Below are 57,671 nucleotides of genomic sequence, written 5' to 3'. Positions count from 1 at the left end.
AAAAACTCTAAGAAATAGCTGCTTAGAGTGCTCAAGTCATGGGCATGATAAGACTGGCCAACATAACGCATAATGCGCCCCATGTCGCCTGAGTCTGTCATGGCAATTTCAGCAGTTGTTTGAGCTCGTTGCACATCCTGCTTTAATTTTGAAGACGTTTTTCTGTAGTCATCAAGGACATTAATACGGGCGAGTAATTCTTCTGCATTAAAAGGCTTGACGATATAGTCCGCAGCCCCTGCATTATAACCACGCATCCGCTCCGATATATCTGTTCTCGAAGATAAAAACATTACTGGAATATCTGCAGTTTCGCTTTGCTTTTTGAGCTGCTCACAGACTTCAAATCCTGACATTCCGGGCATTTCAACGTCTAACAAAATAATGTCCGGGCGGTATTTATTTGCCAGTCGTAAGCCTTCCTCACCATTTTTAGCATGTAAAATTTTGCAGGTACGTGATAATGCTTCATCCACGATGTGGTGGACCAATTTATCGTCGTCAATGGCAAGAACCAGTTTAGTCATGTGGCTTTCCCTATTAATTCATATCTTTATAGAATAGTCAGAGATAGTGAATTTGCTAGCCAAATGTCTTACTTTGATTGCAAAAAAACGCCTTCAAATGAAGGCGCCTAGAATGGAAATATTGTTACGCTGCAATACCACTATGACGCAGCAGTGCATCGACAGTAGGTGCCCGACCTCGAAAACGAGTAAACAACACCATAGGGGATTCAGAACCTCCTTTTTCCAATATGTGCTGCATAAACTCACGGCCAGTGCTGGGGTTAAAAATACCTTCTTCTTCGAATTTAGAAAACGCATCCGCAGAGAGTACTTCAGCCCACTTGTATGAATAGTAACCTGCGCTATAACCACCAGCGAAAATATGGCTAAAGCTATGCTGGAAGCGGTTAAAGTCTGGCGCTTTTACCACTGCCGTTCGCGCACGCACAGCATCAAGAGTAGCTTGGATCTGACATGGCTTGTTTGGCTCGAAGTCTGCGTGAATATGAAAGTCAAACAATGAGAACTCTAATTGACGTAACATCTGCATAGCAGACTGAAAGTTTTTAGCTGCCAATAACTTATCAAGCATCTCTTTTGGTAATGGCTCACCCGTATCATAATGACCTGAAATAAAGTTTAGCGCCTCTTCCTCATAACACCAGTTTTCTAAAAACTGACTAGGTAACTCAACCGCATCCCATGCCACACCATTAATACCTGCTACTGGTGCCGTATCTATCTGGGTTAGCATGTGGTGAATACCATGACCAAACTCATGGAATAAAGTCGTGACTTCGTTGTGGGTAAATAGTGCAGGTTTATCACCCACCGCTTTATTAAAGTTACATACCAAATAAGCAACAGGGATCTGTAATTCACCGTTTGCACGTCGCTTACGACCCATGCAGTCATCCATCCACGCTCCACCACGCTTATGCTCTCTGGCATAGAGATCTAGGTAAAACTGACCACGTAGTTGATCTTGGGCATCGTATATTTCAAAAAAACGTACGTCCGGATGATAAACATCAACGCCTTCAACTTCCGTTACGCGAATACCAAACAGTCGGTTAACCGTCTCAAATAGCCCTAAGAGCACTTTTGCTTCAGGGAAGTACGGTCGTAATGCTTCATCAGAAATGGCGTACTTCGCTTGTTTTAACTTTTCACTATAGTACGCATAATCCCATGGCTGTAATTCACTAATGCCATACTCTTGGTGGACGAAATGGCGTAATTCAGCAACATCTTGCTCTGCCTGAGGTTTTGATTTGACGGCCAAGTCATTCAAAAATTCGAATACTTGAGCTGGACTATCTGCCATTTTTGTCGCCAGTGACTTTTCTGCAAAGTTAGCAAAACCAAGCAATTGAGCAAGTTCATGTCGAAGCGTTAACGCCTCGTGCATAATTCCTGAGTTATCAAACTCGCCAGCATTTGGCCCTTGATCCGAGGCGCGTGTTACAAACGCACGATAAGCTTCTTCGCGAAGCGCTTGGTTATCTGCATATGTCATTATTGGCAAATAAGAAGGAATATCTAAGGTGAATACCCAACCTTCCAATCCTTTTGCTTCGCCAGTATGTGCTGAAAGCGCAAGTGCGGACTCAGGCAACCCAGTTAGCAGCGCCTTGTCTGTCACTTGCTTGTGCCATGCTTGCGTTGCATCCATGACATTATTTCCAAATTTTGAAGCCAACTCTGACAACCGCGCAACAATTTCACCATAACGTTTTTGTTGTTGTGATCCCAATGCAATACCTGATAACTGGAAATCGCGCAGGGCATTATCTATGGTTGTCTTCTGCGCTGTAGTCAGGCGCTCAAACTCCTCAGACTCTTTTAATGCCGCATAGGCTTTATATAGCCCTTGGTGCTGTCCTGCATAGGTTGAATATTCAGAAATTAAAGGCAAGCATTCATCATAGGCTTTACGTAACGCTTCTGAATTAACCACCGAGTGCATATGTGAAATTGGCGACCACACGCGATTGAGTTTATCGTCAGCCTCTTCTAAAGGTACAACAAAGTTATCCCAAGTGATGTTTTGCTGCGTTAAGATAACATCAATGGTCTCACGGCAATGCGCAATTGCAGCCTTTAATGCTTCAACAATGTGCTCAGGCTTAATTTTCGAAAAGGGGGGCAATCCTTCTAGCCCGATTAATGGGTTACTCATGGGCACGCTCTTTATCTTCTAATCTAATATTAAGGTTGAAATAAGGGTGTTAGGCCGCATTTACAAGTATCTGAACAGATTTTTGCTTAATATCGGTCTACAGTTGTGCACTTTTTCTATTTACTTAATATAAAGTAGTAGGATTTAAGCAAAATAAATAATTGGCGAGGAATTTTTATGGCTCAACATTTTGACTATATCGCAATCGGCGGTGGTAGCGGCGGAATAGCATCTGCAAACAGAGCAGCGATGCGAGGTGCTAAAGTTGCACTAATAGAAGCAAAACATTTAGGCGGCACTTGCGTAAACGTGGGCTGTGTACCAAAAAAAGCGATGTGGCATGGTGCTCAAGTTGCAGAAGCAATTAAGTTATACGCTCCAGATTATGGTTTTGATGTTGAACTAAAGAATTTTGATTGGGCAAAACTTGTCGAAAGCCGAGAAGCCTACATTGGTCGGATCCACCAAGGTTATAACAACTACCTTGCCAAAAATGGCGTTACCGTGATCAATGGCTTTGCTAAATTCGTCGATAACCGCACTATTGAAGTCAACGGCGAGCAATATACTGCTGACCATATCAATATCACCGTAGGCGGCCGCCCAACCATTCCAAATATTCCAGGTGCTGAGCATGGCATCGATTCTAATGGTTTTTTTGAGCTTAAAGAGCAGCCTCGTCGCGTTGCGGTTGTTGGCGCAGGTTATATTGCAGTAGAGCTTGCAGGTGTATTACATAGCTTAGGCACTGAAACACACTTATTTGTTCGTAAGCACGCTCCACTGCGTAACTTTGATCCCATCTTAGTTGAAACATTAACTGAGGTAATGGAAAAAGAAGGGCCTACACTACATACCCACGCAACACCAAAATCTGTCACCAAAGAAGAAGATGGCTCAGTCACCTTACACCTTGAAAATGGTGAATCATATACCGTAGACACACTGATCTGGGCGATTGGTCGTGAGCCCATGACTGATCTTATCAATCTTGCCGCAACAGATGTAGAAACAACACCTAGTGGCCATATTAAAGTTGATGAGTGGCAAAACACCACAGCTAAAGGTATTTATGCCTTAGGCGACATTATGGATGGTGGAATAGAGCTGACTCCTGTTGCCGTAAAAGCGGGAAGAATGCTCGCTGAGCGCCTATTTAATCCTGAATTGCCAAATGCCAAAATGGACTACGACTTAGTCCCTACCGTCGTCTTTAGCCACCCGCCAATTGGTACCATTGGTCTAACCGAGCCAGAAGCCGAAGAGAAATACGGCAAAGACAATATCAAGGTTTATACCTCTACCTTTGCTGCAATGTACACAGCGGTTACTCAGCATCGCCAGCCATGTCGTATGAAACTTGTTTGTGCGGGTAAAGAAGAGAAAATTGTTGGCCTGCATGGTATCGGTTTTGCGGTAGATGAAATGATCCAAGGCTTCGCCGTTGCCATGAAAATGGGCGCAACCAAAGCAGACTTTGACTCGGTAGTCGCGATACACCCAACCGGCTCCGAGGAGTTTGTTACTATGAGGTAACCGCATAATTTAATCATTAAGGCTAAATAATCAACGCGAGTTAACCAGTAACTCGCGTTTTTTGTTTAAGCTAGGTCTCTTATTTATTTACCCATTTAGATAGATACACTTAGCATGTCGGTATTCAAGACAGCGAATGCAAACACATAAACAGATTAAGGTTTAAACTCTAGAATATCGCCCGGTTGGCAGTCCAAATAATTGCAAATTTGGGCCAGTGTTTCAAACCTAACGCCTTTGACTTTACCGCGCTTTAACAGCGATAAGTTCGCTTCTGTGATGCCGATTTCTTTTGCTAGCTCTTTGGATGAGACCTTTCTCATGGCCATGACCACATCTAAGTTCACAACAATTTCCATCGCTAAATAAACTCCTTGTTTTCATCACTGATCTCTTGCGCTGCGCGCAGCAGATAAGCAACCGTCGCTAAAATACTAAGCGTAACCAACTCACCAAATTGTAATGACAGGACAAGGGTTGTGTGCTCAAAGTAAGCATCATGCCAGTATGCAAAGATAACGCTCAGTGCACTGACGAAAAATATCGACAACACTTCAGTAATGATGAAATAGATAAAGCAAGACAAACACTCTCGAGTAAAAAAGTGTCCTTGCTCAAAATACTTTAGCAATCGAGTAATGAAATGGACCCCCGCCAATGCAAGGAACAATATTGGAGTCGTAGCTAGAAACAGAGCAACATTATTAACCTTATCAGACTGCCATAACTCATCAAACAGAGCATTGTCATAGTAACTGACACGATGATTGAATACCAACTCGTAGGCCAGAAATATCAGTACTATCGCTGTAGTAGATAGTACTCCCACGCGAATAAATTTACTTCTTCTTTGAATCATATCCAAAGTGATAGACATGTCAGCTCCTCATTTCTCATGCTCAGGGCGTACTATACCACACAGAAAAAAAACATCAAAAAACAACAACGAATTATTGTTTTACAATAATTAAAAATCATGTAATGATAATTTTAGAAAAAATGGAGTAGCCAATATGAAATACAATTTAATAAGAGTAAAAACGACAATTATCAGCTCACTTGTCCTTGCAGGGCTATCCCTAAGTGGTTGTCAAGTTGGTTCATTTACACAAAAAACCATACATACCGTTGCTCAAACGCAAACTCAGTTAATCGCGTTAAAAGATCTATTTAGTGAGCAAACAATGGAAAGTGTATCGCTATCACCTGATGGTGAATGGATTGCATTTCTTCAACCGCACAATGGTGCGAATAATATTCATCTAGTACGCAAAGGGGGGGATCTCTCTGATGCTAAACCAATCACCAACCTAACAGATTCTGTAGATAATTTCGTATGGTCTCACCATACGAATGAGATCATATTTAGCAAAGATCACGAGGGCAATGAAAACAAACAAATCTTCACGCTTCAGTTCAATCCTAATAATCTTAAAAATAGTATAATAATTACAAACCTAACGAACAAAGAAGATGTAAATTACATTCTTGCAAAACAGCTCCATGATAATTCAAACAAGCTGGCTGTATTTGCAAACCTGCTACAAAGTGATACATACAGCCTGTACCAGCTAGACACAAAAACCCACACTATGACGCTGATCGATCCCAATGAGCTGAAGTTTAGCAAGGCGATATTAAATCGCGCCGGAGAAATTATGGTGGGTGTCGTTTTAAACAATGATAGTTCTATGACTTTATACAAAAAAGAAGAGCAATCATGGCAACAGGTTTTGCGCACACAACCTGGTGAACAAGTTGAAGTTATTGGCTATAACGAACCAAAGCATACCGCAGTACTGTCAGGCAGCATCCAAGGGCGAGATAAGCAAGAACTTATTGAGCTTGATCTCGGTACAAATATATTACACACGCTACATCGTGATCCGCTCAATAACTCAGATTTATACCATGTTATTTTACAAGATGATGGGCAACCTCTTATCGCGGCATATTATGATTCGAGGCTAAGAAACTACCCGCTCACTGAAAGTGCAGCATCTATACTATCTCGTATTACTTCACATTTCGGAGCAGACGCAGACATACACGTTGAACAAATAGAAGGTAAAACTGGACATTGGCATATCACCGCAAAGTATGCCAATAAGCCAGACGAACAATTTGTATTTAACCCAAATACTGATCAGCTTATTGGCCTGCTAAATCCAGAACCTTCGTTTGACCCTGAGCAGCTAGGTACAAGACAGTCAATAAACTATACCGCAACAGATGGCACAAAAATCCAAGCATATCTAACATTGCCTAAATATGCTAACACCACACTTCCCACAATTGTATTGCCACATGGCGGCCCTTGGGTTAGAGATAAATGGGAATTTAGCAGTGGTTACTTTGTTCCTATTGCACATTACTTTGCCAACAGAGGTTATGCCGTTCTACAGCCTAATTTCAGGGGCTCAACAGGGTTTGGTAAACATTTTACTAGCGCAGGTAACAAACAGTGGGGCATAGGTTCAATGCAGCAAGATATTACTGATGGCGTGCATTATCTTATTGCTCAAGGCATCACAGATAAAAATCGTGTTGGTATTATGGGAGGGTCGTATGGTGGCTTTGCTGCATTAGCGGGAGCGACGTTTACACCAGATTTATATAAAGCCGTTATTTCATATGTAGGGCCTTCTGATCTTAATGTATTTATGGCGTCATTCCCTGAGGCATATAGACCATATTTAGGCAACTTCTACGCTGCGATTGGTGATCCGGCAATTGAGGCTGATAGAAAGGACATGGCTGCACGCTCTCCCATCAACTTTATCGACAATATTAAAGCGCCAATTATGTTAATTCAAGGAGCAAATGATCCAAGAGTGCCACAGGAACAGTCTGAATTAATTGCTAAAGCATTATTCAACGCTCAATTGCCTGTTGAATACATCTTAGCGAAAAATGAAGGGCATGGTTTTATTCAACACAACAATAAACTGGCTTCTATCATCGCCATGGAACGCTTTTTCGCAAAACATTTAGGTGGAACAAAGTCTGACAGCGATGATCCTGATTTAGTCAACCATCTAGCCACATTGACGGTAGATGTTAGCACCCTCTAAATACCGTGAACTCGGGATAATAACTTGTTTTCTTGCAGTTGTTATCCCTTACTACTGCCTTAAATTTTTTTGTAATAGACCAGCTATTGACGCACAAGTTGCCTGATATTAAAAAACAACTTCTGGCTAGCGTGATATTACACCTGTTGAGCTTATTAGGTAATTTGGTTGATTAACTCACTTATGACCCCGAGTTCAAGTTACATAAGATTAGTGTCTCTTGAAGTAACGCACGGATAACTATATAAAAGCTTACAATCTAAACTGGGGGCTATAATGAACCAGCCCTTTTTATATTATAAGCAATCAAAAATGACACTATTTAATCGTCAGCACCATTTCGTACGCACTCAACTAAAAAAGCCCAAATAAGGATATTTGGGCTTGGGGGGAAGTGACGATGAACGTCAACTAGTATGGATTAGCGCTAGGCGCTATGTCAGATGTTATCGGTTAGACAGCTCGATCAGTGCTTGCGTAATAAGCTCAGGGTGAGTGAGCGGGATCAAGTGCTCTGTAGAGGTTATTGGCAAATATTGCCCTCCGCTTATTTCCGCGACTTCTTGAGACCATTTTCGACCTTCGGCTTCCCACTTAATCAAACCCGCTCTGGCTTCTTCTGTTTCTGCTTTTTCAATATCTAACTGTTCAAACTCACTATCGATCACGGTAATTGGAATACTGCTATCTGGTTGCCAGTTTCTCACTAACTCCAGATCGTCATGATAGTTCATCATTTCATTTACTCGGATAAGTTGGGCCTCAATACTATAACGTGTTTGCATGATTTGATTGAAGTAATCCCAATCCATATGCTGGGCAAACTCACTTTCTTCCAGCAAAGACTCTACATGCGCCTGCTCCTCAGCTATTTTGCCATTCATTTTTTCCTGCCACTTTCCTGCACTCACGTGGTCTATCAAATGCTGACCCCACTCGCGATAAATATCAACAGGGTAACCCTGATACTGTGCAATTGAGTGCGGTAATAAAATGTCCGGATCCATCCACAACATACTGGCAATCTTTTGTTTGAAGTCTTCCGACTGCTGCATAGCAATAAGCGGTACAGAGTTGCTATTAGCAAAACTCACCAAATGCACATTGCTCAAATCAAGCTTCTCAAATAGCACTGGAAGATCCGTTGCAAACTTTTGCATTGACGGTGCGCTGGTGTTACTACTAAGCCCTTGCCCAAGCCTATCAATCACATACACATTAAACTGTGTTGATAAGTAAGGTTGTAGCAGTGCAAACCATGCGCTATCACTATGAAAGTGTAAATTGGCTCCTGACAGCATCACCACGGTTGGCTTGTCTGTTTGCGGTGTTACATTCCGCACATGGTAGTAGTCTTCATTAATAGCAATAAGATCAGAATCTTGCGGAAGCGGATGCTTACTAGCTTTTTCAAAAAACTCCATGATTGATTGAGTTGTGTTTATTGGCGAAAGGTTCCAGCTGTGACCAGCTCCATCAACACTGATAAGCTCCGTTTGAATAGCACGGTTTGGATAATAAGTTAACGTGACGCCTTGCTCTACTTTTTTATCTGTAGAAAGTGCTGAGTCATAGTTCAAGTTACCTATGATCTTGATCGCTTGTGGTGATGAGAGTAGACCAAAATTAGCATGACTTCTGCCGGTGTATGGCAACACTGTATCCGCCTTGCCATGCATAATACGATAATGTGTCGGTGTATCAAAACTACAGCTATCACCTAGCTGATATGACATGGGTGCTCCAACGGTCACGATTGCATTAAAGACCTCAGAGCGATTACATAATAAGTTTTGTACAAAGAGCCCGCCTTGAGAAAAACCAGTGGCATAAATTTCGCCATCAATTAGCTGATATTTGGCTTTAAGTTCAGCAATCATGTCATCTACAAAACCAAGATCATCCACACCTAAGCGATCTGCTTTATTACAACGGCAGCCTTCATTCCACTCTTCATTTTTTGATTTTGGATAAACCACTAAGTAGTCATCACTTTGTTCATGCAGCTTGGTCATCGCAGCCATACCTTGACTGTTCCCTCCAGAGCCGTGAAAAGCAAATAGTAACTTATACGCTTTATTGGTGTTTTCTACTGGCTTCATATAGTAGAAGCGCTCATTTACTTCATGTTGTTCAAAACCACCAACCATCTTTGAATCATTACCATTACTCACTGGCGCTTCATCATTAATGTGATTGCTACCGCCACATCCAACAAGTAATGCAGCTAGCGTAAGGCTTAACACCCGTGGTAAAAAAAGGTTACTTGTCATGTTGGTCATTCCTATTTTATCGTTTTCCTGTACTCTAACTACCATGGGATAAAGCGCGACGATTTAATATGAAATCGTCATGACGAATTCATTACCATAAAATATAAATAATAAAATCAAGGGGATAAAAAGAGATGCGCTATGAGTTTGCAGCAATTCAGTTTGATACTGTTAATCGTACGCTGACAAATAGCACGAGTACTATCAGGCTTGAGCCTAAACCTTATTCATTACTACTCACCTTAATTGAAGGCGGTGGTGATGTTGTCTCTCGCGATACATTAATAGAAAAAGTATGGCTGGGGCGTATTGTTACAGAAAGCGCCGTAAATAAAGCGGTCTCTACATTACGTCAACATATCAATAAGTTAGATGGACAAAACGAATATATTGAAACCATTCCAACACTTGGATATCGGCTCGTACCTGCGGTTACGCAGTTACACAAAGATGTAACTCCTACGGTTTCGAGCCGCAAAAATATTACGTTAATAGCGGCTACATTCATATTTAGTATTTGTATAGCGCTATTCGTAGCTTACTTTTTTCAAGCACAACCAAACGTCTCGCCTCTCGTTCCACACAAGTTGACTAGTCAAAATGGTATTGAATTACAATTAAGTGGCGCACCATTATCAAAGAGCTTTAGCTATCTGCATCCAATTTCTCCACCATACTCGGAGCTTTGGCTCAACCGTAATGGCACAAACATTCAGTTATTGAGTGGTAATTTGAGAGCGCAAACACTGAGCCAAGACGCAAAATACATTGCCTATATTGATGATGAACAAAACTGTTCAGTTAAACAACTAGATATAACAGCACAAAAAACACAGACACTATTCCCCTGCCAAGTAATAGAAAATATAAAACTCAGTTGGGGTAGAAACCATCAAGAGCTTATCTATCGTAAGCGCACTAACATACACAGTGGCTATGGACTTTACCGCTTTGACCTCAGCACTCGTAGGCATACCCAGCTTACACTCCCTCCAGCGACAGGAAACCTGAAAGGCGACCACCTTTTTAGTTTGTCTCAAGCAAAGGACAAACTTAGTGTTGCAACGTACCTTGGTGAAGATAAACACCGATTAACGATTTATCGCTATCCAGAGATGACTATTGAGCAAACTATTGCGCTCCCTCACCATTTGTCATCGATAACATGGTCAGCTGATGGCAAATTAGTGTACTTTACTGATGCAAATAGTATCTACAGTGCTAATGTTGGTAATAAAGCGGTGACATTGGTACACAAACTCACAGCCCCTATAGAGAGTATTACTCTGTTAAATAGCAATAATACTCTGCTGTTTAATCAATATAAGCTCACGAGTGCAGTTAAACTCTTTGATATATCAGAAAACACCATAACGCCTGTCGTTAATAACCAAGCACTTAACCGCCTGCCCCGTGCAAACCACTCACAACAAGTATGGTACATCTCTGATCATGGTGCTGATTCAGCTTTATGGTCTGTCGATACAAGCACACAAACCAATGTCGCTACGCCACTGCCACATGCTTTTAATTTTCAACGTTTTACACTTAATCATGATGCTTCAAAAGTTCTCTTTGAGTATCGAGATGCAATTTATCAATTTGATACCAAATCACAGCATGTAACTGAAGTTATCAGTGACGAATTAAAAGCTTACGTTGCTAACTATGGCAAACATGATGATGAGATAATCTACAGCAGTGAACGCTCAGGTAGTTGGCAATTATGGTCAGTCAACTTAAATACAGACAAACACCAACAGCTCACCACAAAGGGAGGATACAGTGGCTATGCACATGGTGATGCTATTTATTTCACCAAGTTTAGCCAACCAGGTATTTGGCAGCTACAGGAAGGCCTAGAGTCTCTTATTGTTCCTGATGTGGCGATTAGAAATTGGTTAAACTGGCGGCCAAGAGGCAATGCATTATACTATGAAAAAGATAACCATATTTGGCAGTTTGATCTCAACACTCAACAAGAAAAACAATACCTAGCGCTGCCCTCAAGCTTCATTGGTCAATTTGATGTGTTAGCAAATGGGGATATTGTTTTTGCACAGCTAAACCAGCCCAGCGGCGAGCTTTGGCGGCTATCACTAAACAACTAAACAACTAAACAACTAAACAAAGGATTGTTTGGCTGAAAACAAAAAACCCAGCCGAGGCTGGGTTTTTATTGATTCTTGAAACGAATTACTTGATTTTCGCTTCTTTGAAGATCACGTGTTTACGAACCTTAGGGTCGAACTTTTTGATCTCCATTTTTTCAGGCATGTTACGCTTGTTCTTGTCGGTAGTGTAGAAATAACCAGTACCAGCTGTAGAAACTAAACGGATCTTATCACGCATGATTTAAGCTCCTTAAATTTTTTCGCCGCGAGCACGGATATCTGCTAGTACCGCGTCGATGCCTTTTTTATCGATAATACGCATACCTTTAGTAGTAGTGCGTAGAGAAACGAAACGCTTTTCGCTTTCAACCCAAAAACGGTGTGTTTGTAGGTTAGGTAGGAAGCGACGCTTAGTAGCGTTGCGCGCGTGCGAACGGTGGTTACCAACCACTGGGCGCTTACCTGTAACTTGACAGACTTTAGACATGTCTATGTATCTCCAATAACTTCGCTCGAGCTTAATTTTCCCTTAAAGGCCTTTTAACTGCGTGCCCTAGGTAAAATCAAAGGGCGCTCTTTATACAGTATCTACAGGCAGAGATCAAGGATCTGATCCTACTGAAATCAGCTCATGGGTAAATTTGATAGCGGCCAATTATAATGATCCGAAGCCCTTGAGGAAAGTAAAAACTGCATTTAAATTGAACTAATTTATAAAATTTATACAAATATGCTGATTTAACGAGCAAAATTCTTATTTTCCTCATTTCTAGCTATTTATTTTTGTTGTTTGATTTTCACTCTTAGCCATCCACTTTGTACTTATTTCTACAACACCTGCGTTAAAGTTGAGGAGCAAAGTCCAAACAACACTAAAACCCCTGAAATTTTATGCCCGCAACAACAAAGTCATATCATTGCCTATACAAGCCCTCGTTCAGCAAAAGAAATACAATGATTGCCTGCAACAATTAAGTGATCCAGCACATTGATATCAACTAGCCCCAGACCTTTTTGCAGCTTGTTGGTAATAAGTTTGTCGGCCTCGCTTGGTTCAGCCACTCCTGATGGGTGGTTATGGGCAAAAATAACCGATGCGGCATGGTGCTTAAGCGCAGCTTTAACAACCTCCCTTGGATACACCGATGCGCTATTTATTGTGCCATGAAATAACACTTCATCTTTTATTAAACGATTCTGATTATCTAGATAAAGCACCATAAAGACTTCATGCCCAAGTCCTCGCAGCTGAGCAGTTAAGTATTCGCGCACCGCGCTGGGATTGTGAAACACCGTATCTCGTTGACATTCTTCTCTCAAATAGCGACGACTCAACTCTAACACGGCTTGTAACTGGGTATATTTTGCAACACCTAACCCTTTTAACGCAGAAAACTCTTCCAACGATGCGTTAAATAGACATTGAAGTGTTTGCTGTTGTTCTAATAAGGACTCAGCCAACTCAATAGCGTTCAACCCTTGAATACCGGTGCGCAAGAAGATAGCCAACAGCTCAGCATCACTGAGCGCTTGTGCGCCATATTTAATCAGTTTTTCTCTCGGTCTAGCCGACTTTGGTAAAGCGGATATTTGCATGATATGTCCCTTATCTAGTAGATTTCCGAGCAATTTACTCAATTAACCTAAACTGCGGCTAATTAATTGCAACCTCCCTTGCAGCCTCTTTGAACTTGTTTGTATTCGATTACTTCTCCTCCAATTGAACAAGTATAAAGCTAATTTGTGTAAACTAAGCTTAGCTGCCGTGCTCGATTATTCAAAAGCAAATACAGACTGTGTTATCTTAACGTTATGAACCCCATCAATGTATAAAACTCACATGCAAAGAAATAAACGTCTCTTACTTGGGATCAGTGGCGGTATCGCTGCTTATAAATGCGCAGAACTTGTGCGACGCTTAAAAGAGCAGCACGTGGATGTCAAAGTAGTGATGACTGAATCAGCAAAACATTTTATTACTCCATTGACCATGCAAGCGGTATCTGGAGAAATAGTGTCTGACTCTTTGCTTGATCCACAAGCTGAAGCATCGATGGGTCACATTGAATTTGCCAAGTGGGCAGATCTTGTTTTAGTCGCACCAGCAACTGCTAACATGATAGCGAAAATGGCTGGCGGAATAGCGGATGACTTACTGACGACCTTGTTACTAGCCACCCCTGCACCAGTTGCTGTTGCACCTGCTATGAATCAACAAATGTATGCTCACCTCTCCACGCAAGCAAACCTAAGCACGCTCGCATCACGCAATGTACACGTGTGGGGGCCTGGGAAAGGCGAGCAAGCGTGTGGAGATGTTGGTGCTGGTCGTATGCTTGAACCACACGAATTAGTCCAGCTTTGCCTTAATGCACTTACTCCTTTACCACAAGTTTTAGCAGGAAAAACAGTAACGATAACTGCAGGTCCAACACGTGAAGCACTAGATCCTGTACGCTTCATCACCAATCATAGCTCTGGAAAAATGGGCTTTAGCCTTGCCGAGGCTGCACATGCACTGGGTGCCAAAGTCAACCTAATAGCAGGGCCAGTTTCACTACCCACTCCTGGCGGTTGTAAACGCATTAACGTTGAAAGTGCAGCGCAAATGCACCAATCTGCACTAGAGTATGCTCCACAATCTGACATTTTTATCGGCTGTGCCGCGGTGGCAGACTACCGCGCCGCATCCGTTGCAAGTCAGAAAATCAAAAAGCAAGGTGATGAAATCACGCTTACCCTCACCAAAAACCCAGACATTATTGCCAGCGTTGCAGCCTTATCCACATCGCGCCCTTATACCGTCGGCTTTGCTGCGGAAACACAAAATGTTGCACAATATGCACAAGGCAAATTAATCAATAAGGGGTTAGATATGATTTGTGCCAATGATGTATCGAATAGTAATGTTGGCTTCAATTCTGATAACAATGCGCTGACCCTTTATTGGAAAAAAGAACGAATAGAGCTTCCCCAATCTAGCAAAAAAGAGTTAGCACTCACTGTCATGCAAGCCATTGCTGAAAAGATAAAATAACCTTCATGTAAAAAACTGGAAAGAAACTGAATAAAACATTAACATGATACCTCGATAGCGTGTAAACGAGTCGGGGTTTACATGGCTGTGCATTACTCTCTGTGCTTAATAAACCCGACAAAAAACATAACAATTAGAAAAATAAGGGAAATTTCATGCCAGCGACAAAACGCAGTAATCGCAAAGAGCAAATACTTCAATCTCTCGCACAGATGCTGGAAACCAGTCCGGGGCAACGTATCACCACCGCTAAGCTGGCCACCGAGGTCGGTGTATCTGAAGCTGCACTATATCGCCACTTTCCGAGTAAAGCGCGAATGTTTGAAGGCTTAATTGAATTTATCGAAGATACTTTACTATCGCGTATCAATTTAATTTTAGAAAATGAAAAAGAAACGCGTAGCCGCATTTACAATATTCTGACGTTACTACTTACTTTCGCCGAAAAGAACCCGGGGATCACGCGGATCCTAACAGGTGACGCTTTGCAAGGTGAACAAGAGCGTTTGCGTGAGCGCGTGCAAAGCTTATTTGAAAAGTTAGAAACACAATTCAAACAAGTATTAAGAGAGCGCAAGCTTCGTGAAGGCAAGGCGTTTACAAGTGAGGAAAGTGTCCTTGCGAACTTCTTTTTGGCATTTGTTGAAGGCAAAATGAACCAATTTGTGCGCAGTGACTTTAAAGCAAAGCCAACAGCACAGTTTGATAAACAATGGGTTGAACTAGAGAAAATTTGGCTGTGATTTAGTCGCTTAATAGCCACCTCACACCGCAGAGCATTTTAGTTTCACAGATAAAAGTGATAAAAATACAATAAATAATTAACTAAAATGCTCATCTTATGACTTTAAAACTATCCTTGCTAAGCGCTGCACTCATCAGTGCTAGCAGTTTTGCAGCAAAGCCCAGTCTTGAATTTAAAGACGTTTTTGATTTTCGTTACCCTCATGGCACCGTCATGTCCGAGCAAGGAAATTACCTTGGCTTGAGCGCTAAGCCCTACCGTGGCGATAGCGAAGGGCAAGTGTACGCATTAAAAAATCATACCTTAATCGCTACGGTGCCACGCGGCACAAACCCTGTCATTAATAAAAATGCACAATGGGTTAGCTTTACTCAGGTTCCCACTTTACTCGCTAAAGAAACTGCCAGTAAAAAAGAAAAAAAAGCGCTAAAAAATAACTTAGTGTTAGTCAATACACACACTAAAGCGCAGCACACCTTTGCTGATGTGAAGGATTACCAACTATCAGATGATGGGTTATGGCTGGTATATCGGGAAGATAAAAAGAGTACTAAGCAAGCAGAGTCAGCAGCCAAAGACGAAAAAGCCTCAAGCGATCTGAAAATCACAGCAGATAAGAAAGACCAAGCACTTACCTTAGTTGTCACCAACCTCACAACCAACAAGAGTACTCGTTACGACAACATAGCAGCTTATGATTTAGCACCAGACAGCCGCGGTATCCTTGTCAGCCAACATAGCGAAGATGGCGGAAAAAACCGCGTCGCATTTGTTGATTTACAAAACCTTCAACTTACCAGCTTGATAGATGAGCCCGGTGTAACCTTAGGTGATATTGCTTGGCAGCCAAATGCCGAGCGAGTTGCATTTTATTTAGGTAACTATGTTAACGATGATAAGCGCCGCCGCGACTACCAGCTAAAACTATGGTCTCCTGTAGACAATAAGCTGACTGACATCACTAACCCCAGCGGCTGGTTTTCAGGTAAGACTGCAAAATTAGAATGGTCAGAAGATAGTACTCGTCTCTTTTTTGAAAACCGCCCGGTTTTGGAGGCAAAAGTACCAGCAGCTAAATACGAAGATGAGCGCTCACTTTATGATTACGACACAATCCGTGAGCAAAAAGGTTTGAAAGTTTGGCATAACGCTGATCTTGAGATAAAGCCCAGAGAAATAAAAACATGGAATGAAAGTCGCCGCGATCAACACTACCAAGCGGTGTTTCATATTAATGGCCAGCGCATAGTCCAACTTGAAAACCAACAGGTGCCAAGCATTACATTACGTAGCAATGCAAACTTTGTATTAGGTAGTAATGATGAGCCTTATCTAAAACAAATCATGTATAAAGGCTTTTATCAAGATTATTACGCTGTAAACGTCAATTCTGGACATGCCCAGCTCATCGTAAAAGAAAGTGCCAATCGTCCAAGCCTTTCACCAACGGGTAAACATGCTGCATATTTTGACGGCGAGCAACTGTGGTTAACAGCACTCTCCACTCAAAAGCGCACAGCCATTAGCCAAGCGGTAAAAGAGGCGATATTTGTTGATGACAAGCACGATTACCCCGGACCAAACTCTGGCTATGGTTTTGCTGGTTGGCAGCTTGATGGCTCCGTACTTTACGCTTACAGTAAATATGACATTTGGGCATTTGATACCAGCACATTTAATGCGACACGCTTAACTGATGGTTACAAAACAAAAACCCAATACCGCATTGAATATAAACCTAAAGATAGCCTTGGCTTTAAGGCTGATGACACCATGGTTTTGCGGGCACATAACCTCGAAAATAAGCAAACACATATCGCCACACTTGCACTAAAAGGCGGCCAGTTGCAGCATGTGTTAGCAGGTGAATCAAAACATCGTGTAGTCAAGAAATCCAAAGACGCAGACACTTACTTAGTAACTAGGCAGTCCTATCATGAATTTCCTGATTACTGGGTCACAAATGGCCAGTTCGCTCAGCCTACCAAGCTCACTAACTTGAATCCACAACAGCAAACTTTTGCTTGGGGTCAAAAGCCTGAGCTTGTGCAATACAAGGGCTATAACGGCGAAGCACTACAAGGTGTACTAATCAAACCTGCCAACTATAAAGCTGGTGATAAAGTGCCTGTGGTCATTTATTTCTATCGTTATATGAGTCAGCGTATGTATGACTTCCCAAAAATGGAGCTAAATCACAGGCCAAACTTCCCGATGTTCACTTCAAATGGCTATGCGATATTCTTACCGGATATTCGTTTTGAGGTGGGTCATCCAGGTCCGTCATCTACACAAACCATGATCAATGCAGCTCAAGCGCTGATAGATATGGGTGTTGCGGATCCTGAAAAAATTGGCTTGCAAGGTCACTCTTGGGCGGGCTACCAAAGTGCATTTATGATCACCCAAACGGATATGTTTAAAGCGGCTGTCTCTGGTGCACCGGTTTCAAACATGACCTCTGCATACAGTGGTATTCGCTTGAAGTCAGGCCTTGCGAGACAATTTCAGTATGAATCAGGGCAAAGCCGTATTGGTAAAACACTGACGGAAGCACCCGATTTATATATCGAAAACTCTCCGGTGTTTTTTGCAGATAAAGTAAATACGCCTATTCTCATCATGTTTGGCGATAAAGATGGCGCAGTACCTTGGCAAGAAGGTATTCAATACTATTTAGCATTAAGAAGACATGATAAAGACGCTATTTTCTTACAATACGAAGGTGAGCCGCACCACCTAAAACAGTTCCCTAACCAAGTCGATTTTTCAATTCGTATGAAAGAATATTTTGACTACCACCTAAAGGGGATGCCACCAGCCAAGTGGATAACCTCAGGTGAGGCATTTATCACTGAAGAGTAATCGGCACTTCTGGTATTAACCATCAAGGACACCATTTCGGTGTCCTTTTTTTTTGGCAACACCGACCTACCTCTTTATACAGTTTTTGTTTAAAAATGCTTTATTTCAACTTGCCTTCATCTGATTTCATATACAAAAGCCCATATCATCATTACATTTGACGGTTTTATAAACGAATCATTGAACTTTACATAGATGCAATGTAAGTTCTATGTTGCAGGTACATTTTCCTACTCTGCTAAAAAATAAATAAAGAAATAAAGAAATAAGGAAATAAGATGAAACTTTCTAACTTATCAGCAACAATCAGGCTGTCTTTGCTTGCTTGTTCAACGCTGACTGCTGGCATATCAAGTACTGCGCACGCTGAAGAAGCAGACGTCGACGCTACTGATAGTGTAGAACGCATAGAGGTTACTGGTACTCGTATCAAGCGAGCAGCTATGACTGGTGCAAGCCCTGTCACAAGTGTTACAGCCGAAGACATTAAAGTTGCTGGTATTACGAGGGTAGAAGATCTACTCAACGATATGCCCGCAATCTTTGCTGACCAAACTTCAGGGCAAGCAAATGGAGCTACAGGTACCGCCACAGTGAATCTACGTAACTTAGGCACAGAACGTACATTGGTACTAGTTAATGGACGTCGTTTGCCTTCTGGCTCTCCTGTCGCAGGAGGTATCGGTGCTGATCTTAACCAGATCCCAGCAGCATTGGTAGAACGTGTTGATGTTCTTACTGGTGGTTCGTCAGCAACATACGGTTCTGATGCTGTTGCTGGTGTTGTAAACTTTATCATGAGAGATGACTTTGAAGGCTTCCAAGTTGAATATCAAGGTAGTGTTTATCAACATGATAACGACCACAAAGACATGCAACGAGCGCTGAATGAAAGAGGCTTCCCAGTACCTGATGGTAGTCAATGGGACGGTGATACTCATGATATCTCTTTAACTTTTGGTGCTAACTCTGCAGATGGTCGTGCAAACATCACAGGTTATGCAACTTGGCGTGATATCGAAGAAGTAACGCAAGACAATCGTGATTACAGTGCTTGTGCTATGAACATAAACGCCACAGGTACTCGCATTTGCGGGGGGTCAGGAACAATTCCAGAAGGCCGTATTACCGATTTTGACACTTACGACTACAAAGTATCTGGCACTGACTTCGTTCCTACTGATGGCACGGTTTATAACTTTGGCCCTCTTAACTACTTCCAACGTCCAGACAAACGTAAAACATTTGGCTTGCTAGGTCATTATGACTTTAATGACAGCCATACCTTTTATGCTGAATTTAACTACATGGATAACCGCACTGTAGCACAAATTGCTCCTTCAGGTTCATTCCTGAATGAAGTTGATATTAGCTGTGATAACCCGCTACTTTCAGCTTCACAAAGAAACACACTTTGTGGGCCTGATGGTGTCGCAACAAATGGTATTGTTGAGGGTGCCTTTATCGGTAAACGAAATGTTGAAGGTGGACCTCGTCAAGACGATATTCGCCATACCTCAACTCGTTTTGTACTAGGTATTCGCGGTGAAATCGATGACAATTGGATTTATGATGCATATATGAATTTCGGTAACGTGTCATATAGTCAAACTTACCAAAACGACATGTCGACTACCCGAATCATTCGTTCATTGCAAGCTACAACTGATGACGATGGTAATGTGGTATGTAAGTCAGTTGTAGATGGTAGCGATCCAACTTGTATTCCATGGAACATATTTGATCCATCGAAAATCACGCAAGAACAAATAGATTACCTAACGATACCTTTATTTGCTCGCGGTGACACCAGAACAAAACAAATTAGCGGCTATGTTACCGGTGATCTTACAGATTATGGTGTTGTAGTACCAGGTACTTCTACTGGTGTGGGCGTAGTATTTGGTCTTGAGCACAGAAAAGAATCGCTAGATTTTAATCCAGATCAAGGCTTCGAATCAGGTGATGGTGCGGGTCAAGGTGGTCCTGTTCTTGGCGTAAGTGGTGAGTTTGACGTCAATGAATTCTTTACGGAGCTCAACGTGCCATTAGTTGAAGACTCTGAATTTGCTGATTATATTACACTAGAGTTAGCTTATCGCTACTCTGATTATTCAACGGACAAAACGACTAATACCTATAAAGGTGCGTTTGATATTCGTGTTAATGATCAACTTGGTTTGAGAACAAGCTTTCAGCGTGCTGTACGTGCAGGCAACGTGCGTGACCTATTCAGATCTGCTGGCTTAGGTTTGTTTAACTGGGAAGATCCATGTGGTGGTGACAACCCAACTTTAACGGTTGAGCAATGTGCAAGAACAGGTCTTGACCCATCTAAATATGGTTCAAACGCACTTATCAGCCCTGCAGGTCAATACAACAGTATCACTGGTGGTAACCCAGATCTAGAACCAGAAAAGTCAGACACTGTTTCATTCGGTATTCTACTATCCCCTGACGCTATTGAAGGCTTAGACATTGCTATTGACTACTTCGACATTACTGTTGAAAATGCAATTCAAGAAATCCCTGAAGCAACAATCTTCAACCAGTGTGCGATTAATGGTAACGATCAGTTCTGTGCACTTATCAACCGTGGTCCGACTGGCTCTTTATGGTTAAGCCAGGACTCGATCACAGCGATTGATACCAACATTGGTAGTGTAGAAACAAGCGGTATTGATTTCGATGCTTCTTATCGTTATAGCCTACCTGATGACATGGGTCTTTTACGCTTTAAGCTAATCGGTACATGGCTAGATAAATTTGCAACACAAAACTTACCGGGTGGTGATATTGACGACTGTGCTGGTCGCTGGGATAGAGCGGTATGTGAGTACCCTGTTCCTGACTTTAAAACAAACTTCTCAACAACTTGGGTCACTCCTTGGGACGCAAACATAACAGCAACCTATCGTTATGTAAGTGAAGTGAAGGAGTTTGCACGAAATGACGAGGGTCAAGTAATCGATGGACCAGTACCATTGACTGCACGTGACTACCTTGATATTGCAGTGACTTGGAATGCATCTGATAACCTGCAATTCCGAGGTGGTGTGAATAATGTCTTTGATAATACTGCTCCACTAGTACCAAATGGTCCTTCAGGTCCAGCAAATGGTAACATTTACCCTGGTTTCTATGATTCTTTGGGCCGCTATATCTTCGCAGGTTTCACATTTAGACTATAGTCTAGAATTCGAAAGATTTAGCATAACTCCCCCCATAAGTTAATAACTTGTGGGGGCTTTTGACTTTAAGATCACTCTCATCACTTTTTAATTATACTCCCTCGTGAACAAATATTTGTTAAACCTCCACCTTTCATCTTGCCCTTTTCTGCTAGCTACGCTTCTGCCTGCTACTATCGCCAAAGTTTTGGGTTGTTCTAAGATAATTTTTATCGTAGCTAGCATCGGGTTTAATCCTTCATATTAACTAACCGGAACCCGAAACAAAAGTTAGTTAGTCAACTAAAATATCCATGTTCAAAAGTGTAATGTCGATCTATCCAAATGTTATTTCTAAATAAAAGGAAAACTTGTATGTCAATAGCTGCTCTGTTGCAAACGAATTTAACGCTGTAGTAAGGAGTAACAGCTGTTAAAACACAAGATACTGAACACACAGCAATACCCTGTATCATTAACGTTCAGGTATGGTAAGCACAATTAAATAAAGGAAGTAAGTTGGAGTAAAGTGATGACGACTCCTGGAGCAATATCTCTTGCATAAATTTGCCTACCCAAACTAAGTAAAGCAAACGCGTAATTAAAATTGGAGAGACAGGGAAATGGTTCCCCTATCAGAGAAGCTTTCTGTACAGTGAGCAACGGCTCACTCAACTAAAACAATTGCTCACCTAAAAACAAAAATTATTGTTTGCCAACAGTATTTTGCTGTCGGTTAAGCATGTCTTTTGCAGCACGTTGTTCAGATTCAAGCTGATCTTTTGTACGGCATCTTCGCTTTGTAAATTTACTACCAGTGATGATATCTTGCTTACAGTATAGATCTTCTTGATTCTTAGCTATCTTGCCCTCATTATTATTTTTTGCTGACTCGGTTGTCGAGCTACAACCCGACAGAAGTCCCAATAGAACCACACAAATTCCTGCGATTTTCATAGCAAATCCTTTATTATTAATTATATAAAGTACCTAAGTACACTTCAGAACGAAGTGTTCAAACTTTAGTCTAATCAACATTACAAAGAAAAGCAATTGCACCGATTTTAACAACATAATTGACTAATTTGACTTTAAGAACTCCAGTAATTTCTTTTCTGGCATCGGTTTCGCAAGCAAGAACCCTTGTACTTCATCACATCCAAGCTTTTGTAGCACCGCCATTTGATCCTCAGTTTCAACTCCCTCTGCAATCGTCTTCAGCCCTAACATTTGGCTCAGTGAGATCACAAGATCAGCAATCGCACCGCTGTCATCATGCGGTATGTCTTTCACAAAAGCGCGGTCTATTTTTAATCTAGCAAGCGGCAGTCTTTGTAAATAACTTAAAGAAGAAAAGCCTGTACCAAAGTCATCAATGGCGACTTCAACACCAAACTCCTGCAACTCTTGTAGTGTATTAATCACCGCGTTAACTTCGTCCATAACGACACTTTCTGTGACTTCTAGCTCAATATGCTTGGGATCGACATTGAAAGCACGGATGGTATCTTTAACTTGTTGTGCATAATGAGGAACTTTAAACTGGGGTACTGATACGTTCACCGCAACACTTAAATTACCATACCCTTGCTGCTGTAAAGTCGCTTGAAGTTGACAAGCTTGCTCTAGCACCCACTGACCTATCTCGACGATTAAGCCTGCATTCTCTGCCAAAGGCACAAAAATCCCTGGTGAAATGTAGTTACCATTTCCAGAAGGCCACCGTAGTAACGCTTCACAGCCAATCACTTTTCGATCTGCAATAGAAAATTGTGGTTGATACCACACTTCTAGCTTATTCATCTCAAAGTCTTGGCGAAGCTGCCTGATCAAGCCGAGCTTCCACGCCATTTTTTCTTCAAGGTCAGGCGTATACCAATCAAGTGGAATACTAGATTGTTTAGCTTGGTTCAAGGCAATATATGCCAGCTTTAGGGTTTCTATACCTTGCGCCTGAAAGTCCTCTTGGCGGCATACGCCGATATGAAAGTGCATTGTCAACACATGTTCACCAACTTGATACGGCACGCATAAGTTGTCTATAAATGATGCTTCGTCAAATTGTGCCTCTGCTAATAACAAACCAAAGACGTCAGCACCTATCCTTGATATCAGCTGGGCTTCAGGAAATTCCATAGCAATACGCTCTGCAACCCCTTGCAGTAACAAATTACCAACCTCCTGTCCCAAACCATTATTAATGTCTGAAAATTGGGCAATATCGATGAGGATAAATACAAGCGACTGCTGTTGGTTAAAGTAGCCCTCAATCTTCTCAATGAAATTAGTGCGGTTTGGAAGTTTAGTGAGATTGTCCTTGTACGCTACCTCACGTAATTCGTGAAATAATTTAATATTGTCCAAGCCGACACCAACATTGGTTAAAAATATTTCCGCAAACTTCAGTTGTGCCGCGGATGGCTCAGTCTCCAGCTCTAAGAATATCGCAGCTTTTTTGTTTTTACTCTCCAGTAAAAATGTAACATCATGCTCGGTAGATTGATGTGTTTCTGTATCAATACAGTTTTGCACCTGCATGATAACGCGGCCATTATCGAGCTGCTCAATACCATGACCAAAAAATGCCCGATATTCCTCACTACCACCAAACACCCGCAAGTGCACTTCATCCTCAGGGGAACCTATCACCACCCCTTCACCAGGCGCCCTTAGTATATTAGCCAATTGTGCGACCACTGCGGCGGCAAAGGAACTCATATCGGTGTGACCAAGTATGGCTCGAGAAGCAGTTAATATGTGCTCAAGCGCATGGCTTTGGGCTTCAAGTTCACAGATCTGTTGATAAGATCGAATTGCGGTAAGTAGGGAGGTAACAAGCTTGCTACGTGTAAGCTCCGTCTTCATTTTATAGTCATTAATATCAAACTCTCTAATGACTTTTTCTTCAGGCGCATAACCTGGCTGACCAGTACGCATGATAATTCGCACTGCCATATTTTTAATTTCTTCACGAACCCTACGCACCACATTAAGACCAGCGTCATCGGTTTCCATCACAACATCAAGCAGCATAATGCTAATGTCATTTTGCTGTTTTAGTATTTCGATTGCCTCAGCGCCTGAATAGGCATGCAAAAACCTGAGTCTTTTACCCCAAAATTCTAGGTTTGACAGAGCAAGTTTAGTAACAGAATGAATTTCTGGATCATCATCAACAACTAATACATCCCAAAAAGCACTTGTTATTTCTTCTTCTTGAGTAACTTCATCGTGCTCTGCAAACAAATAATCATCTTGCTCAGGTGCCATGCTTTACCCTTTAAATCCGTACTACTCTTTAATTATAGGCACTGATCCAACGCAGTGTTTACCATCAAATAAAATATGGTACATTTTTACTATTACAGTTCAGTTTGATTAAAAAACGTGAAATATTATAGTCGAGCATAGAACAAAATAGATGATTTAGCATACTTTTTACTAAAGAGGATTTTGTATCAAACGACTATCGACTCCCATGAGAACGCTGATGCTTCTAGCACTGCTGATTATCATTTCAGGATTAGCGATGCCGCACGACTATAAAGTAGTGAAGCAAAGCAGAGCTGAAGTAACGAACACTGCGCTAACTCCCCTTGTGTTAACTCACTGGCCAACACTATTTAATTGGCAATCAACACAGAGTGTTTATTTTCGAATACTCCCAAAGAAGCAACACGTAGGTAGTTCAGCGGTTTTAGTCCATCCATGGGGCGAAGCTGAGTTAACCGTGACCAAAAGTACGGCTCAACATCTTGGGTTATCTTTATATATTGATGATGAACACTTTGCCAACATAACCCTTAACTTATTGACTGCACAAGCCGATACACAATTAATGGTCTCCATCGAAGGCAGAGTGAATACTCCATTTTTAGGAAGCTTTATTGCCCTATTTATGCAGCAATATTTGCAGCAAATCACAGACTCTGCCGTTAACCATATGAACACACATTATAAATTAAGAGCATGATATGGCAGTCAAAAATGCACAGGTAAAGTCAGCACTGGCACTTTCTATTGAAGAGCAGCTTGGCTACCCAATGGTCAAAAGGATCACTCCTCTCGTGACACAGAATGACCATTACCAGTCTGATAAGAACAAAGATAATCAATATACCGTCAGCACCCCGCACAGCACGCTGAAGCGCGCGCTAAAGCGTCAGCAATTGATAAAAATCCAACAGCAGCAAAATTTAGAAACTATTATGGGCATGTCACTCACAATCTGCCCTGAGGTAACTTCAAGAGGTCGACCAGATCCAGATTGGCTAGCGCACTTTAATACGATGGCTGAAGACATTGCCAATCACTCAATGCAAAAGTTATGGGCAAAGATTTTAGTCGGCGAAAGTATCAACCCTGGTACATTTTCAATTAAAAGTCTGCAAACATTGAAAATGATGACACAACGCGAAGCAACGGCACTGCAAAAGTGTGCACCGCTTTGCGGTTACTTGGAAAAAGAAGATAGCTATTTGATACTTCACGGTTACTATAAAAAGCCATCTATTTTTGATTTGTTGAGAAAAGGCAGTACTGAATCTGTAAACCTTAGCCAAGCGGGGTTAAGCTTTCCGAACGTACTGACACTCATGGATATCAATATCCTGTATCGACAAGAGATAGAGTCTGCTTCTTTGCAAAAAGGGCAATCTATGCAGCTGGTTTATCAGCGTAAAAAGCTCACACTGACAGCCAAGTCTAATGACCTCGTATTAAGTTACTACAAACTAACGCAGACAGGAGATGAGCTGAAAAAGCTACTACAAAATCCAATCAACAAAAACTATAAGCAACTACTAGAAAAAGCACTAGAGAATGAGTTTTTACTAGAGTGGGAAAGTAGATAACTAACCAGAGGTTTGGATAAAGAATGTTCCAACTCATTGTTGCTAAAACACAACTTAGTTTTCCCCTTGTCTAGCCAGAGCTTTAGGGAAAAATCCGCTCCCGTGTCCTGCTCTCGCTAAGGTACCTACATTCTGTAGGCAAGGCGAGTTTACTCCCAATAGTTGGCAATTGGGAGTGAATTCAACGCAGTTAGCGCTAAAACTGGCTGCTAGAAAGGCATTAATGCTCTAAAGCTCAGGTTATTTATCATTTTATAGCTGTTTTTAAGTTAGAAATGTAACTGGATCCCAGCAAAAGGTCCCGATACATCTAAATCAGTATAAATATCATCAATATCATCTAACTCAAGTACCATTGAGCGATAACCTACTTTAACGGCAACATCAACAGCCATATTATCGATGAACTCGTAAGCAAGACCTACTTGATAATCTTGAATTTTACTATCGTCAATCGCCAACATACTGCCCTCAGCAAAAATGCTTAGCCCAGTTAATGGTAATCCAACTTCACCACGTAAGTAACCTAAAGGTACAAAGCCCGAAAACTCAACTTCTTCCGTTCTAGTTTGGCCATTCGCAGTACCTGTAACCATAATTGAGCCGTCAAATTGTTTGAAGTTCAAACCAAAGTCAAACGTCAACAAGTCGCTGTCTAGTACTTCGTAGTACAGCGTATAATCAATATGGTTTAGATCGGCACTCGTCGTTGCATTGGTACCCACCGTGTACACTTGGCCGCCAAAGTCAAAAGACTCGGTCAGCGTCGTTTGACCGGCTAATTCGAGTTCGGTGTAGCGCAACTTGATATTTGGCACTAAAGGTACTGGGTGCTCCAATGCCGCATAAAAGCTAGTAAACGTCTCGTCGTCAAAATTAAAGGTTTGCATATTGCCTTTTTCAGCAAAGCTTCCTTCGGTTTCGGTATCCCACCCTTCTGCACCGACATAAAGTCCAAGTACCGTATCTGCATGCGCAGCCGGCGCTAGGCAAGCGAGAGATAATGCCGCTGCTAAAAAGTGTTTTTTCATGATGTTATCCTTGCGCTAAAAGTTCACTAAGTTCGATAAGAGCCGCATTGGCTCGCGAAATATAATTTGCCATAACCAACGAATGGTTCGCCACTAAGCCAAACCCACTACCGTTTAAAACCATAGGGCTCCACACTGTTTCCTGTGTTGCTTCTAGTTCTCTAATGATCTGTTGAAGGCTCACCAACGCATTTTTCTTCTCGAGTACCGGCCTAAAATCATGTTCAACTGCTTTTAGGTAATGCAGCAACGCCCAGGTAGCGCCTCTTGCTTCGTAAAATACATCGTCAATTTTCCACCAAGAGGTTTTCACCACATTATGACTAGGAGCCGATGTTGCCTGATCAGCAGCCGAGTCGCCAGCTAAATCTGTGTTCAGCCTATCTTGACCAACACTGGCGCTGAGTCTTTGGCTTAAACTACCCATACGTTTTTCAGCTTCTTTTAGCCAAGCTCTCAGGTTGTCAGCGCGCGCATAAAATTGACTATCACGATTACTGTTATCAGAAATTTGCGTCAAATACTGGCGCAACAAATCGTTGCCTTTTTGGTATTCACCTTCAGCACTTGGCCACATCCACGCCGTTGAGCTGATATTAAACTGTGGTTGAGCTAATTTTAAACTTGGGTGTTCTGTCGATTGAGATTGTGAACGACTGAAGTCTTTGCGCATCGAAAGCGTAAGATCTCGCGTCATTTCAAGCGCGCCATACTCCCAAGCAGGCATATTATCCATTATTACACTTGGTGGCATCATATCATTAGATAAATAGCCTCCAGGCTTATTCAGCAAGGTATCCGTCACTTTTATCAAGGTATGTGTTGTCACATATCCAGTAACTAATGTATTACCATTTTTCTGCGCATCTGCCTTTGCAGCTGCGACAACGTCAAACTGATCCGGCTCGACACTCCAGTAAACAGCAATAACATACCCAAGCAGTATGACAGCGATAATACCAGAGATAATTTTTCCCGTATGATTTCCCATTTAATACCCCACAGAGTTAATGATGAGTGTGATGTGGTGTGTCTGACTTTGCTTTACCACCAAACATATCTGCAAGTGCCACGATACCTGCCATCGTGTAGACTCGATCACCATCAGCAAAATATAGCGTAAGCTTGTGCTTATCACCGACTTTTAGTGTCTTAAGTGGCTCAAAAACCATTAAGTGATACCCGCCAGGTTGAAATACCACTGACTTTCCTGCTGGGATCGTCAACTCATCAACACGCTGCATAGTCATCATGTCTTCTTTGTGAATATGTTCATGAATTTCAACGCGTTTCACCCCCTCAAGCGACGCCTTCACTAGTATTTTGTCGTGTTGGGTTGGGTTGTCGATAACAAGATAACCCGCTGTTGAGGGCGCTGCCGGTAAAAACGCACGTACCGTCGCGCTGTGTACCATAAGCTGCTCAGAACTATGATGATGGTGAGCTTGCTCATCGTTTTGATGAGAAAAAGCGTTAAAGCCGATAAAAGTTGATAAAGCAAAAAATAAGGTTTTGATTACACTTGATTTCATATTGGCTTTCCTTGGAATTATACTGCAAATAACTATATCACAGATCCCAATTTAGCGTGTTTTTATCTCCTACATCAATATAAGTCAAAGGCTCAAGCTTGCGCCTGAGCAGACTTATCAACCACTAGCCACACTATCGCAATAATACAGATGAGTGGAAATAGGACAATCAGCGAATTAAATAGCAGTGTCATTACTAGCCCAATGAACACGATAAGGAGTAGACCTAAAATACCCGCACTAAGGAGTGCAACTATTACCACCAAGGCCACGATTGCCAAAAGCAACGCCAATATCTCAAAACCGACCCAACCTAGGTCAACACCCATTTCCAATTGCAAGTCGCTGATGTCCAGCCACATTAGTGGTAGCGACACCCACGAAAGCGCCAATAAACATACCAACGCAAAAAATATACCGGCAACAACTTTCATAGTGCCTACCTCGCCACCTTGTCTTAGTTATCGTATTTGGCTTTTGGCATCGCAAACCACGCCACACCGTAAGCCAACATTACAAACATTGGGAACTTAAAAAACAGTAGTACTGTAAGTAAACGCGTTAGCCAAATTGGCATATCAAAGCGTTGTGCTAATTGCGCACAAACGCCGCCGATTTTCTTTGAACTATTCATTTGAGACAGTGTTGATTGATATCTATTTTTCATCTTAATCCCCTTTTGCTTTAGTTGTTCAGCCGTCATTTAAAGCGAGCTTAGCTCGCTATTTTTTGCTTCAATTGTGCCAGCTCATCGTCAATTTTCTGTTGCTTTTGCTCATCTTCAAAGCGTTGCCACACATCAGGCTGCCCCAAATCGTAAGACTCAACTTCAGCCTCTATCCGCGCCACTTTACGCTCCAACTCATCAAATTTGCGTGTCGCTGAGCGCATTTCATCACTACTTAGTGTTTGCTTAATATTTAGCCTTGCTTGCCCTGCCTCCAGACGGCGTAGCATTCCTTTCTCTTTTGCTTTCAACTGTTGAATTTTGCTTTGCAACTTATCAGCATCTGCACTGAGTTTTTCTAGTGCAGGGGCTAGGTCATCAACCTTTTGCTGTGCTTCTTGCGCTTTTTCTATTTCTCGCTGCTTTTGCTCAAGGGCAGAGCGAGCGAGATCTTCACGACCTTTTTCAAGTGCATGTTCAGCTTTGCTTTGCCACGTTGCAGAAGCGTTATTTGCTTGCTCGATTTGGCGCTGTGCAATTTTTTGCTGACAAATAAACTCCGCAGCGGTTGCACGACAGTCAGCTAGCGCTTCTTCTAAGTCACGAATCAACTGAGATGTCAGTTTTTGTGGATCTTCAGCTTTGTCTAGTAACGCGTTAAATTCTGCTTTGATAAGATCTTCAATTCTGTTGATGATGGTCATTGTTCGGCTCCTTTTATAATATAGTTAAACTATTCCAAGAGCCGTGCCAAAAATAAAAACAAAATTAAATCATGAGGTTATATATTTTTTAGAAGGTAGCCAGATTAATTGAAAAGCATTAAATAGTGAAAAAGACGATAAAATCGTCTTTTTCACACTGAAGGTGGGAGTAATATATTTTACACTTCAGGCACAAAAGACAGTGCCTTTTCCATCACCTCAATACCGGCCTCTTTTTTGTGGCCATTTTCTGATAAGTGGCGGCGAAAGCCTCGCGCACCAGGTTGGTTTTGAAAAATACCCAACATATGACGCGCGATATGCCAAAAGTTTGCGCCATTCGACATCTCACTTTCAAAGTAGTCATACATGCTTCTTACCACCTGATGGCGAGTTTGCGTAAACGCAGCTTCGCCATACAGTAGCTCATCAACTTGCGACAACATAAACGGGTTACTGTAGGCTTCGCGGCCAACCATTACACCGTCAAGATGAGCCAAATGGTGCTGACACTCCTCAAGGGTTTTAACACCACCATTAATACTTATGTGCAGATCAGGGTAGTCTTTCTTTAATTGATAAACACGGGGGTAATCAAGCGGTGGGATCTCGCGATTTTCTTTCGGGCTTAACCCTTGCAACCACGCTTTTCGAGCATGGATAATAAAATCATCACAGCCAACGGCCTTTGAAGCTTCAATCAACGCCGTAAGAAACTCATAAGAGTCTTGTTCATCAATACCGATACGCGTCTTTACTGTAACCGGAATACTCACTTGCGCCTTCATTGCGGCCACACAGTCGGCAACGAGCTGAGGTTCAGCCATTAAACACGCCCCAAAGCGACCATTTTGCACACGATCTGACGGGCAGCCTACATTCAGGTTTACTTCACTATAGCCATATTCTTCTGCGCGTTTAGCGCATTCTGCTAATGCTTTAGGATCAGAGCCACCCAACTGTAGCGCTACCGGCAATTCATGCGCACCAAATGCCAAATAATCCCCTTTACCAAAAATAATCGCACCTGTGGTGATCATCTCAGTGTAAAGTACCGCATGTTTTGTCAGTTTACGGTGAAAGGTTCTGCAATGTCGATCCGTCCAATCCAGCATGGGTGCAACGCTAAAGCGGCGAAAGGCGTCAACGCAGTGGTTCGGTGTTTGTGGTGCTAAGGGTGGAGTTGGTTGTTGGCTCATGGTATGGCTTTCTCAATCAGATTTGCTATCAACGAGCAGTACTAATTATCTATAGCAGTACATAGCTCAAAGAGATGATTGCGTATTATACCGCAGCTTCTGATAGTTCTTAAGTATAATTGCCAATAACAAATACAAAAAAGCCGCATGCTCTTGAACTTGCGGCTCTTAACCTGCCGGGCTTGTGGCCTTTTGATGACTTATAGATAACGCTCTACTTCCGTCATTTTATTTTTTGCAAACTGGCTATTTGGGCTGATGGTAAGTAGTTGCTGGTAGTGCGCAAATGCTTGCGCATATTGCTTATTTAACTCATACGCTTGTGCGATACTGCTGTGGTAATAAGGCTGCTCGTTATTTTGCGTCAGCACAAATTTAAAGATTTCAATGCCATTATTAACTTGGCCATTTTCAACAAGATTGTTGCCCCACTCCACCAAAATCTCTAAATCATACATTACGCCAGTATCTTGTTGCGCTGTTGCAAACGTCGCGGCAAAGTTGCTAAAGCCTCGCTCATCTGTGAGCTGCGATAAGTATGCCATCGGCTGATAGGCCTTTTGCTTACTTGGCTCATTAAATTCTGGAATATAATACGCGGCAATATCATCGACAAAACTAATGGGTAACCCACCCAGTAGATTAGTAAGCACGATTACTGACACCTTGTCTTCAGGATAGGTGATCACTGTCACCGCGTCGCCACCGCTAGCACTGATAGCTGGGTGATATTTACGCTGCGTTACCTGCCAGCCCATTGCATAGCCGTTTTCTTTGTTGTTAAAGGCTTCAGTGCGACCATTATTCAGCTTAACTGGTGTCCATAGCATATCCAGCTCTTTAACTAGCTTACCTTGTTGTAACGATACAAGATAATTAGCCAATTCTGTTGCTGTTGAGCTCATTCCTGCTGCGGTTCTTAGTATGTAAGGGAATTCACCGTAAAAGTTTTTATAATTCCCCTCGCCCAAATGAATATATTGACGAGCTTGATGAGGCACCATGCGTTCAAGATAATCAAATCCAGCTTGCCCCGTTTGCGGCATATTAGCGCGTGCTAACTGCATCTTGGTAATAAAAGCAGGAAACCCTTCTGGTACATATTTATCAATGATTTTACCCAAAATCACATAGCCAGTTTGGTTATAACTAAAACGCGAATTAGGTGTAAATTGAAAAGGCTGCTTTTGTATAGCTTGCCATGAGGCCTCTGCATCGTTTGGTACAATGGTTTCTAAGCCAGCACTTAATTCGAGGATAGGCGGTAACCCAGTTGTATGACCCATTAACTGATTAATTTTGAGTGGCTGCCAAGCCTCTGGTAACTCCGGTAAGTGCTTACCAATTTCATCATCAATATTTAAATAGCCTTGCTCAGCGAGCTGCACAATTGCAACACCGGTAAACGCCTTTGTCATCGAGTTAATCGGAAATAATGTCTGCTCCGTCACTGGTACTTGATGCTGTAAATCTGCAAAACCATAACTTCCTTGCTTAACAACTTTTTCGTCCTTAATAACGGCCAACTGTAAGCCCGGGATGTGTCTTTCTTTCATGAGGGTTTTGATCAGCTTATCGACCGACTCAGCTTTGACCAAAGATGAAAATAATGCTGACCATAACAGCGTGCCAAGCCATAGTACAGTTGATAATAATACTTTGTTGTTCTTATACATGTTCGTTCCATTGCTCATTTCGTTTGAGAGATAGTGCTATCTTTCCAAGTACTATACCAACATTAAAATTCATTTATAATCAAAAGGTTAAATTAAATCTAGAGCTATTTGTAGTAAAAGAATTAATAAAAAGTGGTGAGATGGACAAACAAGTGGTGTATTTAACAAGAAGTAGTAAAGTGGAAGTCTCAAGCGTAAACATCTCATGTTGGGATGTTTACGCTTGAGGTGTGAGTCAGCCTATAAGCCGGGTTCTGTTCTCTCCCGAGGGAGATCGATAATCATTCGTCTAGGCCTAGGATCGCTCCTAGGCTCAAGCAACCTACCCGGTTCCGATGCGGGCCACACCATAAGGAACCCTATTTGGTCTTGCTCCGGGTGGAGTTTACCTTGCAACCAACTGTTACCAGTGGCCCGGTGCGCTCTTACCGCACCCTTTCACCCTTACCGGTCCCGAAGGACTTAGGCGGTCTTCTCTCTGCTGCACTTGTCGTAGGCTCACGCCCCCCAGCCGTTAGCTGGCACCCTGCCCATTGGAGCCCGGACTTTCCTCCCCCTGATCATTTTCGTCACAGGCAGCGATTATCCGGCTGACTCAGGCGGTGGATTATACGCAGTATTGTGCCAAATAGATATAGCCCATTATTGATAAATTGTTTCTGCAATAGTTTGCTTTTGGCATTTCATTAGGTGCAGTTGAACGATTACTAACACCAGTATTTGCAGACCGGCTCCGAATCCAAGTATATACTCGACTTGAAGTGGTTCTATCGAAAATTGACTTTGCAACCAAGGACTCAGCAATAACGATAACAATCCTCCCAAAAGTACCCCAAGCATGCAAACAAGAGTAAACTCTCCGGCAACGGCAATGCTTTGTTTACGATGACTGATCCCAAGCGCACGTAATATTCCCATGGTTTTTTGTCTCGCCACAAAGTTAAACTTTACGACCCCCCAGACAGTTGCAAAAACCACCAACATAAATGCCCCCATCACAGCAGATAGCATAGCGCTCAATGCAAAATCTTTTCTCAATCCAGCAGCGCGATAGCTTGGTAATACGCCGCTTTTTGCTATTACTCGCTTTAGCGCTTGCTGTTGCAGCGCATTCTCCAGCATACTTTGTGCTATCGCAGTGTCTGTATCTGGCGCAAATTTCACTAACATCGATGTCCACTTGCCCAGCTTCACTTGAGGTAGCACGACCACAAATTGGCCTCGTGTAGATTTAAAGTTTGCGCCCACCAGCGGATCAATCACTCCTACTATGGTATAGCTACTATCACCTGCGGTGATAACTTTGCCAACAACAGAATATTCACCAAATAACTTGAGTGCGAGCGCCTTGTTGATTAAGGCCACACTGGCATCTTCATCACTACTGACCACATCATTCGAAGTAAAGTTTCTACCTGCAATGATGTCCACCGCTAGGGTTGGGACAAACTGCTCATCGGCATAAAACACACTACTGGTTAATTCATCATTGCTATTGGGTTGCTGTAACTTCAGCTCAGGGCCGCCGCCTCCAAATGGCACGGGGGTCGCAAAACTGACAGTCTCCACTTCAGCCATCGCTAGTAGTATTGCTTCATCCTTTTTCGCTTGCATATCATAGTCAACATCCTGTTCAAGGTACTTGAGCCATACCGAGAATGTTGTTTCACCAAAATAAGGCGTATGCTTTATCTCTCCTTGTGCTTTATTCAGTACCGCTGCGGCATTCACCATCACCAATAAGGCTAAGGCAATAATAACGGCCATCAACAAATAAGGGAGTTTTCGATACGCTAAAAATTGAAGTGTTGTTTTTATTATCATTTCTTACCTCTGCACCGTTAGCCCATCAGCATTACAGTACTTACCTATTGGCAATGCACAGGCCAAGAATACACCAATAAAGCATGTTGCCACTGCCAACATCACCGGCACTACATTCATATTGGCGACCTGTGCATAACTGCTGCCATACAGAAGCTCCATGTAAGACAGCCCTATTGCTATAAATATCACGCCTAGCAAACATCCAAGTGCTGTTAAAACACTTAACTCCGCTAACAACAGTTTTATGAGATATTGCTTTGATGCGCCTATGGCTCGGTATACGTTCAAGGCATGTTGTCTTGAGGCATAACTTGCAAAGAGCAACCCTGCAACACAGAGCAAGCAAATTAATAAAAATACAATCGCCAAAAAGAGTAGAAATTGACTATCACTATTAACTACTTCGTTTTCACGCAACCATTGAGATGGGGTCAGTAGTCTAAATTTATCTTGACCGCGTAACATTCGGCCAGATTGGTGTAGCGCGTTTGCATACCCAGCCACACGCTGCTCATAGGCTTGCATTTGTGCGCCACTGTCAAAACTAACCCACAGCTGTAGCCAGATCATGGTGGTATTAAACACGTCCTGAAAACCACTCAGCGGCTCATTGCGCCACCCTAATAAGCGCCCGTGTGGCAAGACACTGTTTTTAACTGCGGTAGAAAATGGAATGAACACGCCCTCAATATCTGAGTATGGTGCTACATGTAAATCGTATATCTTAGGTGTCATGCTAAATTCAAACAGCACACCGACAACCGTATAGGGACGATTATCTAGCATTAGCGTTTTACCAACGCTATTTATACCGTTAAATAATTGCGCGTTTGCTTGTTGAGACAAAACTACCACCTCAGTTTCATCATGCTCATCTTGCATAGACCAAGCATTTCCATATCGAAATGGTATCGCAAATATGGAAAAAAAGTCGGGGGTGGTAGCTCTGGCTGTGAATTCATAGATATAAGGCGAATCAGGTACTTGTGACACGAGCTTTGAGTCGTAGGTTAAAGCACTTTTACCCATTTCGTTCAGTGCTGCGAGTTGCTTTGCATCTTGATAGCTCAGAAGCGGCGGAGAAAAGTCAAACTCTTTGTCTGGACTCCAATCATTTAACAACACATATCTTGTAGTGTGCTCAGCATATGACATTGGATTACTAGACATGACGTGATACACAGAATAGGTAGTGCCAAATGCCCCAAGGCCGGTGGCGATAAGTAATATAACTAATGCACTAATCAAACTCTGTGACTTAAGATTATTAACTAACGAGCCTAACCGCATGAAGCTAACTCCTGCTGCTGAGACTCTATGATATTACCGTCCGACAACATAATTTGCCTCGTTGCCAACTGTGATAAATGCTCATCATGCGTCACCATCAAAATGGTAGTGCCTTCTGCATTAATTTCTTTCAACAGTTTCATAATTTCCATTGCCATTTGCGAATTCAAATTCCCTGTTGGTTCATCGGCGAGGATAACTTTAGGCTCTGAAATCAATGCACGCGCAATCGCAACCCGTTGTTGCTGACCTCCAGAGAGCAAGAAATGCTTATGATCCATTCGCCCTTTTAGTCCCATCCTCTCCAGCTGATATACCGCTTTTTCTTTTGCTATGGCAGAGGAGACACCCGCTATTTCTAGCGGCAACATCACGTTATCTAGCACCGTCATCTCGGGTAATAAATTAAAATTTTGAAAAATAAACCCAATATATTGATTTCTCAGCTGCGAAAGCTGTTGGTCTTTCATTGTTGCAACGTCTGCTCCCGCTACTTGTAAGCGCCCAGACTGAAACTTCTCCAACAACCCAATTGTATTTAGTAACGTTGTTTTTCCTGCACCGGATGGTCCAACGATAGAAACAAACTCTCCTTCCTCAACTGCAAATGACAGCGAGTTAAAAACCTGCGTCTTAATATTACCGACTTGATAATACTTTCCGAGTTCACTGGCTTTGATAATGGCTTTTGACATCTTACTTCCTCTTATTATTAACCACCCAAAGACTGATATTTAGGTCTTCCTACCGTCCATAGCAGTTTACTGAATAAAATAAATACCAAGAGCCATAGTAGTTGTAACTCAATTGCACTGAGCCCTGTGACACTTTGGCTTGGTAAAACTTGTGAAATTGGTGCGTGAAAAAGTGCAGCAAATGGAGAATAAAGGGCTATTTCTCCTAGCCATTGAGGCAAAATACTCAAAGGTAATAACTGACCTGAGAGCAGCATCATAAAGCTAAATAAAATATCTCTTAGCCCAAATACCTTTTCCAGCCACAATGACAGTAGACCAATCACCTTTTGAATTTCAATTAATAGTAATAAGGACAACCATACTGAAAACGTGAACATCACCCAACTAAAGACGCTACTTTGCTGAGGGGCGAGCCACACTGCAATGACCAGTACAGGCAAGGCGAACAGCGCATCAATTCCAGGTCTGGACAGGTTTTTTATTGAGATTAGCGTTAAATAATTGAAAGGCCGACAAAGGAATTTATCCAGTCCTCCTTCATTAATATCACTCCATACTTGATAGTTCACAGTATATGCTGATGATAAAAATGAATTAATAAAATGCACTAAAAAATAATACATGACGATATGTTGCAAGCTGTAACCCGCAACTGAGTCAGTAAAGTGAAATATCCCTTGCCATAGCATGTAAATAATCAACAACTGCAATGGATGCGATAACACCCAAGCGTACAAGTTTGTTCGAAAGTGGGTTGCTTCTTTTAACTCTAACCGGAGTAATTGTAATACGCTCATCTTACCCCCCTAACGAGTCGTAACGGCGCAAAGCGCAGCGCCAAAGCCAGACAAAGCCACATAGCCAGAAGAGTAAAATAACTCCCTGAATAATCAGCATCGAGGCTGGCTCGTCATACATTCCAACAAGAAACATGACCGGTATAGATGACACTAAACCAATGGGCAAAACATAAATAAGAAAGTGCTGTAATAATTTAGGAAATAAAGTGATGGGATAGCGCTGAAAATCGCCAAAACTATTGATTAAATAAAATAACCTGTCCACATTACCAAACCAAAATGCGCTCAGTGCAATACAACCCTCCATCAGTACCAGCGTTAAACTGCCCACCAAAATAGAGATTGAAAAGTACACAAAAGATAGCGTAGTAAACTGGTAGTCATACACTTGGTCCATAAAGAAGAACAAAATGCTACAAGTTAATAATGAATGGCCCGCAGCCCAAATCTTGGTATCTTCGGCTAGTAACGCTAACAAAGGGGAAACTGGACGACAAAGGTATTTATCAAGTTCACCGTTGATCACCTTGCTACTCATGGTAGTGAATCCGAAAAATAGCATTCTGATTGAAGAAAATATTAAGCCAACCAAAATAAGTAGTGCCAAGCTCCCTTTGTCCCACTCACCCAGTGGTGAGTCCAGTTGTCGTAGTAACGCATCCCAAAATAAAATAAAGATCCCCTGATAGATAAGGATGTGTATGATGCTAATAATAAAATCACTACGAAATACCGATAAATCTTTGAGTGACAACTGCAAGAAGCGAATAAAAACCATGCTATTCATAACGTATTTCTCGCTGCAGTCATAAAGTGATGAATGGCATGATCTAAGCTCGGTGGAGAGAGGTTGACATCTTTCACGTTAGGGTGAAAAGCCAGCCGTGACAGCGCTTCTTTCGCAAGTTCAGTTGAGGTCTTTATACGATAGTGATTATCTTCTATCAATTCGTATTCGAACTCAGACAACAACTGGCTATCAAGCGCTGAGCAGGTTTTAATTTCTAATACCTTAACGTGCTCCAATGACAAGATATCCGAGGTTTTACCATCAAATAGCACTGCGCCTTGCTCCATTATCACACTGCGCTGACAATAGTGATGAACATCTGCCATATTATGAGATGTCAGCACGATACTCGTGCCTTCATCTCGATTAAGCTGCAACAAGAAGTTCATCAAATTAAGCCGCGAAACCGGATCCATGGCAATGGTTGGCTCATCCAGAAAAATAAGCTGTGGCTGATGTAGCAACGAAGCGACAACTTCAGCTTTCATGCGCTGACCCAAAGAAAGTTTTTTCGGTGGCGACGACAACAAATCTCTGAGTCCAAGTAACTCGCTGAGTTGCTCAATGCGACGTTCACTATCTTGGCGGCTGAGTTTGTAGATAGAAGCATAAAGCCGAAACGACTCAATGATAGCCACATTCCACCACAGTAAGCTCTTTTGCCCAAACACGGCACCAATTTTCTTGGTGTACGCTTTGCGCTCTTTAGATGGGTGATGCCCAAGTACCGTAAGCGAACCAGCATCAGGCTGCAAAATCCCTGTGAGTAATTTCAACAATGTTGACTTGCCTGAACCATTCGCCCCCAACAGCCCCACAAACTCACCTTGCTGAACGGATAGGGAGACGTTATCAATAACATTGATATTCTCTTTTGGTGGTGCAACAAATTGTTTTATCGCCGCAATCACCCCAGTTTGGGTCGACGCCAAAGGTCTTGAAAACGTCTTACACACGGCATTTGCTTTTATCACTTCCATATTTTACACCTCAAAACATTTCCACTGGAGGTTCAGGTAACTTTGCACATAAATAGTCAGGCGCATAAAGTCGGCCATTAATCAATTGAGCGCGGTAATAGCAACGTTGACGCACATTGCATTGCTGAAAATGATCACAGTCAAAACATGGCGTCCCCTCATACTCTTCTCGTGGCGGATCTAGCAAGTATTCCAATGCTTCACCATTCCAGATATCACGAATAGAAGATTCTTTCACGTTGCCAATTCGAGCCTGTTGATAAGGCATAGTGCGATCGCATGTCGCACACTCTCCATCAGAGCCGATGACCAGTGCCGTCTTACCACCCGCGCAAGAGCCAAAGCCAGGGATCGATACAGACACTTCTCTTTCACTCTTCACGGAGATGTTGCCTATTTCAATATCAGGGTATTGTGCTGATATTTCGTTAACAGCATTAACTAGCCACTCTCGTTGCTGCTGATTAATTAGCAGATCATCATCATGTTTATGTTCAGAACGTAAATAGCTCGACATGCCAACATCTGTAATACCCTTTTCTTCAATGAGGTATCTCAGCAAGTCTGGGATCCCATCAATATTCATGGCCGTCACAACAATATTAGCGCGAACATTCAAATCATATTTCTGACATAGCTCAATAGTTTGGTTAATTTTTGGCAGCCAGTTTTTTACTTTCACAATGGCATCAGCAATTTTTGGTATTTTGCTATCTATACTGACCTGAAGCGTATCTAACCCCGCCTTTGCTAGGCGCTCGATTAAGCTCTCCCGTAGTGGCATTTTGGTTGACACATCTACGAATACATCATGCTCAAGCAGGTACTCAATGATCTCTATCATGTCTTTACGTAAGAAAGGATCGCCACCATGCAAATTGACATACTTCACCCCAAGTGCAACACACTCAGACAAAAACTTAAATGCCTGCTCTGTTGTGAGTTCATTTGGCGCAATTTCATTGGCTTTTAATGTCGGGATAACACAATAAACACAATCAGCAGGACAACGATTTGTTGTCATCCACACCACAGTATTGGGCACCTCTAGTTTATTTTGCCAGGGTGTTGGCTCGGCTTGATATATAAAGTCCTCGGCATCATAACGTGCATTAAGCTCAGTAAAAGCATGGTCTTGCACATCGATAAAGTCAGCCGTTTGAACAAGCAAATCACTGATGAGCTGCTGCGCTTCACTTTGCTCAAAGTCAAAAATCTCCATCAATCCATCTCGGATATCCGTGGTACTGTTTTCACCAGTACTCAGTGCAAGCACCAACGCGTGCACCACAGATAAAGAGGCAAACTTCTCTCCCTTGTCGACAGTAAATAAGATGACGCGGTTGGACTCTTTGACTAGTCGTGATTTATCTTTTAGCTTTAAGAATTGATTAACAAACACTTTTCACCCCCACCATATATTTGCATGCCCCTTCCTGCGGGCCATATAATGTTCCCGTTGACATGTAAGCACCGTAGTAGCAACGCCCGCGAATATTACAGGTGTCAAAACTGTCACAGGTAAAGCAAGGAGTGCCTTTATACTTATCTCTTGGTGGGTCTAACGATTCTAATAAGGCCGTGCTATTCCATGCTTCAAAAACACTTTGATTCAACACGCTGCCAACTATCATGTCTCCACCAGGTAGCTTCTTATCGCACTTGGAAATGTCCCCATTAGGATAAAACAATAATTGTGTACGGCCGTTATGACAGACAAAGCCGTCAATATCATAATCGATGTCTTTTTCTATCTGTTCAGAGCGATAATACACTTTCAACTTTGGCTGGGTGGCTAAAAAAGTGTCAACCGCATCGCGGACTTCGTGCATTTGTGCCACTGAGGCGTGTAAATCATCATCATGACGCTGTAGGTTATCAGAGTAGGTATCAATCGTGATGGAGTGAGCCCCAAGTCGCTCTAAAGTTTCTAACGTTTCAGTGTAGGCATGAGCATTAAGCGAAGTTAACAGTGACTTCGCGTGCACACGTATTCCCTCTGTAACCATATTCTCAACGGTTTGGCCGATTTTCTTGGCAAACCCACCAATTCCTGTGAGTGATTTCGCGGCCTCTTTTTCTAGGCTATCAATGCTGAAAAACGCATCTTTCAACCCAGCAGCTGCAAGCTTTTTAGCGTTCTCTACACTCACAAATTGTTTACTGATGAAGTCAGGAGTTAAACCGTGTTGTAACGCATATACCATGACTTCATAAATATCTTCACGTAGTAACGGCTCACCGCCTGTCAGTAGTACTTCTTTGCCACCAAGCTGCGCGGTTTCTCTAATCAATCTTTTTATGACATCAATATCAACAGAGGAATCTTCCGTTTTACTACTTAGCGGTGCACCTTGATAACAATACACGCATTTACGGTTACAAAAGTCTGTAACAAGCCACTGTAATGTCATCGGAAATGGCGAGCGATTACCTTTAAATACGGTTGTTCGAGTGGTCAGTGGTGTATGCTGACTTAGCGCTCGTACTTGTGTTCGGACGGCCTCTTCATCAATAGTAACACCTGAAGGCTCATGCTGCTGTGAAGTAAAGTGACGTTCAAAAACGACATCAACATCATCTGTAATTTCTTGTGCATGTTCTGGCGCAATATCAAAATGACGCGGTAAATCTTCCACTATTTTTTCAACTGTCCACTGCTTATCTAACAAAGACAAGATATAGACAACCAAAGGGTGTAACTCAATACTCGGCGTTTCTTGCTGTCCCGCGATGGGAAAGTAGTCAAGCGAGTAGCTATCTGCGTGTTGGTGAATGACACCAAGTTTTCCAAATCTTCTCATCGCCATCACTCCTACGCATTAATTACGTGTACATCGATCTCATTACTTTTATGAAATTCACCGATGGGACAATAAAGATCAGGCGCATGAATAGTGCCGAACTTCCCTTTAGCTGTAACGGTGCAACGACCACGGACGTAGTTGCAGTTTCGAAACAGATCGCATTTATAACACGATGTGCCTTTGAAAAATTTACGACTTGGAATGACTATCTCTTTCATTTTTTCAGAGATCCAAATATCCAGCAAACCACTTTCGTTTAAATCACCAAAGGTATTATGAGGTCCAGGTGGTATATGTTCACACTTAACACACAGTCCATTTGGCTGAACGGTGATCCCTTTTAAGCCTTCCATGCACCCTTTGGTTTCGGTCGCTTCTCGTAAATCGAAGTTAAATCCGAACTTTGCCTGCGTATACCTCTCTTTTAGGCTTTTTACTGTGACTTTTAGTTGTGCTTCTTGTTCGTCACTCAGCATAAAACTAGGCTCATGGCGACCACAGGTTTTCCCATATACATCAATCACAAACTCTCTGACTCCCATGGCATAGGTCTGAGAAATCAGCTGCTCAAGATTGTCTACATTAATCGCCGTCATGACTGGCCTTAGTACGACTTTAATACCATTTTCACAGCAAGCGTTGATGGTCACTAGCATGTCATCTAAAGCACCTTCAACACCAACTAGCTTCTCGACCTCCGCTTCGACTACTGAATCTAGACTGACATGAAGCTCTTCTAGGCCGGCTTTTACTAACCGTGCCATCATGTCACCTTCTACTCGCATTTTTGTGATGACTATTGGAATAATATTTTGATCTATCGTATGCCCTATGACTTCTGGCAAGTCTTGGCGCAGTAAGGGCTCTCCTCCGGTGAAGATCAAGCGATTGACACCTATCATTGCGGCTTCATCAATTATTTGAGTAACGCGCTCGAAAGGAAAAGCAATATCACGAGCAAACCCATCAGCTACAAACTTGGCATCTTTATAGCAGTACTTACACTTACGGTTACAATCTTCCGTGACAACCCATACGATAGCTCCCGGTGCATCCTCGCGACGGTTAACGATGAGTGTATCGTCTCCTTCGAACAAAAAAGCCTCTGGGTTATGAGAAAGCAATGATGTGTCGGATAAAGGCGTGTCGGTAAAAAATAACGAAAATCGATTAAGAAGTGTTTCGACAATATCAACCGCTGCTTGCGGTTCGATACTCATTACCTCTGCTATCACTTGTGCAACTTTGCTTTTGTCGTTCTGTCCATCAAATAACACCATAATGAACGCTTGAATTGGATGTATTCTAATTTCGGCTTTTGACCCATTTGGTAACTCACGACAAAGAACAACTAATCCCTCTTCTTCGCGTGGCACAAATTGAATATCCTTTTTGAGCAATGGAACCATTGCAAACCCCTTATTATTGTTTTACACGGCGCGGTATTTTCCCTAACAATCACCAAGTGACGGCTGATAATCATTAAGATAACGGTGAACAACAGCACCAATCTATTGATAAAACTGATGCTGTATTGGGAGCGGATTGATGACATCAGTCGCCTAAGCACTCTCCCTGAAATAACTCAGTGTGGTCTTAACCCACTTTGCTACTTCATTTCTTGCGAGTTACCACCGCCACTGAAACTACAGCAGCTTGAGCAACCTTGTGTACGCATAATGCTTAAAGCATCTTTGCTTACTTGAACTTGTTTTAGTTTTGATAATTTCTTTAGTTTTTGAATACTCATTATTCTTCTCCGAATAGTATTTATCTCAATGCTAAGTACAGTCCCTATCCACCATTGAATTAACATGCCGACCAACATAGTGTGTGACGGCTTGTCGACACAAAGAGAGTAGCGGCGACTGGCTTAAGGATGCTTACTGAATATTTTTCGCTTCTTGTGAGTTACCACCTTCACTAAAGCTACAGCAGCTTGAACAGCCTTGAGTACGCATGATCTGCAGTACTTCTTTAGAAGCATTGATTTTTTGTTTTTGTGCAATTTCTTTAAGTTTGTTGATAGACATTTTTGTATTCCTTTAAATCTCACCCATCTTGTTTAAAACAATGCACGCTGGGTGATAAAACATGCACTGCTATTTGGAAAATCGATTTAGCTGTTAGGCGCCTCGGGCGAAGGCTCTGATGATTTACACTGACCAGACTCGGGACATTCACTACAACCATTTTTAAACCACTTAATCTCATTCATTTTTTGCTGTTGAAATATTTTGGGTTGAGATAGCGCTATTGATTTTAGTTTCTCGAATCGCTTCACATTCACACCCCAATAACAAGAGTTAATCTTTGTGATAATTTATGTTTCACAAACAAACTTATATCCCTTAGAATCATTAATGGAATAACTAAATCCTAATTTTTCAAAAACCGAAACGTACGATATTGTTTTATATGGTTTTATTTTTTAACTCTTACAAGAATGACAATTATGAAAAGAATAATCTTGTTAAAGGACGAGCATAAATTATGTATAGAGGAAGAATTAATAGAGCTAGAGCCGAAGGTTTTTGAAGTTTTAGAGTACTTATATAACAATCAAGATCGATACATTAGTATCAATGAGCTACATGATGAAGTATGGGCCGGGGTGCTTGTCAGTGACGCTGCTGTAAGGCGCTGCATTAGTAAACTTCGTCAAGCATTTAAAGACGACCCTAAACAACCACACTTTATCCAGCATGTATCAAAAAGAGGATATAAGCTGGTGTGTAATGCCAACACCTGTAAAACAACACAGTGCCCTTCACAAGGGCATGGCAATCACCAATGTTCACAGTGGCAAGCAAAAAAGTCGTCTCATCTGTCCCCCTATTTACTGTTGCTTGCATTACCCCTATTGGCGTTATTTATTCCACTTTCGCAACAAACCTCTATTTCAGCTCAACCACTAGTACAAACAACCGTAGGCGCAGATCAGCTGTCATTTGCTGAGTCAACTTCGGGGCTTTCTGCCTATGCAGCAAAGCTTAATGGAGAACAGGATTATTCCATCATACTGAGCAATCAAGGCACAGGTACAGAAAGTGTCATCATGGAGAACGTTAATTGGCCTGATGCAATGGCATTTTCTCACTCTGGTGAGCGTTTATTTATCTCTGATGTTGTGAAAGGCAACTCGACTATCATCGAGTATAATATTCAAACTGGTCAAACGCGGCATATTATTGACCCTCAATTTCTTATTGCTGATATTTTCCTTGGACCAACTGAAGACACCTTATACTTTCTCGGCGCTTCACACGCACAAAGTGCGTTTCATCTTTATCAGTACAGCCATAAAACAGGCACGATTGAGGCGGTAATTAAAAATGCGGAATCCTATATTAACTTTTTCGCAGGCGCAGTTTCGACACAGCAAGATAAAATCGCGCTGCTTGTTTTCGATAGCTTAGCTGAGCACTCTTATATAGAAATATATGACCTTCGCAGTTTACAACGTATCGGGTTAGTGCCACATTCAAGTAAACTGATAGACCTTGACTGGCGAGACAACAACACCCTCTTAATCGCAACAGAGCAAGGCCTCATAGAGCACAACTTAGAGCAACAAATGCAAACCCATCTTGCCGATGACTTTGTGTACATGTTGAGTTATCAGCCTCAGAGCCAGCAGCTTCATATGCTGTCAGAGCTAAAAAAAGGGGCGTTCTTTTTGGAGCTAACACTACCTCTTAATAGTACTCCAAAACGTAAGCTGTATCACTTTGATAGCGACATTCAATCACTTATCAACATAGGTGATGACGGTAGCTTTATTGCCAAAATTCAACATCAAGACAATACACAAATAGTCAAGTTTCAAAGCTCAATACCAAATGAGAAAGGTGTTTTATTGCAAAGCACAGATAAATTAACCGACCTGAGCCACGCTCGTAAAGCTCAAGCATTTGCAGTCAAACAAGATAAAACCATTATAAAAGTTGACTACACTCACTCCTCCCCGATAACTGAGTCTATCCGCCATACTGCGACCCCTCACAGCGTAGTGATCGCCAGTGATGGGAAAGCCGTTTATTTTACCGCTAAGTCAGACTCCCAATGGCTGGTATATCGCTGGGAGCATAACGAGTTAACGCACCTCTTCAGTGGTTTTAAGTTTGTGCGAGAATTTGAGGGAAACTTATTGCTGGCGAATATAGAAGGTGAGCTGTTTATCAAACCAAAAGATGCAAGTATTCTTCCTCTACATACTAGAGCAGTATTAGAGTCCAATTCAGAAATACAGCTATATGAAGATCTGGTCATCTGGACTGAACATGATTTATCACGTGTTAGCTATCATCAACTCGATATATCAAAAACCGAACCAGAGCACAAAAAGTTTGAGCTACCGTACGACTCAAGCGCTACTAATTTTTATATAAGTAACAGAAACAATGCGTTAATCATCAAAAAAGACACTCAGACCCAAAGTAGCCAACTGATGGCTCAGGTAAAAGTTACAAAAAAGTTCACTCTTAATTATTTATTGGAAGCATTAGAAATGTAGAGATGTGGTGGTAGCAAAAAACAAGGAAAAACAAATGAAAAAGCTAACTGCCATTTACATCATATCTCTGTTCTTTACCTCAATGACCCAAGCTAGTTCTCTTGGTATGAAACAAAGCGAGCAAGTACTACCAACACATAAGTACAACAGCACTCTACAATCTGGTATGTGCCTTGTGACACCATGGAAATGCAGTAACGACAAGTGATCTGAGTTTGGAATAACAAGGTGTAGTTACGTTGTTGTTATTCCGTCTCTATAAAGTAGATAACTTAAGCTTTGAACAATAAAGTTTCTCTCAATCCAATATTGTTCAAAGCAACCGGTTATTACGCTCGAGTTTCCAGCCAAGCTTTATATAACGCATTCTTTTTCAGTCCTAGGTATTCAGCCGCAACCCCACATGCTTTTTTAAGTGGCATTTCGGACTCCAGTAACGCAATCAACTTACTTGCCTCTGGAGTCAGAGCTTGCTCATCGCGCTCCTCACCAGGTAGCATCAATACCAGCTCACCTTTTTGCTTTTCTGGTGTGTCATGCAAAAAAGTGATGAGCTCTGTTACCGTACCACTAAAAAAAGTTTCATACGTTTTTGTTAATTCTTTTGCAAATACTACCTTTTGTGTTTCGCCAAGGGCTGCTTTCATATCTTCGAGGCTGGCCATAATCCTATGGGTGCTTTCGTACATGATGCTAGTGATCCCTGACGTCACAACCTCTTTAAAAAACTGCTGACGCGCTTGGCTCTTTGCTGGAGTAAAGCCGACGAATTGAAATTTATCGGTTGCGAGCCCAGAGCAACTCACCGCAGCAATAGCTGCACATGCCCCAGGAACAGGGGTGACATTTGCCCCCGCGTCACGACATAAATTAACCACCGCATAGCCAGGATCGCTGATAAGTGGTGTGCCTGCATCTGAAACCAGCGCAATATCCTTGCCTTCATTAAGCCAATCCAAAATTTGCTGCGCTTTTTGCTTTTCATTATGATCATGTAGGGCAAAAGTTTTTGCTTTAATACTAAAGTGGCTTAATAATTTACCCGTGTGACGAGTATCTTCAGCAGCGATTAAATCAACTTGACTTAATACTTTCAGTGCACGTTCACTGATGTCCTCTAAATTACCTATTGGTGTTGCAACAATATAGAGGGTGCCGATTTTATTTTCGTTGTGAAGATTAGCCATTGAGCTCTCCAATGTCAGTCAGTAAGATGTCCACTTAGTCGTGAAATAGAAGGTTTGCCAGTGCAGTTTAAAAAGATAGCGCTTTTAGTTGCCATATTGTCGGGGTTATCCGCCTGCAGTACAAGCACAAATGTCACCAAATTGCCTCAACAAAGCGAAACAGCAACCACCATCAATCAGACAGATGATAGTGCTGCCTCACTCTTTGCCAAAGCAAAAAGTAAATCTGGCATCACAAAAATTCAGCTACTTTACGTAGCCAGAGACGCTGCGATTGAAGAAAAAAACTGGCTCATGCTAGAGCAGATAAGCTTGGCAATGGGAAGCAAGGCCAGTGTCGATCACGTACAAAATAAATTATATGTAGCCTATGCTCGTAAAGAGCTGAAGCAATATGAAAGCGCCTTGACTATATTGCATACATTAGAAGGAAGGTTAAATACACCTGAACACCAAGCATGGTATGAATATCTACTCGGTAGCATTTATGCTTCACAACAACTTCCTAAAAAAGCGCTCGTTGAATTTTTCAAAGCGGCAGACATTGCTCAACAAAACAACCTTAATGTCGCAGGGCTAGACGATGAGATTTGGCGAGCCCTGCAACAGCTCTCTAGTTATGCACTAGAGCGCTTTGATTCTGGAAGCGTATTGCAACGTGGCTGGGTCACATTGGCTAAATATCAGCAAATTTATCTCGGCTCTAGCATTGAATTAGACCAGGCTATGAATAACTGGCGCCGTCGCTTTGCTAACCACCCAGCCGCAGCCTTGCTACCAAAAGATCTACAGGGTGCAGTTGCACTAGAGCCTTACGATGTAAGAAAGCTTGCGGTACTCATTCCACAATCAGGAGCAAGCGAGCGCCTTGGTACCGCGCTTAAAAATGGTTTTTTAGCAGCAACGGATAGTAGCACCATTGAAGAAGTTTTTTTTATTGATGAAATGTCGTCAGAGCAAGATATTCTGGCACAACTGGCCAAAGCGAATGCGGACTTCGTTATAGGTCCTTTGCTGAAATCTAACGTCGAAAAACTAGTTGATAATCCTGATTTCTCTCTCTACCCGACACTCTTTTTGAACGCTCGAGAGAGCGTTACCCCACGCACTAATGAGCAGTACTTTTTTGCGCTAAACCCTGAGCATGAAGTCGAGCAAGCGATGAAGCACTTTTTAGCTAAGGCATACAAAAAGCCAATGCTACTGGCACCAGCTAGTGCATCGGGCAAGCGTTTAATTGAGCATTTTGTTGAGGGCTGGAAGCACTATTCTGAAACTGCACCTGAGATTGGCTATTACACGAACAGCGAAGACATGGCTGAGGTGATCACCGACCTACTTGAAGTCGATGCCTCAAAAGCCCGTACCAACGTAATCAAAAACCTCTTTCGCAAGGAAGTAAAAAGTGAAACTCGCTCACGACGCGATATAGATGTGGTTTATATCTTAGGCGATGCGATGGAAACGCGCCTACTTAAGCCTTATTTAGATGTGAATGTAAGTACTTTTGCCAATAAAATTCCTCTGTACGCAAGTTCACGTAGTTACAGTAAACAAATTGATGTAACTGATAAAGGGGATTTAGAAGGGCTTTATTTTACTGAACAGCCTTGGATGCTACCAGGAGCGATAGATAGAAATGCCATTAGGGAGACATACCAAGCGCTTTGGCCTGAGCAAGCTGACTTGGAGCAACGCCTATTTGCCATGGCATATGATGCGACTAACCTTATATCAGAGCTGCGCCAACTTGCTTGGTTATCGGGTAAAAGCTTTGAGGGCCTGACCGGGCAGCTCAGCATCCGTGATAATGCCGACATTGTACGCAGCCTCAGCTGGGCACAATATCGCAACAAGCAGATCCGTTTAGTTAGCTTGGATGAGCAACCCCCACTGCCATTGTTTATGCAAAAAGAGGAAGCACAGAGCACCTCACTAATAAGATAGGATTTTGTATGTTTAAGGGACTATTTAATAACACACGGAATAAAGGTGAACACTTTGAGTTAATTGCGGAACAATACTTGGTAAAGCAGGGACTAACACCTGTAACGAGAAACTTTCATTGCAAGTATGGTGAAATTGACCTCATTATGAGAGAAGCGCAAGTGTTGGTGTTCGTCGAAGTTAAATACCGTGACAGTAAAAATTTTGGTGGTGCAATTAATGCACTTTCCAAAACTAAGCTTCAAAGATTAAAGCGTAGTATTTATAATTACTTGGCACAACACAATTTGCATAACACACAGCTGAGAGTCGACTTTGTTGCAATTCAAGGGGTAGCTCCTTCTGAAATAAACTGGATTAAGAATATTTTTTAGCATGCAAGAATCTATTAAGTCTATATTTACAGAATCAATTCAAGCGCAGATTGCCGCTGGGGAAGTGCTACCTAAGGCCCTGGAGATGGCAGCAATGACAATGGCGCAAAGCCTTATTAATGGCAATAAGATAATCTGCTGCGGCGCGCCAAGCAATCATATGCTAGCGCATCATTTGGCAACAATACTTAGTAACTTTTATGAAACAGAGCGCCCTTGCCTACCAGCACTCGCACTGACCAATGAACAGTATAACTTAGCAACACCCGAAAATGGCAAAGCGCGAGAGCGCTTTGCCAAACAAGTACGTGCTTTTGCACAACCAGGTGACTTACTTGTCGCATATGCCATTAATGGACAAGAAAAGGCAGTAATTGGCGCGGTTGAAGCCGCATTAACTCGAGATATGAAAGTGATAGCATTAGTCGGGGATGACGGCGGAGAATTAACAGGCCTACTTGGCCCTCAGGATGTAGAAATCCGGATCCCCAGTAAGCGACCTAGCCGGATCATTGAGTCACAACTATTTAATACTCACTGTCTCAGTGAATTAATTGATGCCATTTTATTCCCTCAGGATGAAATATGATGATGAGAATAGCTTCCTTACTTGCCGCGGTATTACTCTTGCAGGGCTGTGCTGCTGCTGTGGTAGCAGGTACTGCTGGCGCAGTATCCGCTGCCAATGACAGACGCACGATTGGTGCGCAAATTGACGACAATAATATCGAGATTAAAGGCACATTGGCGATTAAAGAGGTTAAACGTCTTGCCGATCATGCCAATATCACACTCGTTAGTGTCAATGGTGTTGTACTGATGATTGGTCAAGTAGCCAATCAAGAAATGAAAACTGAAGCCGAACGTGCATTACACAATATCGCGGGGGTCAAGCAAGTCCATAACCAGCTTAGAATAAGCACCAATATAGGCATCACCACAAAAACCCATGACACTTGGCTAACTTCTAAGGTAAAAACCAAACTATTGGCGGCTGATGAGGTCAATGGTGCAAATATTAAGGTGGTTACTGAAAACTCAGAAGTATTTTTGATGGGTTTAGTATCAAAGCAAGAAGCCAACTCAGCTGTTGAGATAGCTCGTCACATTAATGGCGTCAAACGGGTGGTTAAGGCCTTTGAATATATTTAACCTGAGCTTCGGATAATTAATGCCTTTCTAGCAGTCAATTTTAGCGCTAACTGCGTTGAACTCACTTCCAATAGCTCGCTATTGGTACGTAAATTTGCCTTGTTATCCCCAAAACTGTCTGGCTAGAGAAGCGGATAGTTTAATGTGGTCTTAAAAGCAATGAGTTAGCTCATTCCTTATCTAAATCTCAGGTTATTTAACCTGAGATTTAGATATTAGTCTTAATACTTGCTCTACTTGAAAGAGTGACCAATAACCACATGGTAAAGAGCATAAAATGCTGACATAAAAAAACCTGCATTCGCAGGTTTTTTTATTTTATTACTCTAAGATGCGAGCCTTTCTTCTTTTCTGGCTCAGGTTTAGCGTCAAGCTCTGGTGAGACTTCAGTCTCTTCTACCAACTCTAAAGCTTCATCTTCAAAGACTTCTTCTTCAGGCGTGAATACGGTGCCTTCACCATTTTCCCGTGCATAGATAGCCAATACAGCACCATTAGGCACATACACCTGCATAGGCTGTCCGCTAAAGCGCGCATTAAAGCTGATTGCATGGTTATCCATGGAAAAGTTCGTTACCGCCGACGGATTCACATTCAACACAATTTGCCCCTCTTGAACAAATTGTGCAGGAACCTGTACAGAGGGATAGTCTGCATTGACCACTAAATGTGGCGTGCATTCGTTATCTACTATCCACTCGTAAAAAGCGCGGAGCAAGTAAGGACGATTAGACGTCATTATGATCTTATCTCACGCTCAGCATCCGTTAGTGATGCTTGGAATGAATCACGCTCGAATAAACGTAACATGTACTCTTTAAGCTCTTTGCTTCCAGCGCCATTTAGTTCAATACCAAGTTGTGGTAAACGCCATAACAGTGGTGCTAAGTAGCAATCTACAAGACTAAATTCTTCACTCATAAAGTAAGGCGCTTCAGTGAAGATAGCCGCAACAGCGAGTAAAGCTTCAGTTAACTCTTTGCGAGCTTGAGCAGCATCGTCACCACCGTCACTAATCTTTTCAGCTAGTGAGTACCAATCAGTTTCAATACGATGCATCATTAGACGACTACGACCACGCATTACCGGATATACAGGCATCAGCGGAGGGTGCGGGAAGCGCTCATCTAGATATTCCATAATGATATTTGCTTGATACAAACCAAGCTCACGATCGATTAGCGTAGGTACAGTACCATACGGATTAATCTCATGTAACGCTTCCGGTAAGTTGTCCTTTTCAGCCTGATGAATATCAACACTTACACCTTTCTCAGCAAGTACGATACGTACTTGGTGACTGTACATACAGTTTGACCCAGAAAAAAGTGTCATTACAGGGCGCTTATTGGCAGCAACGGCCATGCCTACCTCCATTAAAAAACTAAAAGTAATTAAATCACTTTAAACAGCAAAAGGGGCGAACGCCCCTATTGCAAAAACTACCTTTGAATATTCAAATTAATGAACATCTCTCCAGTATTCTTTCTTCAAGAAGAATGCCAAAATGAAGAAGATAACCAAGAAGCCAATTACTTTGATACCTAGCGCTTCTGACTGTAGGCGAGATGGCTCACCAACATACGCTAAGAAATTTGTAATATCTCGAGCTGCTTGATCGTATTCATCAACACTCATCTCACCAGTACCGTCAGTCTCTACGCCAACCACTTTAGTTACTGTCTGACCATTTTCTTCCACTTCTTCAGTGATAGGTGTTGGTAAACCCTGTAACTCTTGTAATACGTGAGGCATCCCCACCAGTGGGAAAACAACATTGTTTACACCAAATGGGCGAGAATCATCTTTGTAGAATGACTTCAAGTAAGTATAGATATAGTCCGGTGACTTAACGCGAGAGATAAGCGTTAAGTCTGGAGGAGGAGCACCAAACCACTTAGCGGCGTCATCCTGATCCATTGCGTTCAATATGTGGCTACCCACTTTTGAACCATCAAAGATAAGGGTTTCTTTACCAATTTCGGTTGGAATACCAATATCTCTGAAAGTACGCTCATAACGCTGATACTGCATTTGGTGACAGCCTAAGCAGTAGTTCATAAATAGCTTAGCGCCACGCTGCAAAGATGCGTTATCAGTTAAATCATTATTTGCTTCCATCAGCGGTACTGACGGGCCAGCTGCCATCGATAGTGTTGGCAACAATGCGAATAAACCGATTACTAGCTTTTTCATCATTTCGTCAACCTCGTTGGTAGTGGCTTCGTTGTTTCATTCTTCGAGTACACGAATAGTAAAACGAAGAACATGAAATACGTCACAGTACAGATCTGCGACAAAATTGTCGAGAACGTTGTCTGCGGTGTTGCACCTGCCCAACCTAGGATTAAGAAGGTAACAACAAACTGTGCGATGTTCACTTTATGGAAACCACAGCGGTAGCGAATTGAGCGAACTGAACCACGGTCAATCCACGGTAGCAACGCTAACACTACGATCGATGCACCCATCGCCGCTACCCCTAATAATTTATCAGGAATTGCACGTAGAATCGCATAGAATGGTGTGAAATACCATACAGGGAAAATATGCTCAGGTGTCTTAAGCGGGTTCGCAGCTTCAAAGTTTGGCGCTTCAAGGAAGAAACCTTTCATCTCTGGAGCAAAGAATACAACAGCACAGAACAAAATTAAGAAACCAGCAACACCCAACACATCTTTTACTGTGTAGTAAGGGTGGAACGGAATTGCATCCACAATATCTTTCTTACTTGTGTAGTACTCGTGAAACTTGAACTTAGGCTTGTCTTCTTCAGCTACTGAACCTTTCTTGCGCTTGATCTCAACGCCATCAGGGTTGTTAGAGCCAACTTCATGCAATGCTACGATATGCAAGAATACTAAGATAACCAATACCAGAGGAAGTGCGATTACATGTAATGCAAAGAAACGGTTTAGTGTGGCACCTGAAATTACGTAGTCACCACGGATCCACTGTGTTAAATCTTCACCAATTACTGGGATAGCACCGAATAGTGAAATAATTACCTGAGCACCCCAGAATGACATCTGACCCCATGGTAATAAGTAACCCATGAAAGCTTCAGCCATTAGTGCAAGGAAAATAAACATACCAAACAACCACAGTAGTTCACGTGGTTTTTGGTAGGAACCGTAAATCATACCTCGGAACATGTGGAGATAAACCACCACAAAGAAAGCGGATGCACCGGTAGAATGTAAATAACGCAATAACCAACCGTATTCAACATCACGCATGATGTATTCAACAGACGCGAACGCACCTTCGGCTGAAGGTACGTAGCTCATGGTTAGCCAGATACCAGTAACAATCTGGTTTACTAGTACTAGAATGGCAAGCGAGCCAAACAAGTACCAAAAGTTAAAGTTTTTTGGTGCTGGGTACTGTGCGATGTGCATATTCCAGACGCGAGTCATAGGAATACGATCGTCAATCCAATCAACAACTTTACCAACAACACCCGTATTTGCAGCTTTATCTACTTGACCAGACATTATGCAACCCCTTCTTCTTCACCTACCAAAATGGTAGTGTCGTCAATAAAGGTATACGGAGGGATTTCTAAGTTTAGAGGTGCAGGTACGTTTTGGAATACGCGCCCTGCCATATCAAATCTTGAACCATGACATGGACAGAAGAAGCCACTATCAGTACCTTCAACTAACTCACCAAAACTACCATTTAAGAAGGTTGGTGAACATCCCAAGTGAGTACAAATCCCAACCGCAACGAAGATTTCAGGTCGCTTAGAACGATACCCGTTCTGAGCTGATGCCAACTGTTGTGGCTCTTCTGAGTTAGGATCACGAAGATTACCTTCGTGTTGCTTCATTTGTTCTAGCATTTTTGGTGTACGATTAACAATCCAAACTGGTTTGCCTCGCCACTCAACACGAATAAGTTGTCCAGACTCAAGCTTGCTGATATCTACTTCTACAGGCGCACCTGCAGATTTAGCTCGCTCACTTGGATTCCAGGACGCAATAAAAGGAACAGCAGCTCCAACCGCACCAACGCCACCTACAACAGAGGTAGCGATAGTTAAAAAGCGACGTCGGCTGTTGTCTACAGGCGCATTGCTCATCCACTTATCTCCACTTGATTCCCAACACTTGCTATATTGAGAACATCAGTTACAGCAGGTTAATTTAAGAAATTACAAAATAGACGCGATCATAAATAAATACCTTGATTAAAACAAGGTTATTCCAGATCCATGCCCGAATAAACCGGAAGAAAGTCATCTATGATTACTTCGAGCATGGAACCGCGTATTTATAATATCGCATCTGACACAACAATATACTGACTAAGATCAACCCCCGACTAAGGATACGCACCAAATCGCATGACTGGATCTCAGGTCTTTCTACTTGCTCCGCCAATTGTAGCAAAAAAAACCGTCAAGTTACCGTTCGATTTGCACTAATTATTATATTTATTGAACTTTTTTAATCTGACACGATATTTTTAGGCAAAATTAAGCGGAATTTTGTAACAGTGCTCACTTTGATGTGAGTATTGAGAGCATAGAAAACAAAAAACCCAGCATAAGCTGGGTTTTTGAATTCTTGAAACGTAATAAATTAACGCTTTGAGAACTGTGTCTTCTTACGTGCTTTCTTAAGACCAACTTTCTTACGCTCAACTTTACGAGCATCACGAGTAACAAAGCCAGCTTTACGTAGAGTTGGACGTAGAGACTCGTCAAACTCCATTAGTGCACGTGTGATACCGTGACGGATAGCACCTGCTTGACCAGTTGTACCACCACCTGCAACAGTGATGTATAAGTCAAACTTTTCTGTCATTTCAACTAACTCTAGAGGCTGACGAACAACCATGCGAGAAGTTTCACGACCGAAGAACTCTTCTAAAGAGCGCTTATTGATTACGATGTTGCCAGTGCCTGGGCGTAGGAATACGCGAGCACTTGAACTTTTACGACGACCTGTACCGTAGTATTGATTTGCCATGATAGTGCTCCTTAAATGTCTAGAACCTGAGGCTGCTGTGCAGCGTGGTTGTGCTCGTTACCAGCGTAAACTTTAAGTTTACGGAACATTTCACGACCTAGAGGACCGCGAGGTAACATGCCTTTAACCGCTTTCTCGATGATCATTTCAGGCTTTTTAGCTTGAAGTTTCTCAAAGTTGATAGACTTAAGGCCACCTGGGTAACCAGAGTGAGCATAGTACATTTTGTCCTGAGTTTTGTTACCAGTTACAGTAACTTTCTCAGCGTTGATTACGATGATGTAGTCACCAGTATCAACATGTGGAGTGTACTCAGCTTTATGCTTACCGCGAAGGCGACGAGCGATTTCAGTAGCGATGCGACCTAAAGTTTTACCTTCAGCGTCAACTACGTACCAGTCACGTTTTACAGTTTCTGGTTTAGCAACAAACGTTTTCATTATAAAAATCCAAAGTTTTCAATTTTAAAACCACAGGCAGTCCTTGGACTACCGCTCTACTTGTATTTGCTTTAACCCCTTCGAGTTGAAGACTTTTTTGCCGCTCAAGTCAGTGGCTAAGCCGACGAGGGCAATAGAACGCAACGTGGCAGGCCGCGGATTATAGCAAGCCTTCTGGGTGAAAACCAGCGCTTGATGTTTTTTTCTACAAGAAAATCTCAAGAATTTTGAAAAAAATCAAAAAGACGAAAAATCCGTCAGTGCGACGTTGCGGGTATGCTGCAAGCTGCGTTTACAGTGCCTTTCAACTGACACCCCACACAGCGCTGCAACATAAAAAATGCACACCTTAAGCTAAGTGTTCTCTCGCAAGGTACTCATGCGACTGCATCTCTTGCAATCGACTAACACAGCGTTTGAATTCAAATGTGAGTGTACCCTCGCTGTATAACTCTGTGATCGGTGCAGCAGCAGAGATAATAAGCGTCACATTGCGCTCATAAAACTCATCGACTAAAGCAATAAAACGCCGCGCTGCATCATCGTTTTGCTGCCCCATTTGCTTCACATTAGACAAAATCACTGTGTTGTATAAGCGGCTGATTTCCATATAGTCAACTTGGGAGCGCGCCGTTTCGCAGAGTGCCGAAAAGTCAAACATCACGATACAATCTGAGACCATACGAGTTTGGATCATTCGCCCTTCAATTTCTATCG

At 42.2% G+C, this 57,671-nt stretch carries 52 protein-coding genes and 1 other RNA gene (2 of these 53 cut by a window edge); 15 read left to right on the top strand and 38 right to left on the bottom strand.

Annotated features, from left to right (window positions below):
• A protein-coding gene (locus tag HUZ36_RS13880) for a response regulator (protein WP_125251122.1) crosses the window boundary here: on the bottom strand, positions 1-527 show its beginning. It extends 625 nt beyond the left edge of the window; 527 of the gene's 1,152 nt are visible here — the first part of the coding sequence; its start codon is at positions 525-527; the stop codon falls past the left edge of the window.
• A gap of 124 nt (positions 528-651) precedes the next feature.
• The gene (gene prlC, locus HUZ36_RS13875) at positions 652-2,691 is read right to left on the bottom strand and encodes an oligopeptidase A (RefSeq protein WP_176033159.1); all 2,040 of its coding nucleotides are present in this window, start codon (positions 2,689-2,691) and stop codon (positions 652-654) included.
• Positions 2,692-2,868: 177 nt separating this feature from the next.
• Here prlC and gorA point away from each other — a divergent pair, with 177 nt between their 5' ends.
• Positions 2,869-4,227: a glutathione-disulfide reductase gene (gene gorA, locus HUZ36_RS13870; protein WP_147389053.1), complete on the top strand. Its 1,359-nt coding sequence runs from the start codon at positions 2,869-2,871 to the stop codon at positions 4,225-4,227.
• A 155-nt stretch (positions 4,228-4,382) separates the two neighbouring features.
• On the opposite strand, the gene HUZ36_RS13865 is transcribed toward gorA, so the two are convergent.
• Both HUZ36_RS13865 and HUZ36_RS13860 read right to left on the bottom strand, forming a co-directional pair.
• Positions 4,383-4,586: a helix-turn-helix domain-containing protein gene (locus HUZ36_RS13865; protein ID WP_128726032.1), complete on the bottom strand. Its 204-nt coding sequence runs from the start codon at positions 4,584-4,586 to the stop codon at positions 4,383-4,385.
• 2 nt (positions 4,587-4,588) lie between these two features.
• A complete protein-coding gene (locus HUZ36_RS13860) occupies positions 4,589-5,104 on the bottom strand; it encodes a hypothetical protein (RefSeq protein ID WP_128731572.1) in 516 nt (171 codons plus the stop codon).
• A 136-nt stretch (positions 5,105-5,240) separates the two neighbouring features.
• On the opposite strand from HUZ36_RS13860, the gene HUZ36_RS13855 reads away from it, so the two are divergent.
• A complete protein-coding gene (locus HUZ36_RS13855; RefSeq protein ID WP_176033158.1) occupies positions 5,241-7,301 on the top strand; it encodes a S9 family peptidase in 2,061 nt (686 codons plus the stop codon).
• A gap of 446 nt (positions 7,302-7,747) precedes the next feature.
• Here the strand turns inward: HUZ36_RS13855 and HUZ36_RS13850 are convergent, their stop codons facing one another.
• The gene (locus HUZ36_RS13850; protein WP_176033157.1) at positions 7,748-9,574 is read right to left on the bottom strand and encodes an alpha/beta hydrolase; all 1,827 of its coding nucleotides are present in this window, start codon (positions 9,572-9,574) and stop codon (positions 7,748-7,750) included.
• Positions 9,575-9,708: 134 nt separating this feature from the next.
• On the opposite strand from HUZ36_RS13850, the gene HUZ36_RS13845 reads away from it, so the two are divergent.
• Positions 9,709-11,685, top strand: coding sequence for a winged helix-turn-helix domain-containing protein (locus HUZ36_RS13845; protein WP_176033156.1), 1,977 nt, complete (start codon positions 9,709-9,711; stop codon positions 11,683-11,685).
• Positions 11,686-11,770: 85 nt separating this feature from the next.
• Here HUZ36_RS13845 and rpmG read toward each other — a convergent pair whose 3' ends face one another.
• The 3 genes from rpmG to radC all read right to left on the bottom strand — a co-directional run bounded on the left by rpmG (position 11,771) and on the right by radC (position 13,284).
• Entirely contained in the window at positions 11,771-11,926 is a 156-nt protein-coding gene (gene rpmG / locus HUZ36_RS13840) for a 50S ribosomal protein L33 (protein WP_010364212.1), read from the bottom strand.
• Positions 11,927-11,938: 12 nt separating this feature from the next.
• Positions 11,939-12,175 carry a 50S ribosomal protein L28 gene (gene rpmB / locus HUZ36_RS13835; protein ID WP_099643122.1) on the bottom strand — a complete coding sequence of 79 codons (237 nt, stop codon included), beginning with the start codon at positions 12,173-12,175 and terminating at the stop codon, positions 11,939-11,941.
• Positions 12,176-12,609: 434 nt separating this feature from the next.
• Entirely contained in the window at positions 12,610-13,284 is a 675-nt protein-coding gene (gene radC / locus HUZ36_RS13830; RefSeq protein WP_125251127.1) for a RadC family protein, read from the bottom strand.
• 244 nt (positions 13,285-13,528) lie between these two features.
• Between radC and coaBC the strand changes: the two genes are divergently transcribed.
• From coaBC to HUZ36_RS13810, 4 genes are all read left to right on the top strand, one after another.
• Positions 13,529-14,725 carry a bifunctional phosphopantothenoylcysteine decarboxylase/phosphopantothenate--cysteine ligase CoaBC gene (gene coaBC / locus HUZ36_RS13825; protein ID WP_176033167.1) on the top strand — a complete coding sequence of 399 codons (1,197 nt, stop codon included), beginning with the start codon at positions 13,529-13,531 and terminating at the stop codon, positions 14,723-14,725.
• A 155-nt stretch (positions 14,726-14,880) separates the two neighbouring features.
• Positions 14,881-15,468, top strand: a complete 588-nt coding sequence (gene slmA, locus HUZ36_RS13820; RefSeq protein ID WP_125251128.1) for a nucleoid occlusion factor SlmA — start codon at positions 14,881-14,883, stop codon at positions 15,466-15,468.
• 98 nt (positions 15,469-15,566) lie between these two features.
• Entirely contained in the window at positions 15,567-18,335 is a 2,769-nt protein-coding gene (locus HUZ36_RS13815) for a S9 family peptidase (RefSeq protein ID WP_176033155.1), read from the top strand.
• A 278-nt stretch (positions 18,336-18,613) separates the two neighbouring features.
• Positions 18,614-21,526, top strand: a complete 2,913-nt coding sequence (locus HUZ36_RS13810) for a TonB-dependent receptor plug domain-containing protein (protein WP_176033154.1) — start codon at positions 18,614-18,616, stop codon at positions 21,524-21,526.
• 684 nt (positions 21,527-22,210) lie between these two features.
• On the opposite strand, the gene HUZ36_RS13805 is transcribed toward HUZ36_RS13810, so the two are convergent.
• Both HUZ36_RS13805 and HUZ36_RS13800 read right to left on the bottom strand, forming a co-directional pair.
• Positions 22,211-22,462: a hypothetical protein gene (locus HUZ36_RS13805; protein WP_176033153.1), complete on the bottom strand. Its 252-nt coding sequence runs from the start codon at positions 22,460-22,462 to the stop codon at positions 22,211-22,213.
• A gap of 123 nt (positions 22,463-22,585) precedes the next feature.
• Positions 22,586-24,775 (bottom strand): bifunctional diguanylate cyclase/phosphodiesterase, encoded by a 2,190-nt coding sequence (locus tag HUZ36_RS13800; RefSeq protein WP_176033152.1) that lies wholly within the window; start codon positions 24,773-24,775, stop codon positions 22,586-22,588.
• Positions 24,776-24,995: 220 nt separating this feature from the next.
• On the opposite strand from HUZ36_RS13800, the gene HUZ36_RS13795 reads away from it, so the two are divergent.
• On the top strand, positions 24,996-25,478 hold the full coding sequence (locus tag HUZ36_RS13795) for a hypothetical protein (RefSeq protein ID WP_125251133.1): 483 nt from the start codon (positions 24,996-24,998) through the stop codon (positions 25,476-25,478).
• Position 25,479: 1 nt separating this feature from the next.
• On the top strand, positions 25,480-26,358 hold the full coding sequence (locus HUZ36_RS13790; RefSeq protein ID WP_125251134.1) for a TIGR03899 family protein: 879 nt from the start codon (positions 25,480-25,482) through the stop codon (positions 26,356-26,358).
• A 269-nt stretch (positions 26,359-26,627) separates the two neighbouring features.
• Here HUZ36_RS13790 and HUZ36_RS13785 read toward each other — a convergent pair whose 3' ends face one another.
• From HUZ36_RS13785 to HUZ36_RS13695, 19 genes are all read right to left on the bottom strand, one after another.
• Positions 26,628-27,389, bottom strand: a complete 762-nt coding sequence (locus HUZ36_RS13785; RefSeq protein WP_128731580.1) for a TIGR04219 family outer membrane beta-barrel protein — start codon at positions 27,387-27,389, stop codon at positions 26,628-26,630.
• Between the two features lie 4 nt (positions 27,390-27,393).
• Positions 27,394-28,380: a DUF2333 family protein gene (locus HUZ36_RS13780; RefSeq protein ID WP_125251136.1), complete on the bottom strand. Its 987-nt coding sequence runs from the start codon at positions 28,378-28,380 to the stop codon at positions 27,394-27,396.
• Between the two features lie 16 nt (positions 28,381-28,396).
• Complete coding sequence (locus tag HUZ36_RS13775; RefSeq protein WP_176033151.1) at positions 28,397-28,921, bottom strand: copper chaperone PCu(A)C; 525 nt, start codon at positions 28,919-28,921, stop codon at positions 28,397-28,399.
• A 92-nt stretch (positions 28,922-29,013) separates the two neighbouring features.
• A complete protein-coding gene (locus tag HUZ36_RS13770; RefSeq protein WP_125251138.1) occupies positions 29,014-29,355 on the bottom strand; it encodes a hypothetical protein in 342 nt (113 codons plus the stop codon).
• A 23-nt stretch (positions 29,356-29,378) separates the two neighbouring features.
• On the bottom strand, positions 29,379-29,588 hold the full coding sequence (locus HUZ36_RS13765) for a PspC domain-containing protein (RefSeq protein WP_125251139.1): 210 nt from the start codon (positions 29,586-29,588) through the stop codon (positions 29,379-29,381).
• Positions 29,589-29,635: 47 nt separating this feature from the next.
• The gene (locus HUZ36_RS13760) at positions 29,636-30,292 is read right to left on the bottom strand and encodes a PspA/IM30 family protein (RefSeq protein ID WP_176033150.1); all 657 of its coding nucleotides are present in this window, start codon (positions 30,290-30,292) and stop codon (positions 29,636-29,638) included.
• A 179-nt stretch (positions 30,293-30,471) separates the two neighbouring features.
• Positions 30,472-31,491 (bottom strand): tRNA dihydrouridine(20/20a) synthase DusA, encoded by a 1,020-nt coding sequence (gene dusA / locus HUZ36_RS13755; protein ID WP_128731584.1) that lies wholly within the window; start codon positions 31,489-31,491, stop codon positions 30,472-30,474.
• A gap of 200 nt (positions 31,492-31,691) precedes the next feature.
• Positions 31,692-33,167, bottom strand: coding sequence for a serine hydrolase domain-containing protein (locus HUZ36_RS13750; RefSeq protein WP_176033149.1), 1,476 nt, complete (start codon positions 33,165-33,167; stop codon positions 31,692-31,694).
• A gap of 227 nt (positions 33,168-33,394) precedes the next feature.
• An RNA gene (rnpB, locus tag HUZ36_RS13745) (RNase P RNA component class A) lies at positions 33,395-33,765 on the bottom strand.
• Between the two features lie 44 nt (positions 33,766-33,809).
• Positions 33,810-34,991 (bottom strand): ABC transporter permease, encoded by a 1,182-nt coding sequence (locus HUZ36_RS13740; protein ID WP_176033148.1) that lies wholly within the window; start codon positions 34,989-34,991, stop codon positions 33,810-33,812.
• Positions 34,992-34,994: 3 nt separating this feature from the next.
• Positions 34,995-36,284, bottom strand: coding sequence for an ABC transporter permease (locus tag HUZ36_RS13735; RefSeq protein ID WP_176033147.1), 1,290 nt, complete (start codon positions 36,282-36,284; stop codon positions 34,995-34,997).
• Positions 36,275-36,979, bottom strand: a complete 705-nt coding sequence (locus HUZ36_RS13730) for an ABC transporter ATP-binding protein (protein ID WP_125251145.1) — start codon at positions 36,977-36,979, stop codon at positions 36,275-36,277. The genes HUZ36_RS13735 and HUZ36_RS13730 overlap by 10 nt, the downstream gene beginning before the upstream one ends.
• 17 nt (positions 36,980-36,996) lie before the next feature.
• Entirely contained in the window at positions 36,997-37,779 is a 783-nt protein-coding gene (locus tag HUZ36_RS13725; RefSeq protein ID WP_147389084.1) for an ABC transporter permease, read from the bottom strand.
• A 1-nt stretch (position 37,780) separates the two neighbouring features.
• On the bottom strand, positions 37,781-38,569 hold the full coding sequence (locus tag HUZ36_RS13720) for an ABC-2 family transporter protein (protein WP_125251147.1): 789 nt from the start codon (positions 38,567-38,569) through the stop codon (positions 37,781-37,783).
• Positions 38,566-39,552, bottom strand: coding sequence for an ABC transporter ATP-binding protein (locus HUZ36_RS13715; protein WP_176033146.1), 987 nt, complete (start codon positions 39,550-39,552; stop codon positions 38,566-38,568). Before HUZ36_RS13715 ends, HUZ36_RS13720 begins: the two co-directional genes overlap by 4 nt.
• Positions 39,553-39,562: 10 nt before the next feature.
• Positions 39,563-40,954 (bottom strand): radical SAM/SPASM domain-containing protein, encoded by a 1,392-nt coding sequence (locus tag HUZ36_RS13710; protein WP_128731590.1) that lies wholly within the window; start codon positions 40,952-40,954, stop codon positions 39,563-39,565.
• Complete coding sequence (locus HUZ36_RS13705; RefSeq protein WP_167508217.1) at positions 40,944-42,356, bottom strand: radical SAM/SPASM domain-containing protein; 1,413 nt, start codon at positions 42,354-42,356, stop codon at positions 40,944-40,946. The genes HUZ36_RS13710 and HUZ36_RS13705 overlap by 11 nt, the downstream gene beginning before the upstream one ends.
• Positions 42,357-42,367: 11 nt before the next feature.
• The gene (locus HUZ36_RS13700; protein WP_147389088.1) at positions 42,368-43,768 is read right to left on the bottom strand and encodes a radical SAM/SPASM domain-containing protein; all 1,401 of its coding nucleotides are present in this window, start codon (positions 43,766-43,768) and stop codon (positions 42,368-42,370) included.
• 474 nt (positions 43,769-44,242) lie between these two features.
• Positions 44,243-44,392 carry a hypothetical protein gene (locus HUZ36_RS13695; protein ID WP_161972740.1) on the bottom strand — a complete coding sequence of 50 codons (150 nt, stop codon included), beginning with the start codon at positions 44,390-44,392 and terminating at the stop codon, positions 44,243-44,245.
• Between the two features lie 422 nt (positions 44,393-44,814).
• On the opposite strand from HUZ36_RS13695, the gene HUZ36_RS13690 reads away from it, so the two are divergent.
• Both HUZ36_RS13690 and HUZ36_RS13685 read left to right on the top strand, forming a co-directional pair.
• Positions 44,815-46,875 carry a winged helix-turn-helix domain-containing protein gene (locus tag HUZ36_RS13690; RefSeq protein ID WP_176033145.1) on the top strand — a complete coding sequence of 687 codons (2,061 nt, stop codon included), beginning with the start codon at positions 44,815-44,817 and terminating at the stop codon, positions 46,873-46,875.
• A gap of 34 nt (positions 46,876-46,909) precedes the next feature.
• Positions 46,910-47,083 carry a hypothetical protein gene (locus tag HUZ36_RS13685; RefSeq protein ID WP_167508221.1) on the top strand — a complete coding sequence of 58 codons (174 nt, stop codon included), beginning with the start codon at positions 46,910-46,912 and terminating at the stop codon, positions 47,081-47,083.
• A 121-nt stretch (positions 47,084-47,204) separates the two neighbouring features.
• Here HUZ36_RS13685 and rsmI read toward each other — a convergent pair whose 3' ends face one another.
• Positions 47,205-48,062 (bottom strand): 16S rRNA (cytidine(1402)-2'-O)-methyltransferase, encoded by an 858-nt coding sequence (gene rsmI, locus HUZ36_RS13680; RefSeq protein WP_125251153.1) that lies wholly within the window; start codon positions 48,060-48,062, stop codon positions 47,205-47,207.
• A gap of 60 nt (positions 48,063-48,122) precedes the next feature.
• On the opposite strand from rsmI, the gene HUZ36_RS13675 reads away from it, so the two are divergent.
• The 4 genes from HUZ36_RS13675 to dolP are packed head-to-tail and all read left to right on the top strand — an operon-like array spanning position 48,123 to position 51,535.
• Positions 48,123-50,009: a penicillin-binding protein activator gene (locus HUZ36_RS13675; RefSeq protein WP_176033144.1), complete on the top strand. Its 1,887-nt coding sequence runs from the start codon at positions 48,123-48,125 to the stop codon at positions 50,007-50,009.
• An 8-nt stretch (positions 50,010-50,017) separates the two neighbouring features.
• Positions 50,018-50,383 carry a YraN family protein gene (locus HUZ36_RS13670; RefSeq protein WP_125251155.1) on the top strand — a complete coding sequence of 122 codons (366 nt, stop codon included), beginning with the start codon at positions 50,018-50,020 and terminating at the stop codon, positions 50,381-50,383.
• Between the two features lies 1 nt (position 50,384).
• Positions 50,385-50,972, top strand: coding sequence for an SIS domain-containing protein (locus HUZ36_RS13665; protein ID WP_176033143.1), 588 nt, complete (start codon positions 50,385-50,387; stop codon positions 50,970-50,972).
• A complete protein-coding gene (gene dolP / locus HUZ36_RS13660) occupies positions 50,969-51,535 on the top strand; it encodes a division/outer membrane stress-associated lipid-binding lipoprotein (RefSeq protein WP_125251157.1) in 567 nt (188 codons plus the stop codon). Before HUZ36_RS13665 ends, dolP begins: the two co-directional genes overlap by 4 nt.
• 313 nt (positions 51,536-51,848) lie before the next feature.
• Here the strand turns inward: dolP and HUZ36_RS13655 are convergent, their stop codons facing one another.
• The 8 genes from HUZ36_RS13655 to zapE all read right to left on the bottom strand — a co-directional run.
• Positions 51,849-52,274, bottom strand: coding sequence for a ClpXP protease specificity-enhancing factor (locus tag HUZ36_RS13655; protein ID WP_125251158.1), 426 nt, complete (start codon positions 52,272-52,274; stop codon positions 51,849-51,851).
• The gene (sspA, locus tag HUZ36_RS13650) at positions 52,274-52,900 is read right to left on the bottom strand and encodes a stringent starvation protein SspA (RefSeq protein ID WP_125251159.1); all 627 of its coding nucleotides are present in this window, start codon (positions 52,898-52,900) and stop codon (positions 52,274-52,276) included. Before sspA ends, HUZ36_RS13655 begins: the two co-directional genes overlap by 1 nt.
• 96 nt (positions 52,901-52,996) lie before the next feature.
• Positions 52,997-53,734, bottom strand: a complete 738-nt coding sequence (locus HUZ36_RS13645) for a cytochrome c1 (protein ID WP_125251160.1) — start codon at positions 53,732-53,734, stop codon at positions 52,997-52,999.
• Entirely contained in the window at positions 53,731-55,032 is a 1,302-nt protein-coding gene (locus HUZ36_RS13640) for a cytochrome b (protein ID WP_125251161.1), read from the bottom strand. The genes HUZ36_RS13645 and HUZ36_RS13640 overlap by 4 nt, the downstream gene beginning before the upstream one ends.
• Complete coding sequence (gene petA, locus HUZ36_RS13635) at positions 55,032-55,622, bottom strand: ubiquinol-cytochrome c reductase iron-sulfur subunit (RefSeq protein WP_125251162.1); 591 nt, start codon at positions 55,620-55,622, stop codon at positions 55,032-55,034. Before petA ends, HUZ36_RS13640 begins: the two co-directional genes overlap by 1 nt.
• 502 nt (positions 55,623-56,124) lie before the next feature.
• On the bottom strand, positions 56,125-56,517 hold the full coding sequence (gene rpsI / locus HUZ36_RS13630) for a 30S ribosomal protein S9 (RefSeq protein WP_161568695.1): 393 nt from the start codon (positions 56,515-56,517) through the stop codon (positions 56,125-56,127).
• Positions 56,518-56,525: 8 nt separating this feature from the next.
• Entirely contained in the window at positions 56,526-56,954 is a 429-nt protein-coding gene (gene rplM, locus HUZ36_RS13625; RefSeq protein ID WP_010376694.1) for a 50S ribosomal protein L13, read from the bottom strand.
• Between the two features lie 349 nt (positions 56,955-57,303).
• Positions 57,304-57,671: the final stretch of a cell division protein ZapE gene (zapE, locus tag HUZ36_RS13620; protein ID WP_128731596.1), read on the bottom strand. Its footprint extends 721 nt past the window's final position; the window shows 368 of its 1,089 coding nt (coding positions 722-1,089); its start codon lies beyond the right edge, outside the window — the gene reads right to left on this strand; the stop codon is at positions 57,304-57,306.

Origin of the sequence: Pseudoalteromonas sp. McH1-7, assembly GCF_013366255.1 — a bacterium.
GTDB classification, from domain to species: Bacteria; Pseudomonadota; Gammaproteobacteria; order Enterobacterales; family Alteromonadaceae; genus Pseudoalteromonas; species Pseudoalteromonas peptidolytica.
Note: the sequence above shows the minus strand (reverse complement) of the source record. Positions and strands in the feature narration are given on the sequence as shown.

Excerpts from the sequence above, each read along its gene's own strand:
- prlC (WP_176033159.1), bottom strand. The coding sequence starts at position 2,691 with ATGAGTAACCCATTAATCGGGCTAGAAGGATTGCCCCCCTTTTCGAAA.
- HUZ36_RS13765 (WP_125251139.1), bottom strand. The coding sequence starts at position 29,588 with ATGAAAAATAGATATCAATCAACACTGTCTCAAATGAATAGTTCAAAG.
- HUZ36_RS13850 (WP_176033157.1), bottom strand. The coding sequence starts at position 9,574 with ATGACAAGTAACCTTTTTTTACCACGGGTGTTAAGCCTTACGCTAGCT.
- gorA (WP_147389053.1), top strand. The coding sequence starts at position 2,869 with ATGGCTCAACATTTTGACTATATCGCAATCGGCGGTGGTAGCGGCGGA.
- HUZ36_RS13770 (WP_125251138.1), bottom strand. The coding sequence starts at position 29,355 with ATGAAAGTTGTTGCCGGTATATTTTTTGCGTTGGTATGTTTATTGGCG.
- HUZ36_RS13700 (WP_147389088.1), bottom strand. The coding sequence starts at position 43,768 with ATGGTTCCATTGCTCAAAAAGGATATTCAATTTGTGCCACGCGAAGAA.
- HUZ36_RS13715 (WP_176033146.1), bottom strand. The coding sequence starts at position 39,552 with ATGGAAGTGATAAAAGCAAATGCCGTGTGTAAGACGTTTTCAAGACCT.
- HUZ36_RS13720 (WP_125251147.1), bottom strand. The coding sequence starts at position 38,569 with ATGAATAGCATGGTTTTTATTCGCTTCTTGCAGTTGTCACTCAAAGAT.
- petA (WP_125251162.1), bottom strand. The coding sequence starts at position 55,622 with ATGAGCAATGCGCCTGTAGACAACAGCCGACGTCGCTTTTTAACTATC.
- HUZ36_RS13740 (WP_176033148.1), bottom strand. The coding sequence starts at position 34,991 with ATGATAATAAAAACAACACTTCAATTTTTAGCGTATCGAAAACTCCCT.
- HUZ36_RS13845 (WP_176033156.1), top strand. The coding sequence starts at position 9,709 with ATGCGCTATGAGTTTGCAGCAATTCAGTTTGATACTGTTAATCGTACG.
- HUZ36_RS13860 (WP_128731572.1), bottom strand. The coding sequence starts at position 5,104 with ATGTCTATCACTTTGGATATGATTCAAAGAAGAAGTAAATTTATTCGC.
- HUZ36_RS13810 (WP_176033154.1), top strand. The coding sequence starts at position 18,614 with ATGAAACTTTCTAACTTATCAGCAACAATCAGGCTGTCTTTGCTTGCT.
- radC (WP_125251127.1), bottom strand. The coding sequence starts at position 13,284 with ATGCAAATATCCGCTTTACCAAAGTCGGCTAGACCGAGAGAAAAACTG.
- rplM (WP_010376694.1), bottom strand. The coding sequence starts at position 56,954 with ATGAAAACGTTTGTTGCTAAACCAGAAACTGTAAAACGTGACTGGTAC.
- HUZ36_RS13655 (WP_125251158.1), bottom strand. The coding sequence starts at position 52,274 with ATGACGTCTAATCGTCCTTACTTGCTCCGCGCTTTTTACGAGTGGATA.
- HUZ36_RS13640 (WP_125251161.1), bottom strand. The coding sequence starts at position 55,032 with ATGTCTGGTCAAGTAGATAAAGCTGCAAATACGGGTGTTGTTGGTAAA.
- HUZ36_RS13790 (WP_125251134.1), top strand. The coding sequence starts at position 25,480 with ATGGCAGTCAAAAATGCACAGGTAAAGTCAGCACTGGCACTTTCTATT.
- HUZ36_RS13760 (WP_176033150.1), bottom strand. The coding sequence starts at position 30,292 with ATGACCATCATCAACAGAATTGAAGATCTTATCAAAGCAGAATTTAAC.
- HUZ36_RS13780 (WP_125251136.1), bottom strand. The coding sequence starts at position 28,380 with ATGGGAAATCATACGGGAAAAATTATCTCTGGTATTATCGCTGTCATA.
- HUZ36_RS13685 (WP_167508221.1), top strand. The coding sequence starts at position 46,910 with ATGAAAAAGCTAACTGCCATTTACATCATATCTCTGTTCTTTACCTCA.
- rpmG (WP_010364212.1), bottom strand. The coding sequence starts at position 11,926 with ATGCGTGATAAGATCCGTTTAGTTTCTACAGCTGGTACTGGTTATTTC.
- slmA (WP_125251128.1), top strand. The coding sequence starts at position 14,881 with ATGCCAGCGACAAAACGCAGTAATCGCAAAGAGCAAATACTTCAATCT.
- rpmB (WP_099643122.1), bottom strand. The coding sequence starts at position 12,175 with ATGTCTAAAGTCTGTCAAGTTACAGGTAAGCGCCCAGTGGTTGGTAAC.
- HUZ36_RS13670 (WP_125251155.1), top strand. The coding sequence starts at position 50,018 with ATGTTTAAGGGACTATTTAATAACACACGGAATAAAGGTGAACACTTT.
- HUZ36_RS13855 (WP_176033158.1), top strand. The coding sequence starts at position 5,241 with ATGAAATACAATTTAATAAGAGTAAAAACGACAATTATCAGCTCACTT.
- HUZ36_RS13805 (WP_176033153.1), bottom strand. The coding sequence starts at position 22,462 with ATGAAAATCGCAGGAATTTGTGTGGTTCTATTGGGACTTCTGTCGGGT.
- HUZ36_RS13645 (WP_125251160.1), bottom strand. The coding sequence starts at position 53,734 with ATGATGAAAAAGCTAGTAATCGGTTTATTCGCATTGTTGCCAACACTA.
- rsmI (WP_125251153.1), bottom strand. The coding sequence starts at position 48,062 with ATGGCTAATCTTCACAACGAAAATAAAATCGGCACCCTCTATATTGTT.
- coaBC (WP_176033167.1), top strand. The coding sequence starts at position 13,529 with ATGCAAAGAAATAAACGTCTCTTACTTGGGATCAGTGGCGGTATCGCT.
- HUZ36_RS13690 (WP_176033145.1), top strand. The coding sequence starts at position 44,815 with ATGAAAAGAATAATCTTGTTAAAGGACGAGCATAAATTATGTATAGAG.
- HUZ36_RS13795 (WP_125251133.1), top strand. The coding sequence starts at position 24,996 with ATGCTTCTAGCACTGCTGATTATCATTTCAGGATTAGCGATGCCGCAC.
- HUZ36_RS13725 (WP_147389084.1), bottom strand. The coding sequence starts at position 37,779 with ATGAGCGTATTACAATTACTCCGGTTAGAGTTAAAAGAAGCAACCCAC.
- HUZ36_RS13800 (WP_176033152.1), bottom strand. The coding sequence starts at position 24,775 with ATGGCACCTGAGCAAGATGATTATTTGTTTGCAGAGCACGATGAAGTT.
- HUZ36_RS13775 (WP_176033151.1), bottom strand. The coding sequence starts at position 28,921 with ATGAAATCAAGTGTAATCAAAACCTTATTTTTTGCTTTATCAACTTTT.
- HUZ36_RS13735 (WP_176033147.1), bottom strand. The coding sequence starts at position 36,284 with ATGCGGTTAGGCTCGTTAGTTAATAATCTTAAGTCACAGAGTTTGATT.
- HUZ36_RS13705 (WP_167508217.1), bottom strand. The coding sequence starts at position 42,356 with ATGAGAAGATTTGGAAAACTTGGTGTCATTCACCAACACGCAGATAGC.
- HUZ36_RS13730 (WP_125251145.1), bottom strand. The coding sequence starts at position 36,979 with ATGTCAAAAGCCATTATCAAAGCCAGTGAACTCGGAAAGTATTATCAA.
- HUZ36_RS13815 (WP_176033155.1), top strand. The coding sequence starts at position 15,567 with ATGACTTTAAAACTATCCTTGCTAAGCGCTGCACTCATCAGTGCTAGC.
- HUZ36_RS13665 (WP_176033143.1), top strand. The coding sequence starts at position 50,385 with ATGCAAGAATCTATTAAGTCTATATTTACAGAATCAATTCAAGCGCAG.
- dusA (WP_128731584.1), bottom strand. The coding sequence starts at position 31,491 with ATGAGCCAACAACCAACTCCACCCTTAGCACCACAAACACCGAACCAC.
- dolP (WP_125251157.1), top strand. The coding sequence starts at position 50,969 with ATGATGATGAGAATAGCTTCCTTACTTGCCGCGGTATTACTCTTGCAG.
- sspA (WP_125251159.1), bottom strand. The coding sequence starts at position 52,900 with ATGGCCGTTGCTGCCAATAAGCGCCCTGTAATGACACTTTTTTCTGGG.
- HUZ36_RS13785 (WP_128731580.1), bottom strand. The coding sequence starts at position 27,389 with ATGAAAAAACACTTTTTAGCAGCGGCATTATCTCTCGCTTGCCTAGCG.
- HUZ36_RS13865 (WP_128726032.1), bottom strand. The coding sequence starts at position 4,586 with ATGGAAATTGTTGTGAACTTAGATGTGGTCATGGCCATGAGAAAGGTC.
- HUZ36_RS13695 (WP_161972740.1), bottom strand. The coding sequence starts at position 44,392 with ATGTCTATCAACAAACTTAAAGAAATTGCACAAAAACAAAAAATCAAT.
- HUZ36_RS13750 (WP_176033149.1), bottom strand. The coding sequence starts at position 33,167 with ATGTATAAGAACAACAAAGTATTATTATCAACTGTACTATGGCTTGGC.